We start from the raw sequence: 57,671 nt of genomic DNA on the forward strand, positions 1-57,671 counted from the left end.
AACCATGCGACTTCAATTAGAGGCTGATAGAGGATTAGGGAGGATCAGGTAGAATCTAGCCAGCTTAATTTTCTATTTAAAGGCATTGATTTGAGAGGGATAAGAGCAGTATGTCTGTATACCGAAGAAGACAGAGGCACCTGCTAACATAATATTCAAGCTTCGACTCCTTCGGAGCCTGGGTCTGCGGGAGGGAATTCGAGGGGGAATTTCAGCAGACAACCCCTTCGGGGTTCATGAATACAGCACGTTATCGGAAATCGGACAAAGAGACTATAGAAAATGAAAAGAGTGAAATTACTTTATGGGTTTAGCTGTAAGTTTCAAATTACAAAAAATCATAGATGGCAAAGCGATTTATAACTATGGCTTGAACTTCAATAATTTTGAAGGGGAAATAGAAATAGATTTAAGTGAAACAAGTAACTCTTTAACAGAAGATGAGAATCGAGCAAAAATTAAAGCAATCTTAATTACTCCTTGTAATGGGGAATGGTCAAATTCTGGTCTTGCACTTAGAGTAGTTTCAAAAATTTATAGGAGCTACATAAAGGAACAAAAGTATATTGAATCGGGAGGACACTATGCGGGATAATTAGTGTGCAAGTTATCCACTGAAGTGTCCGACATCAGATAACATTATATTCAAGCTGCGACTCCTTCGGAGCTTTGGTCTGGGGGAAGGATTTCAAAGAGGGATTTCAGCAGACAACCCCTTCTGGGTTCGTGAATACAGGAACGTTATCTGAAAGATACTTAAAGCTAGAGAATAATTATAGAACACAATAAACAGAATTATTTTGAAGGAGTCCTATGGAGAAGTGGGAAAAACTTATTGAAATATTGTTAGATGAGAGTGCTTCAGATGCTGAGAGAGACGATGCGGCCATGGATCTAAGTGAATATAACCATAAAAATGTAATGAAGGCCTTAATGATAACAGCAAAACATGATAAAACTGACAACATGGTAAAAGCGAGCTGTGGTGAATCCCTAGCCCTGATTTTTATACAGAATGATCGATTTGAAAAAGAGATTTATAAACAACTAAGAGGCATAGCGAAGATAGAATTTGAAAGCAACATCAATTCAAAAAGAAACGATTGGAAGAAATACTTAGACATAGAGACATAAGGAGTAGGAAGAATCGGAGAAGACGTATCCATCAGATAACATGATATTCAAGCAGCGGCTCCGATGGAGCCTTGGTCTGCGAGATGGATTTCGTTGAGGCATTTCGGCAGACAACCCCTTCGGGGTTCATGAATACAGGAACGTTATAGGAAATCAGCGTTAGAGCATAAAGACGAAAATTCTTTAGTAAGCAGGTGAAGACTTTGAACATCGATTTTATTATTCTCCACGGTTCGCCTGGGAATGGAAAGACAACATTGTCCCAGAGATTACATGAACACTTTAGGACTCCATATTTTGAATTTGGTTGGATTCCAGAATTTCGCGCTCTAGCACCTTCAGTTCAGATCACTCAAAAAGAAGAAGAACAATTAGCATTTGAGAATTTGATGTTGGTCGTAAAAAACTATAATCGTCATGGGTTTAAGCATATTATTATTACAGATCTTAATGATATTAGAATGTTGGATATTCCTAAAGAATTTGAAGGGTATAACTATACTATTTTGACACTTTGTAGTGATCAAGATGAAGTGATTAAATATAGAATTCTAAATAGAGATAACGGGAATAGTTACACTGATTGGGAAACTTCTATAAAAATGAACTCCCTCATTAGGGGAAGGAACAAACTCCCGAATGAATATCGAATAGTAAATTCAAGTAGTGATGTAGAAACTACATTTCAAGAAATATTGAAAGTGTTGGAAAAGCATGTGCCATCAAGAACTAATAAAATTGATGTGAGAGAAGATGATTTTTATAGTTATATTACCACTTGAATGAATCTGTGGGTGAATCAATCAATTATAGATACGTCACAAAGACATATAAATTATTCAACACTAGGTAGAGGAAATCTTTCAGGTCTTCAAAGCATAATAAATGAAATGAAATCTTAGAGTATGTAGCAGTTACAAAGAAGTCGTTGACATCCTATAACATAATATTCACGCTGCGGCTCTGATGGAGCCTTGGTCTGCGGAGGGATTTCGGAGATGCATTTCAGCAGACAACCCTTCGGGATTCATGAATATAGGAACGTTAGATGTAATTCTCCCGTGAAGAACAAAACGAATGAAGGATTGAAAGGCTATACGGATCAAGATCGATACAGATCAAAGGCGATACAGGTCAAGGGCGATACAGATCAAGAGCTATACAGATCAAGAACGATACAGACCAAGAACGGTACAGATCAAAGGCGATACAGGTCAAGGGCGATACAGATCAAGAGCTATACAGATCAAGAACGATACAGACCAAGAACGGTACAGATCAAGGGCTATACAGAACGAAGATGATCCCAGTGTGTAAGAAGACCGGATGGAATTATCCGAACGGGAGAACACCATCTAACATAATATTCACGCTGCGGGCATACGCTCTTGGTCCGGCATTCGCCGGACACTCGACATACGTCGAGTCGTAAATATAGGAACGTTAGATGAAATTCTTGCAACCATCAGATATCTTCAAAATCGTTTTTTAATTGATTAATAATATCGGAAGTGCTTGAAGAAATTCCTTTCTTAATGAGCCGGATGATGGTATCTTCTAAGTTGTTTGAGTTTTCTATCCTGTTGATTAAATTGATTTTTTCTAGCAGTTTTTGTGAAACCTTGATTGTTATTTTTGTTGAAGCATCTTGAGTTTGATTACTTTCAAAATCAATAGAATCAATTTCTGGCAAGGTTATTTTCCGGCCTTCATTAGTCTGAATGAAGGCTAGACGTGGGCTGTTCCCAGAATCCATTCTTATATTTCTTTCAAGTGTTTGAGCAAATGATGATACAGGGTCTTTAGCCGAACTTGATACTAATTTTCGATCGAGAATTAGCGTAGCTAGTTCTTTTGAAGATAATGGTTGTTTAATTTCATCAAGCAAATTCTTTGCTGCTTCCTGTACGGTAATCACAATAATCATCTCCTTTTATCTAATAATCAGATTATAATATAAAAAAATCAATTAGTATAGATTTATTTTCAACGATTATTCTGTAGGTATTCTCTGAGAAGACAAGAACTTCATCTAACATAATATTCACGCTGCGTCTCCTTGCGGAACCTTGGTCCGCGGGATGGAATTCGAAGAGGGATTTCAGCAGACAACCCCTCCGGGGTTCGTGAATATAGGAACGTTATATGAAATATCTGCAAAAACTAATTTTATAAAGTAAAGAGAGGAAGTATGAATGAAAAGGTATATCGAATTCTCTTTTTATCTACCGTTTTTCGATTTGATAGATGATGAATTTGAAGGGTCTAATTTAGAAGAATTAACGAAGCAATTAAATATAAAGATTAATTTTACGGAACTATATGATCATTATTTATCATATGGTGAAGGAGCTAGCAGAGCAGGAAAGGGAGATATTTTTGTATTCTTTATGAAGGATAATAGTGATGATTTTATATTGATCGATTTGTTTAGCGACTTTACTGACCAGCATAACATGGTGAAATTAGGAGTTCGGTATGAGATTAAACAAGATAACGATAAACGGATAAAGAATATACTTAATAATTTACATTCAACGGCAGAGATTAAAAGTAAAATAGAAGAAAGTAATGAAGATTTACTAAAGTTAGAGATTAAGAACGAAGAGTACCCAAAAGAGATTCGTTATGGAGATCAAACCTATTTGAAAAATATTCATTATAAGACCTTATAAAGCTCATGCCAGTAATTCACGAAGGCAGATATATCATATAACATAATATTCACGCTGCGGACATTCATCCTTGGCCCGGCAGTTGCCGGATACTCGACATACGTCGAGTCGCGAATACAGGAACGTTATACGTAATTACTAAGAGCTGATTAAAATCGTTTGAATGACGAGCCATTCTTAAATAACGAGCCCTTCGATCGGCTCGAAGAAGACGAATTGAAAAAGTAAAATAGGGAATCAAAGAACAGATAAGAAACATGTAAAGGTAAAAATGTTAAAGACTGTGTTGGCTTTAAAGCAGGACGCCATTTCTGCGGCAGCGAATTGAAGCGTGGAAACGGTTTATCTTAAATAGGTAAAGACTAGGCCATTAAAAAGGGTAAGGTTAGAAATGACGCTCGGATTTTTAAAGTAGCACTTTATTATTTGAAACTTGGGAGGACCTCGAATGAGTTATCAAAATTGGGCCGGCAACTTTACTTACGGCGCGACCGAAATTATCTGTCCCGAAAGCGTGGAGCATCTGCAGCAGTTGGTCAAAGAGCATCGGAAAATCAAGGTTTCGGGCAGCGGCCATACGTTCAATGCGATCACGGATACGAACGGGATCTTCGTTTCGCTGCGGCATTGGAACCGCATGTTGGCCTTAAACGAAGAACGCGGTACGGTAACGGTCGAAGGAGGGATCACGTACGGGGAACTATGCGCGGAGCTCGCTCTTACCGATTATGCGCTTCATAATCTGGCATCGCTTCCTCATATCACGGTTGCCGGCGCCGCCGCTACGGCCACCCATGGTTCAGGCAGCCGTAACGGAAGCTTGGCGGCAGCGGTGGAAGGTATCGAACTGGTCGACGCGAACGGAGAGCTGCATACATTCAGCCGCGGCGATGCGGAATTCGCCGGCATCGTCGTGAACCTCGGCGCGCTCGGCATCGTGACGAAGCTGACGCTGAAGGTCGTGCCGGCTTATTCCATCAGACAGTTCGTTTATGAGAATCTGCCGCTTTCGCAGCTTGAAGAAAACGCGGAGGGCATCTTTACGGGCGCTTACAGCGTAAGTTTGTTCACGGATTGGCAGCAGCCGAGATTTCATCAGGTATGGACAAAATGCCGGGAAGAAGATGGCGCAAGCTATGCCGGACATGCGGACTATTATGGAGCGCTGCCTGCGACGGCCCCTGTGCATCCGCTGCCGAACATGCATGCGGAAAACTGCACGGAGCAGCTCGGTAAGCCGGGGATGTGGCATGAGCGACTCGCGCATTTCCGTATGGAATTTACACCGAGTGCCGGCAAAGAGCTGCAGAGCGAATACTTGATGCCGCGGGAGCATGTATATGAAGCGGCGCTTGCCGTTCACCGGCTGCGGGAGCATCTTGTGCCGATTTTGTTCGTTAGCGAATTGCGCACGATCGCAGCTGACGATTTATGGCTGAGCCCTTTTTGCGATCAATCTTCGGTGGCGTTTCACTTCACGTGGCGGGACGACTGGCAGGCGGTCGAGCGCGTGCTTCCGCTGCTGGAAGCAGCGCTGGCGCCGTTTCACGCACGTCCGCATTGGGGCAAACTGTTTACGGTACCGGCCGATGTCCTGCAGGGACAATTCGACAAGCTGCCGCCGTTTCGGAAGTTGATCGACAAGTATGACCCTAACGGAAAATTCAGCAATGCGTTTCTGGATACTTATGTTCGTCCAGCCCGGACGTCACGTTGAGGCTGGACGAGGCTTTCGGGAGATGAATAGGCTGCTGCCTCGTCCCGCGTGAGACGAGGCAGCAGTCTCTTTTTCGTCATATCGCAGAGTGGATTTCAGCAGTCCGAAATGCGCCGACGCTTCCCCGATAGATCGATCTGCTGGATGCATAATGGAGGCCTCCAAAATTGAGCTTTTTATGTCGACTTCCTCATCTTCGGACTTAAAACATAGTTGAAGTCAAGCCCCGATTTCATCAGAATTTTTGTGAAGGACGAAAGGGAGCGAACATTCGGATTCCCTAGCCATTTCTACAATTAGAGTATCTCAAGGAGGAAATGTAATATGGGAAAGGCATTTAAAAACAAGAGGGTCATTTTAGAGATTACTGAATAAAACCATATTATAAAAATAAATGGCAGGGACATCTTATAACATAATATTCACGCTGCGGCCATTCGTCCTGGGTCTGCATACGCCAGACAACCGACATACGTCGGTTCGTGAATACAGGAACGTTATAGGAAATCCATGCGAAGTCAATTCAGGAGGGACTAAAGAAGATGAACAAGAAACTATTAGACCAGTTTGAACATTTCAATAAATTTGTAGAATCAATTGATGATGTGACTTGGCAAAAGTCGATTGCTCCCGGAAAGTGGACGGTGAAGGAAGTCGTGACCCATCTATGGAATTGGGATACATATACTTTAAATACAATGCTCCCACACATAAAAGACCAAGTGAAACTCCCAGGATTCGTCGATCATGATACCCATAACTTAAAAGCAATAGAGAAGGCTAAAGAATTTACAGACAGAGAAAGTATGATTAAAACCTTTATTGAAACTCGAACTAATTTAGTCAACCAATTCCGTGAGGTAGATCATTCAGAAATTCACTTTTTTATAGGCAATGATAAACGACCTTATACCTATGAAAGATATCTAAAAATATTCGTACACCATGATGAACATCATAAGAAACAAATCGAAAACCTATTAGCGTGATTCAGAGAAGACATGGACATCCTATAACATCATATTCACGGTGCGGACATTCGTCCTGGGCCCGGCATACGCCGGACACTCGACATGCGTCGAGTGGTGAATACAGAAACGTTAAGTGAAATCAGGACAAATATGTAATATCAAAATCTAGGAGTGTGATTCGACTTGGAGAATTCAAATTTAAAAGATCTTATTGAAAAATACCTGAGCGCATATAACACGTTTAACATTGATGGAATGATAGGAGTTTTGAATGAGAATATTCATTTTCGAAACATTTCTAAAGGTGAAGTGAATTCGGAAACAAAGGGGATTCAGGAATTTCGCACATTAGCAGAGCAGTCAATTCAGGTATTTTCTCAAAGGCGTCAAGTAATAAAGAACATTACTTTCATAGGAGATAAAGCAGAGGTTGACATTGATTATGAGGGAATATTGTCCAGTGATCTCCCTAATGGAATGAAGGCAGGAGAAACATTAAAACTTCAAGGGAAATCAATATTTCAAATAAAAGATAAGAAGTTGATACTGATTGAAGATCATAGTTGAAACATTGTTGAAAGTTATTCATAGATTATCCTGAAATCAGATAACAATATATTCACGCATCGGGCATACGCCCTCGATCCGGCAGAAGCATTTCAGGTAAGCAGAGGCTGCCGGACACCCGTCATGCTTCGGGTCATGAATACAGGAACGTTAGGTGAAATTCGAGAGTACTAATTCATTATCATAGAGGGGTAAGAATGAAGGATAAAAACTTTCTTGAGTTATATCAACAACTGTTCGATCAACTTCCTTTTTTTGATCTTTTTACTATTCAAGAATTTACACGCCCAGAAACTGAAGAAGCAAGTTATTTATTATCAATAAATAAAAATCTAGTTAGTTCAGAACAGGAAGCTTTCTTATTGCTGCTTGAAAAATTAGAGTATCTTGAAGAAGGATTGGAATGGGAAGAAACATTAGTTAAAGAAAATAGACAAGAAGTAATTAAAAGAATCCTTTACTACATAAATAAGAATGGAAAAGTAGAGGGAATTAATAGTAATGAAATAATCAAAAAAATTGAATATTATGGTGGAGATATCAACCATGAAAGTGAGTTTACTAATTCAACAAATACACTAATTTATGATGATTGGAATCTGTTTCAAGTACTTGGTAGTAATGAAACTAACTATTTTCTTTTCATTTGGTATACAACAGCTTAAGATTCAGTGATTTTTAGTAATACAAAGATGCCCCGAACTTTACCTAACAACATATTCACGCTTGGGAAGACAAGCCGCCTCGATCCGGATCGGAGTTAGAAGTAGATTCGAAGATGCAAATAGCAGTAGAAAGGAAGTAAATTTAGCCGGACACACCCGCACCACCCAACCGCGTCTCGGCAGTCGCTAGGCTCCTTTAGAGGAGCGACGTGAATACAAGTACGTTAGAAGAAATCAGCTCAATAAACGAAAAACAAATATAAGAGCATAAGCAAGCTTATTGTGAAATATTTAGAGGAGAAGGGGAATACAACCTATGGAGAAAAAATTGCCTTTATTTATCGTAACAGGTGCAAGTGGGTCAGGAAAAACATACGTCATTAAAGAAGTACGGAGAATGTTGCCAGATTTTGATGTTTTTGACCCAGATAATCTTGTAGAGTTTATTGGACACGATTGGGAAAAAATAAGGAATATTTGGCTTCGAGTTGCACGTAATATTGCTCAAAGTGGGCGAATGACAATAATATGTGGGACAATGATGCCCTGGGATATTGAAAAATGTGCAGACTTTTCTTTTTTTAACCATATATATTATATAAACTTACATTGTGATGAAGAAAGTCGCGAGAAACGTCTAAGGGAAAGAAATTGGTCCGATGAAGAAATTGAAAACCACAAGAACTTTGCAAAACGATTGCTTGAGATTGCCGACGAGGCGTATATCCCACCTATGCCTACAATTGACACCTCGAATACGGATGTAACTGAGGTCGCCTCCCAGATAAAAGAATGGGTTCTAAAATACGCTTAACTGAAGATATTGAACGTATCCCTAAGGTGCTTGGAATAAAAATACTCACTATCCTTATTGAATGGGCTTGCCAGCCACAAAATATCCACCCAATTGAAATAGCAAGGAAAAAGATTAAAACAATTCCTTCTGACTGGCTAATAGAACATCTTCCTAAATGTAGCTAAAAAAGCAATTTGTCTTGATGATAAATGGGAGTATCGTAGATTGCTGCAATGAAATGAGAATTTAGATGTGGATCGAAGAAGTCGGGCCAGTGTATAACAACATATTTACTCATTGGGTCATTCGATCCTTGATTAGCCCGGGGGGTTCAGAGAAAGTGGGGTTCAGGCGGAACAACACTGCGAACCTAACCGCGTCGCTGTTGGCAGCTGAAGCTACCTTAAGTCTTTCGGACTCGTGAATACAGAACGTTATCAGAAAAACTATAAAGGAGGGAGAAGATGAAGCTTTTTTCTGGAGTAGAGCTCTTAATTCAAGAAGCTGATCTTGTACAACCCTCAATATATACGCCTCTTGGAACCATTGAGTTTTCGCTTTCTGTCTCCAACAAATGTTATCTTCCAACTCAATGTTTTCGACTCAAACAAGGTGGTTCATTATACCAGTATAGCTATGACTTATTTGACTGCGAATTGGTTGTCTGCAAACCTAAGCTGGATATTGCTTTGCATCTGACAATCGAGGAATGTTGGGGAGCCGTATTTAGAATTCAACCGAATAAAAACCGTCAGATTGATACATGTAGTTTTTCTTCTTATTGGCAGGAGGGATACAGCTGGAAAGATTACGGCTCTAATACCGGGGAACATCTTGAAGCTATTGAGTATGAGAACGAGAAATACCGATTACATGTAGGAACTCAGGATGGAGACCTTTTAATGGCAAGACGAGATCAAGGCGATAGGATTCCTAGATCGCTAAATTTGAATTCTGATTTTGAGAAATATGGTTTTATTATAAGTTCAGATAAAGGCATTGAAGTACCTATGACACGAATTGAATCTCAAGAGACATGCCAAGTACATTTTTTAACAGCTTGGAATCGAAAGATAGAAGAAGATATTTCCACATGGCTAGCGGTAGATTTACTTTCGAAGCAAATACTGGAGGGGGAAGAACTTTTGTAAGCATTCTCAAAGAGGTTCTAGTCCATCTGATAACATAATGGCTTAGCTTATACATCACCTAACACCTTGTTCATGTTGTGGACTTTCGTCCCTTGGTTGTGAGGTGTATAATAATGGAAGATAATCAGACAACAAACGCTCCAGCCCAAGATAAGAGCTATCTAAGGCTGGGGCGTTTCGTGAATACAGGAACGTTAGCAGAAAACAGGGGAAGGCTTAATTAAATGATAAATATTAGATAAACTATTATCTAAGGGCGGGAATTTCAATGGGTAGCTTGTTACTAACCTCTTGTGGTTTTAATACTGAAGATATTAAGAATCAATTTCTGAGTTTTATTGAAAGAGATATTTCTCAATTAAAGGTCTCTATTATTACAACAGCATCCCCTATGAAAGAAAATAATAGATATGCACAAAGGGCAGTGCAGGACTTCAGAGACATGGGGTTTCAGCATATTGATTTTGTAGATATAGAATTTGATGATCCGCAACTTCTCATACATAGCGATGTTATATATATCAATGGTGGAAATCCATTTACATTATTGTATTACGCTAAGAAAAGTGGTGCTGATGAAATTATTAAAACCTTGGCCGCACAAAATGTAATTATAGTTGGAGTGAGTGCTGGAACGTTATTACTGGGGCCGAATATTAACATTGTCGACTTCTTTACTCCACAGATGAACACAATGGATTTAACGGATTTTAAGGCATTAGGTGTAACCGACAAACTTATTTTTCCTCACTATGATCGAGAGGATAAATTTAAAGATAGTACGAATAAAACAATTGAAGAGAGGATAGTAGCATTTGAATCCAATGAGAACTGTAAGGTGACAAGGCTTAAAGATGAAGAATTTATCTCAATCGTAATGAATCAAGCATTTTAGGAGGGGTCTACATGATATTAGAAAAAGTTATAAATAGAATAGAAATACAAAGTGAATATAAGGATTTGGTAGATAAGTATATAGATCATGTACGTACCGAATTCAAAGGTAAAATTCATAGTATTTATATGTGCGGCTCGATTCCCAAAGGAACGGCTACACCTTTTAAGTCAGATGCAGACTTTACGATTGTATGTGAAAATCCCAAAGATATCGATTACGAAAGATTGTCGAATATTAAAGAGAGGCTTTTGGAAGAATATCCATTCGTAACTAAGATTGATACGATAATTTGCTCTATAGACGATGTATTAAATAAACCGAATGAGTGGGGGTTCTGGGTTAAGATCATTTGTGTTTGCATACATGGGGATGACATTGGTGAAAAAGTACCCCCGATCAATATTTCTCCAGAATTCATTTTAGACTTAAATACAGATACTAAGGAAGAAATAGATCGTATACATCGTTCACTTTCTAATACTAGTGATAACGCATTAAAAACTAGATATATTAAAGGTTACTCTAAGAGATTAATTCGTGCATTATACTCTTTGGTTATAGTCGATACAGGTGTATGGCAAGATGACATGCTTAAGATGAAGAATGCCATATTAGAGTATTGTGACATTGACCCCGCTTTAGTTGATTATCTGTATGCTTGTTACTTGGATTGTAATAGTGTACTAGTTGAAGAGTTCCTGGAAATTGCAGATGAAGTATATAGTTATTTCGAGAACGTCTTAAAGGCAATGGCAGCTTCCAGAAAATCCTAGAATAAAACATATTATTCTATCTTGCAACGGGTACTTGGATATACTTCTTCAAGTTCAGTAGTAATCGAGTTTTAACAAGGCACCGGCATACTGGTGGATCTGTTATTGGATATAACATTCAAGGAAACTGGACATCTTGTAACATTATATCCATGTTTCGAGTAAACATAATATCACTTTAGGGGGTTAATGATGGGAGCATGGGGAACTGGAATTTTTGAAAACGATGATGTATTAGATTGGAAGGCAGATTTACTTGATTCTGATGACATTGAATTAATTGAAGAAACGATTGAAGAGGTTTTAGAAGAAGAATATATTGAGTCAGATTTAGCTTCCAATGCTCTAGGCGCAATCGAAATCCTTGCAGCTTTACAAGGCAAACCTGGCCAAGAGATATTAAATAGTCAAAGTAATACTGAAGATCTATATGAATGGATCGATGCACATAAAGGTAAAGGGAAAAATCTCATTTTCAAAGCTAAACGAGCAATTAAAAAAATTAAGAAAGACTCAGAACTACAAGAGTTATGGGAAGAATCAGGAGAATATTCGAGCTGGTTGAATACACTAAATGACCTAGAAAGTCGATTGTAAAGAAATTGATAGCTTTGTTTATACAAGACGTTAGACAATAATATTAGGAGTCTCAATGAAACAGATAATAACACTGCAAAATCAACATCAATATAAACTGTTTAATTATGATGTATTGAATATTTTAAAATCATTTCTAGTAAATGATTATTTTTTAATATTTTTAGATATTTATGATCGGCAAGATATAGAATCTTTTATGAACAAAGCTGTTCGAATGGATGCAGTACTAAAGATTCAATGCAATGATAATTTACAAAGCTTTTTTCCATATGTTAAGACAGATCAAAAACTTAAAGTAGAGTATAGGAGACAAGATTGGGATTTTTCATGCGTTGTATTTGATAAGAAAGTTGAAAGCTTGTTTTATATCAGAGGAATTGAGGAGGATGGGGAAGTCGGATTACAAATATTAGAAACTAAAAAAGGTTTATATGATAGTTTGATAAAACTCTATTAAACTTTGAATTTTGTAGAGAGTGCTAGCTTCATATAATATTATACTCAGTTGCAGGTATAGCCCCTAGGTTCGGAGTTTCTTCGGACATCCATCATACGCTAAATCATTAATAACGTAACGGTATGACAAATAGCGACAAAGCATAAAATGCTCTAATCAGCCCTAGTCAATGACTAAGCTAACTGGCAGCTTAGTTCAAACAGATACACTTGATGAAGGAAACAGTTAAATATTATCGAAGTATATACACAGATTATTTCGAAAGTGAGGTAATAGATTATGAGTAAGCGTCCGATCTGCTCCGTGCAAAGTCTTGATCTATAAACAACGGCGGTTGTTTGTATGGAGCTAGCATTTATTTCACCGCCTTCATATTCGTTTTGCGTTTGTTGTTTATAGAATAGACTTTGCGACCTTAATTTAAATTAAATTTAAGGAGCAGAGCTATTATGAAATATGTAAACGCCGATATGATTTTTCCGAAGGAACTATTAAAGGAAATACAAAAATATACACACGGTAGCATGGTATACATCCCAACACCTGAAGGACAACGAAAAAAGTGGGGGGAAAACTCGGGAAGTCGCAAGTATTTGAGCCAAAGAAACGAAACAATACGTCAACAATATATGGATGGTTCATCGATAGATGAGCTCACTGATCGGTTCGGTCTTTCTAACGATAGTATTAAGAAGATTATTTATACAAAAATATAAAATATAGAAATCACATCAGCGATCTTATGATGTGATTTTTTTAGTGTAATAAATGATTTGAATTATTTTATATATATTTTTTCATGGTTTACATCGCTAAAATGGAGAAACAACAAGCATTCCTTAATTGAAGTGGTAGTTAAAAAATACTTAGAATACCAGATGATAAATGAAAGGTGTCTTGATATGAATACCCAAGCTTTATTAGATAAAATCGTTACTCTTTTTAGAAAAGAACTTAAAGGGAACTTGATTGGTATTTATTTGCATGGGTCACTAGCCATGGGGTGCTTTAATCCCACAAAAAGTGACATCGATTTTTTAGTTGTTGTAAAAGAAAAGCTTACACCAGTAAATAACTCCAGGATAGCAAAAATAGCTTTATCTTTGCATGATGAAATGTCTGTGATGTTTAATGAGCGTGGAATAGAATTTACCATTATCTTAGAAATGTATTTAAAACCGTTTGTCTACCCTACACCTTTTGAATTCCATTACTCCGATTATCATAGGGGAAAATATCGTACAGATGAGAATTATCTTTGCGGGGGATTGGAAGATCAGGATTTAGCCTCTCAACTTGTTGTTGCCTATGAGCGAGGAAGTACCCTGTATGGAAAACCATTAAGTGAACTTTATGAACCGATTAATAGTCAATATTACCTCGACTCCATATTAAACGATGTGGAAGGATGTGCTGATGAGATCATTGACAATCCTCCTACGAACCTTACTTCTATGTACCTAATCTTAAATTTTTGTCGAGTTCTCTATTATGTAAAAGAAGGTAAGATATCTTCAAAGCGAGAGGGTGGAGAGTGGGGGAAAATATATCTACCTCAACACTTTCAGCCCTTGATTAAGTATTATCTAGCTATATACACGGACGAATCATCCGACAGAGAAAAAGACAATTGCGATTTTGATTTACAAAGTTTATTAGCATTTGTTGAGTATATGACAAACGAAATAAAGCAAAATATATCTAATCATTAAGCGACATCTTATAACGGGCCATTCATACAGCGGCGCTCGTCTTAGTCTGCAGAAGGATTTCAGAGAAGCATTTAAGCAGATAACCCCTTTGCGGCTCATGAATACAGAACGTTATCTGAAATCATGAGAGAAAGGAACAAACGTTATGGAAAAGCACGTTAAAGAGCTGTTTACCCAGAAAATCCTTAATGAGGCAGCTCAAAAGTTCAATATTAATACATCAAGTCTTAAAGATTTAGAAGGATTTCAGAACTTTGTTTATTTTGGGAATTCCAATGAAAGAAGTGTCGTTCTCCGGGTATCTCATCAATCACATCGAACCGAAGAAGAGATTTTATCTGAAATTGAATTTATGAATTATCTATTGAATAACAATGTATCTGTTTCCAAAGCCTTACCTTCTATTCATGGGAAATTTGTAGAGAAAATAAGTGATGGAGAATTTTATGCAACTTCTTTTGAGTTTTCTAGTGGTAGAAATGCTAGAATTGCCGAAGAAAGCAATTTGTTCTATCAAAGAGTTGGCAGTTATACAGGCAGAACACATAACCTTTCCAAGAAGCTGAATCTAACAAATGAATTAAACAGGAGACAATGGTATAAAAAAGAGTTACTTATCAATATGAAAGAGTATCTGCCTACGGAGCTTTCTTATGTCATTGATAAATACGATATTCTCAAAAAAGAGCTCAGCAATCGGCCAAAGAATACGGATTCGTATGGCATTATCCATGGAGATTTAAATCATGGGAATTATCTGAACGTAGACGATGATGTAGTTCTTATTGATTTTGATGAAGCTGAATATAGTTGGTTTGTTAGTGATATTGCTATTCCGTTATTCTATGAAATTCCGATCCCTTGGGTCGTAGATGGACAACGAAGGATAGAGATAGCTAAGAGGTATTATTACAACTTCATGGATGGGTATTTAAAAGAAAATACAATGGATAATGCATGGTTAAAACTAATACCTGAGTTTATTAATCTTAGACAGTTTGGAGTAGTGTCAGCAATTTATAGAAGTTATAATTTCGATAATTATAACAACTGGAGTGATTGGGACAAAGAAGCATTGAAATTTTATCTGAATAATATCGAGCATGATATTCCTTATATTGAAATGGATTTTGGTAGATAGTGCAATGCGGCATAGCCCAACTTATATTCACACTTCGGGCTTACTCCTATGGCTGCCCAGATGTATAATTATAGGAGATAAATTGGATAATACGCGAGCTGACTTAAGATAAGAGCTTATCTAAGGTCGGCTCGCGTTGTACATACAGGAACGTTATGATAAGCCGAGGCAATGCGAAATAATTGAAAAAATTAGATAAGACTATTGTAATCTTATATAACTAACCATATTTGAGGTGAGAGACATGAAGTATTATTATGGGGTGTTAATCATATTAGGATTAGTAATCCCTTACATGGAGTTTATTCCTTGGATCGGTGAGAACGGATTTAACCTGACAAGACTATGGAATGAAGCAACACAAAATCGAATTAGTGCATTTGCTTGGTTGGATGTAATCATTTCAGCAGTTGTTTTGATTGGATTTATTTTATCTGAGGGAAAGCGGGCTGGCTTAAAGTACAAGTGGATACCGATCATTGGAACATTAACTGTTAGTGTATCATTTGGATTGCCGTTATTTTTATTATTACGTGAGATTCGAATGGATAAACTGAAAGATAAATAAACCGAAAATAGATATTCATGTAACGAAGTAGTCGAAATCCCTCTAACCAAGTCATGGAGGTGTAATAGAATGAAAAAACTAATTGTAGTAAACGGAAGTATGGGAGTAGGAAAGACGAGTACTTGTAAAAATCTTTACAAATCTTTAGATCGATCTGTATGGTTAGACGGAGATTGGTGTTGGATGATGAATCCTTGGACTATTAACAAAGATACAATAGAAATGGTTGAGAAAAATATAGCCTATTTACTTAATAATTATTTGACGAATCCCGCATTCGATTACATTATATTCAGTTGGGTGCTTCATAGGGAAGACATTTTAAATGATTTACTTGAAAGGTTACATACTTCGGAGTACAAGCTATACAAGATAACTTTAACCTGTTCTGAGGAATCATTGAGAGATCGAATGCTTTTTGATCATAGAAGCTTAGAACAAATAAATAATAGTATTGATAGATTACAGTTATATCAAAAGATGCAGACAAACAAAATTGATACAAGCGAACTAGGGATCGAAGAGACTGTTGAAAAAATTATAAAAGTAATAAGCTAATTATGAAAATGTAGCTCTCAAGAAAATGATTGAAAAAGGTGGGATTAACTAGATGTCTATTCAACAATTTATAAATGAACATCTCTCTAACATAATCTTTGAACCACCATTCTATTACAATAATGATTTTAGTATCCGGTTTGAACTGGGACCACCAAACAGCAATATTGATAAGGAAACATACTATAGTGTAGTTAGGGAGAGAATCCTTGCCTTATTTCTAGCAATATTTAAAGAAAAGCATCCGTTTTATATTGTGGGGGTATCATATGAACCTATTGGAGATTTAGATGCTTATATTGAAGAGGAAATTGACCTTCTTCAATATTTTGCAGACCACACAATGAATAATTTTCTTAACAAAGAAGATTATGGCGATGAAACACTAGAGTTGACTGGACATTATAAATTTTACTCTCTTGAATGCAAACTGTCCGAGATAGACTATATTGATTTGTTAGGACTTATTGGAGGATTTACTCAGAAGAATAGTTACCTTAATTCAAGAATTTACTTCATAGATCCTCAATCCCAATTGGTTTTTCACATTTATGATGATCGTGGTTTAGACATCGTCTCACCGACTAAGGAAGCCTTGCTTTACTTGTACAAGGAATTTAACGATTGGATTCTTGATTACGATCGAAAAGAGATAGATAAGATTTTTAAGAGTATTTCATAGAAATCAATTGTCCCGAACATAGACAAAAGCACGGGGATTTAGAGGAGAGGAGGCGAAAATGTGATTGGTCCGATATTCTTAAGAGGTGATTTAATTCATCAGTTTAAAGAGCACCTCACCAACACTGAATACCATCGTGTAATACATAACGGTGTAGCCGATACAAATAGTACAACTGAAAGATTCAAATTGGAAAAACTAAATGATACATTTCATACATTTATTAACTCAGACTATCCTATCATTTGTAAGTCAGGCAGCAAGAGTACAATTCCATTCTGGGATTACCACATTGCAGTCAACCGTTCCAAATACGACAAAGAGGTGATTGTAACTGAACTTTTGGTTCGAGAACCTAATGATCAGAACGTAACAAATGCAGTTTTAATGGCTTTCTATATGTTAATTAATGAGAAGTACAAGTATGAAAGATTAGTAGTGCCAATAAGAATGAATGACATCGTTGGATATGAAGAAATAGGGATACAATCTCACAAAGATGGAAGCGTTCTATTTAGAAAATACGTGTGAGTCATTGCTATTCCGTTATTCTATGAAATTCCTTATATTGAAATGGATTTTTGTAGGTAGTGCAGTACAATGCGGCATAGCCTAACATTATATTCATGCTTCGGGCTTACTCCTATGGTCGTCCAGATGTATAATTATAGGAGATAACTCGGACGACACGCGAGCCGACCTAAGATAAGAGCTATCTAAGGTCGGCTCGCGTCGTGAATACAGGCACGTTATGTAGAGATCACGAAGAAAAACGTTGTTGGGGGTTGAATCCATTTGAAGTATTCAACTGTAGTTCTTGACTTGGACGGAACATTATTGAATTCAAATAAAGAAATATCCAAGAGAAATTTAGATGCTGTCTTATCTTGTTATCAGAAAGGAATGAGAATAATATTCGCAACAGCTCGACCGCCCAGAGCTGTTAATTGGTTTCTTCCTCAAGAATTATTGGATATCGGGGCTTTTGTATATTACAACGGAGCTCAAGTGATCTGTAAGGAAACCAAGATAGAAATTAATGAATCAATCCCTGCTAATGTAACCACAGAAATTCTTGATTTCTGTTTAAAGTGTAACCCCGAGATTGAGCTGACGATGGAAGTGAAAGATGAGTGGTTTAGTTTAAGAGAGCTTGATTATGTTACCTCAATGAACACACGATCAAACCCCATAGTAAAACCCATAAAAGAATTAAAGCAATATGATGCTACGAAGATACTCCTTTCCGGAAATAATGACAGTTCTGGATTATTAGAAAAATTCGAGGATAAAGTGAATGTACTAATTACGGATAATAATCAATTAATACAAATCATGCCTCTTCTGGCCTCTAAGGAGCTGGCGATTACTAAACTCTGTGAATTGTATCATGTAGAATTGGATTCCGTAATTGTATTTGGCGATGACCATAATGACGTAGGCCTCTTTAAGAAGGCTGGATACGCTATTGCTATGGGGAATGCAATAAGGGAATTGAAGGAAATTGCTGATGAAATAACCGCTAATAATGATGAGAACGGTGTAGCTATAAGTTTAGAAAGATTTTGTTGGGTAACTTAGGCTGTTTGAACTTCAGGATGGCGCGAAGAGTTTAAGATTATCTTCATAAATACTTATTTTTTGGAGGTATCTCAAGCATGAGTAAAAAAACAATAATTATTGAAGATTACAACAATGCATGGCCTGAGATGTTTTCTAATCTGAAATCCATCATAGAACATAGACTCGGGGATCTCGTACTTCGAATCGAGCACGTTGGTAGTACCGCAGTACCAGGATTAGCGGCAAAACCTATTATAGATATTGATGTAGTGATTGATTCAATGGACTTACTTCCAGACGTCATTCAGGGATTAGAAAGTTTAGGTTACCATCATGAAGGGGATTTGGGTGTTGAGAACAGAGTAGCTTTTGCAAGAAAAGATGCAAGTGTTCCCTATAGTATATTGAAAGTACAGAAACCTGAACATCACTTATATGTTTGTAATAAAGAGAGCAAAGAGTTATTAAGACATATATCCTTCAGAGATGCATTAATTAGTAATCCTGAATTTGTAGTCGAATATGCCAATCTAAAGAAAGAGCTAGCTAATAGTTATAGTGAAAATCGGCAGGCTTACACGGACGGGAAGACTGAATTTGTAAATAAAGTACTGATGTGAAATCACAGTAAATCTATATATCAGAGCGTCTCAAGGAGGTCTATATGAAAATGACAGTTTACATGGTTAGGCATGCGGAATCACCATATGATGAAGGAAATGAAAGAACTAGAGGCCTTACTGCAAAGGGTAAGGCGGATATTGAAATAGTAACGAAGTTACTTAGTGATGAAGGAATAGATATATTTAAGCTTAGCTCTACAGAAGTTTATGAAAAGGAGAAGATTAATGGATTATATCAAGTGGATAAGAAGTAAGGTAGGTACTGAAATGATCATTCTTAACTTTGCAGGAGCCATCGTTTTAAACGAAGAAGGACAAATATTGCTTCAACGCAGAAGAGATAAAAATGCTTGGGGATTCCCAGGAGGAGCTATGGAGTTAGGCGAATCTGCTGAAGAGACAGCTATTCGTGAAGTGAAAGAAGAAACAGGAGTAACAATCTTCGTTGAGAAATTAATAGGCGTATACACCAAGTATTTCGACAAGTATGCAAATGGGGATCAGGCACAAACGATTTCGTTTTTTTATCAGGGACGCATTTCCGATGGAGAACTGATTAGTAGCAATGAAGAAAGTATAGAAGTTCAATTCTTCGATCCAGATGAAGTGCCTGAGTTATTTAATCAGCAGCATACGGATGCCTTTAATGATTTTAGGGCTCAAAGAGTCGCAGTATCTAGATAAACGGTTTGATGAAGGTCGACTCACACGATGCATTTAATAATTAAAATGCCAAGAAATATAAAAAAACAAATAAAGCGAAGATAGGTGCATGACATGGCGGTGAGTAGAAAACTACGACGAAAAATAGTTCGTCTTAATAGAGTGTTTTATTGGTATGTGGCTCCAGACTACGATGATGCTGGGGTTCATAAGCTTCACATCTTATCTGAAGATAAGAAATTTATTGTTGCCTACGAATTAGAGCAAGCAGATAAACCGAATTGGAGACCGATGTTAGTCGTAATGGGGAAGGACTTTGAAGGGTTAAGTGGTGATTATACGGGATATAGAAGGGTTCTGACACCTGTGTGGCAAGATAAATTGATAACCCCAAAACGAGTAGGCGAGATCATTGATTGGTGTTATTCAAAAGAGAAAGATCTAATCTTAGTAAATTGGATGGGAGAAATACTTACCTAAATTAATGAAGAGAAGAGGATTATTTGATGAGCTATAAATCCATTTTGATAGATCAATTAACGGCATGTTATAACGATAAAAGTTGGTTTGTTCCTCTTGCGGAGATCCTGGGTGATCTAACAGCAGAAGAAGCAGTCATTAAGAATGACAATGAACAAAGCATATGGTCGATAGTGAATCATCTTATTTTTTGGAATGAAAAATGGCTTGAGCGATTTAAGGCTGGAGAATTTAGATTAGATCATAATATTGATAATGATGAGACATTTGCTGTGGCACATGAACAATTGAATGAGTTTGGCTGGAAAGAAACGTTGAATAGACTTGAGAATGTGTTCGTTAATTGGAGAGCTATCTTAGAAGAAACAGAAGAATCAAAGCTCACCAAACAACTTCCAGAATATTTCGATGCTCCTTGGTGGGGAGTTGTCTCTAATTTGAACATTCATAATGCTTATCATGTCGGACAGATCATGTTGTTAAAGAAGCAGATTCGAGTTGATAAATGAGTTAGAGAATGAGCTAACAAAGGAGTAATGCAATGACTGATGATGTGTTAACTATTTTCAAAGAAATAAATAATAAAGATAACTTGCCAGGTGTGTGGCTCAGAAGAAATTCAACTCACTACAATCTGGTTTCATACATAAATCACATTATTGGGTTGTATCTCAGTGGAACATTTGAATTCATTCCAGTATTCATTAACAGGGCTGATAAAGAGTTGAATTCTTTAACTGACAGAATGGGTCACCACCGATATTTTGAGAAGTGCCGGATCTTATTACTTCAGGTTTCAGATGAAATTACAACTAGTCTGCAGAACTCTTCACATAAAGAAATATTGCCGTTAATTTACCAAGAAGACAAAGAGCGATTTCGTGCATGTCCAGAGAAATTTTGCTTCCACTGGGTTGATGAAGGGACTATTAAGCTTCCTTTTCAATTTTCAGAACTAGAAGAAGCATTAAAATTATCAAGTAATGCAACACCTTCAAAAACTTCATATTGTGGTTGCGTATTTGGAACGTGCAAAAGGCAGGTAGTAGAAGCTGGAAATAAGGATTGGTATGAACCCAATGAACCCTTATTAACTGCATATAAAGTATCAGATAATCATTTTAGGAATGATTGCTGAAATGACCAAACATATAAAGGAAGGTGAAGATTGTATCAATCCAGTCAACCGAGAGAGGGGAAGGTATTCATGGATCAGCAGGAATATGGTCGTTATTTGTTAGCAATGGGCGGAGAAGAATTCGAGATACAAGAAGATGAGCAGGTCGAAGCAGACCATCTGTACGGTTTTTTTCAGTGGTTTATGCCATCGGGCGCGGGGGTTGAACGTGTATTTGAACCGATTTCTGGCGGGCAGCGTTTTCTGGACAGAATACGTCTAATTTATCAGATGTTGAATCCAGAAGATTTCACCGGCGAATATGTACCAGGTTATTTCAATGGTGGACATGAAGGTGCATCCGAGGAAGCGTTACGAGGACTCGGCCAAGAGCTAATAAAAGGGTTGGAGAGTCTGTTCTCCATCGTGCCAGAAGATGACGAAGCAGCGGACATTGCTAAGGAAGCATTACACGATTTGGCTTGTGTGAATGAAGTCATAATTTTAAAGCAGGGTGAAATTGGAAAGTTAGAGCAAGAAGCGATTCAAGGCATGGATGAAGAACACAGCGAAGCAGTATACGAAGCACTTGGAGAACTTCTCAGCTCACGCAGCGACTACAATGAGGCGATTGAAATATTGAACGAAGCCTTCTACTCTATCGCTTGTGATTATTGGGTAGCTTACTACTTGCAATGGCCTCGTTATCAAGGTTTGCAGGATATGGAAGCCTGCCTACATCCATACTTTGAGCTATACCGTTATGGATACAATCTTCATTGGACTCAGAACGTGTTATTCATTGGAAAACGGTAAGCCAATTTATAAGCTAAGGGTGATCAATGTGGAACGAGGACTCATTATATTTTTGAATGGAACGTCAAGTTCGGGGAAGACCAGCATTGCGATGGAAATGAAAAATCAGGCAGACCTTCCGCTTCATCATGTGTCTGTAGATCAGTTTTTCCAAAATTATGATCAATTCATTGATACTACATATCCAGATATAAAACCAACAAGAGAATTAGAAGCAGGTGTGATGTCAGATATTCTGTTTGACCCGATTGGCTCACTATACTATGCAACCATTAAATTATTTTCAGAGCTGGGTTTGAATGTGATTGTGGATACAGTCATCAGCAATGACAAGTGGTTTAATGATTTTTATGATTTGCTTTCGGATTATCCGATCATGTTTGTAGGTGTACATTGCTCCAAAGAAGAACTCACCAGAAGAGAACAGAGTAGGGGAGATCGCGAGATTGGACTCGCCCATTCCCAGTTCAATTATATATACTCCTACGATGAATATGATCTGGAAGTGAATACGGAAGAACTCAGTTCCGCAGCATGTGCGGAGAAAATATTAAGTTATATTAAATCCGGTCAGGAATACGCAGTCTTTAAAAAGTTAAGTAGAAGATGTTGAAGTAAGCTGCAGAAGCAACTTCAGTTTTGGTACGTTGTTATCGTTTACCTCACATAGTTAGATCATATAAATCGATGTCTCAAATCACCTTGGGGCATCGATTCGTTGTATTCTATCAGAACAGAAGGAGATCACCTAATGGAAAATAATGCTATGCATCCAGAAGATCATATTCAGCAAATGTTACAGGCAATTATTGAAGATACACATTCCATCATTAACGATACTGATAAACAATCTTTTGGGTCCCTGGAATATTTCTTGGAGCACATTCTAGAGTATCGAAATGAGAAGCGATACTTGACAGATGAGAGGCACATCCGCACCCCGCGCTGGCTTGGAGAGTATGGAAATACACAGGAGGAAGAGAAGCTTCTCTCTGACATATATCAACTACAAGCGTATATTGCTGAAAAGCTAAAGGGTGGGTAAGCAGCTATTGGTGTCGCGATATTGACTACTCAGATCTGAAATTTATCAATTAATTACTTGGGGGTATATCTATGGGGAAAATAGTTGCAATCGGTGGTGGCGAAATGCGGTGTCATGAGACTCTGCCTATAGACAGGTATATCGTTGAATTTTCAAATGTTGAAAATCCAAAGCTACTATTCATTCCAACAGCAAGTCATGATGCTCAAGGCTACATTGATACTGTTAAGGCTGTATTTGGTGAGCAATTGAGTTGTGAAGTTGATACGTTATGTCTTGTCGATCAAGATATCTCGGATGAAGCTATTAAGAACAAAATCTTATCCTCAAATATCATTTATGTAGGTGGCGGAGACACTGTTAAAATGATGGAAATATGGAGAACTAATAAAGTAGATCAATACCTTAAAGAAGCCTTTGCACATAATATAGTATTATCGGGTTTGAGTGCAGGCTCAATTTGTTGGTTTCTAGAAGGCCATAGCAACAGTAGTACAGAAACCAATCTTGATGGATGGTGGGATAGAGAGCAAGTAACCGGAATTGGGCTCATTCCCGCTAATCACTGTCCGCATTATAATGAGAGTGGACATGAGACATTTGATGACAATATGTTAGATAAAGAGGTTCCAGGCATCGCTCTGGAGAACAATGTAGCTATTGTAATTGATGGAGATATGTACAAGATAATAAAGAGTAATATAGAAAGCAAGGCATATGTATTGAAAAAATGTAACGGTACAATGAATAAGACTGAATTGAATAATCGTGATTTCCAACCCTTATCAGATATTTTATAACTTCTGATTGAGGAAACTGTCGAGAGCCGAAGAATCTCATTTTGTATATTAAAAAAGTGGCTGACATTTGATAATAACATCGCATTGGACGCTGCGGATGGGCAAGTCAATCCTTGATCCGGAAGGGGCATCTCATAGCAGCGGATTTACAGGACAGATTCTTAAAGGAGTTTCATAATAATGAAGAGAGTCTTATTAGTAATTTTATTGATATGCATTACTTTTTCTATAATTGGTTGTTTAAATAGAAATAAATCTGAAATCATTGATGATGGTATAGCGATTGGGCAAATACTCCTCTCATTAGGTGGTGAAAATTCAGATATAACTGAAGTAACCTATAGTATCAATTTACAGAACAAGTTAGGAAAACCAATATCAATATTAGGAATTGAGCCAGTAATTTCTAAAGATTTATCTGATCGACTAATTGACAATTCTTTGAAACTGGAAGTAAATAAAGTAATCGAAAGTAATGAATCAAAGGATATATCCGGGTACTTCAAGATAGACACAAAAGGTCTTAGTAAACAAGAAATAATGAACTTTGATTTAGCCATTAGGAAATATAAAATACAAACTGAACAATTAGTTAGAGCTAATTAATGAATAAAAAATGTAGGAGATGATAATTTGCAGATCAGAGAAGCTACGATTCATGACGCTGAAGGAATTGCAAAAGTTCATGTGGATAGTTGGAGAACGACATACAAGGGGATTATTCCAGAGGAGTTTTTAAACAATCTATCGTATGCACAAAGGACTGAATTATGGATTAACAATATCAAGAGAACAGACAGTTTTGTAATACTAGCAGAGAACACTGAAGGGGAAATCATTGGATTTGCAGATTGTTGGAAGAGAGAGAGCAATACGATCCCTGACTCAGGAGATCTAACTTCAATTTATATACTTGAGGAATACCAAGGGCAAGGAGTAGGAAAGGAACTACTTAAACAGTTATTTTTTCGATTCAATTCATTGGGTTACCAGAAAATATTCGTTGATGTTCTAGAGGATAACAAGACACGCTACTTTTATGAGTATTATGGAGCTCACTTATCTAAATCAGTCCAAATAAAAATTGGAGGGAAAATCCTTAATGAATTAATCTACGAATGGGATAACGTTGATGAAGTATTAGCAAGATTAACTAAAACGGATTAGGGGGGGGCTTTATGAATTATCAAATCATTGACTTGAGAGATTATCCAAACCTTTTAAAGGAATCTATTGAGTATGTTGCCGAAAGATGGGGATTAAATAGAAGAATATTTGAGGATTGTATAACTTCCAGCATGACAACGAAAGGTCCATTGCCCCGATGGTATTTTATGATAAATCAAGATGAAATCATTGGTAGTTACTCATTAATGAATAATGATTTTGTAAGTCGACAAGATCTGTGGCCATACTTATCAAATTTATATATTGAACAAGAGCAACGAGGAAAGGGTCTTGGGTCAGTCTTGATGACGCACGCGAGACAAGAAGCTTACAAACTCGGTTTCAGTAAATTGTATTTATGTACAGATCATATCGATTATTATGAGAAGTACGGCTGGGTACATTTATGCAATGGATATCATACGTGGAACAGGGAGTCCAAAATTTATGTGATTGATACAGATAAGGAATTAAAGTGAAAATTATCAGGGAGATCCCTGTGAAAACATAGGAGGAGAAATGAATAAGGTAAATCATTTAGAAACGAAGCTTTCACCTCGTTTGAGAAGACACATAAAGTTATAGAAATCGGCAGAAAGAGTAGAAGGTGAGAAAATTGAATCTAATGCAACTCAAGATTCCAGCAGGTTATGCAGTAACGTATAACAAATTCTACGATGTAGACCCTGTTCTTAGTGCAGATATTGATTACTTTATTGAGAATTGGGGATTCTTCACAGAAGATTTATTACAGATCGTTAAAATGAAGATCAACAAGGGGAAGTGGTTTATTCCTGAAAGAGAAGATACGATCCTCTTTGATCTAGGATGGTATCCGGATTCAGATATTAACGGCCATTACCGTCTGGAACTTGTTGATGGGGACTGGAATGAGATCAAAAGCATTTCTTCTAAAGATCGATTTGTTATTAAAGAGACACTTGAAGAATGGTTGGAAGAACAACTAAAAGTGTAAACAGAAACAACCGAGATATGAAGATTATTTTAATAAATACGCTCAGAAGGCATACAGGGAGGTTACTTCAATAATAACTCCAGGAGGATTCTACTAATGAGGAAGAGATATTCTATTGAAAAAGCAGAGTGGTCAGAAACAAGAGAAAAGGAGTATGAGCAAGAATGTAGAGATATTGTGTTTAAGTTCAACGATGAGTTTGTTCAGCGGGATGGCGTCATTTATTTAAATAGAAAAAATGGTCAAACTGTAGTGATAGAGCCTTTGAATCAAAAAACATTATGGTATGAAACATGGTTAACGATCAAAGACATCTACAATACATAGTGATATGATATGAAGATTTAATAAACTCTTAAAAGCAGGATGAATTTGTTGAAGACCCTAAGGTCCTATGAGAGTAACTTCAGGTAATTGATGACTCCGTATTAGGTTGAAAGGTGTAGAGAGCCGATGCCGATGTCATCGTCCAACATTAACAACTTGCCTGATCCACTCAGGCTCACTGGCTGCTGCCCGCACTAAACAGTCGGCACAGTCAGCAAAAGGAAGCGCTCCGAGAGGATTTATACGAGCTAATGGACCTGCTGTATATTTTAAAGTACCCTCCGCGTATTGAAGCACGGATGCCCGTACAATGACCCATTCTAGCTCACTTTGTATTAACGCATGCTCAGCAATTGATTTATCCTCAATGGCTTTCCAAAATATACGGCGCATCATGCGAACTGCCAATCGATGGACGGGAGACAGCTCTCTTCCGTTGCTCAAATTAATGCCGCTCTGCATGATTAGGCGCTTCACACCCGCACGTTGACTAGCTGCTATCATATTGGGCATACCTTCGGACATGACAGTACCTGCTGAGAAGTTAGCCGCCATAACATTTATGCCAGCTCTTAGATTCAGAAATTTCTTGGCGTCCGGCGAAACGTTACTGGGCGGGCCGATGCAGCTGATGACTACTTCTGCACCAGCAACGGCTCTGACCAAACTGGACTCGTCAAATACATCTCCCTGTCTGACGGTGAGTCCCTTCAAGGGGGATATCATTTCTGGCCGACGAGCTATAGCTACAACTTCATGGCCAAGTTCAAGTGCACGCTCCATCACTTTCCTTCCAGTTCCTCCTGTAGCTCCAATAACTGCAATTTTCATAATAATGAACTCCATTCCCATTCATGCATAAATGCACAATAGTGTATTAATAGTCTATTACGTATAATGATAGACAGAAATAAAAACGCTACAAGTCTTAAAATGAGTGATTTTGTGCATTAGTTCACAGTTCCTCTAAACGTGTGTAGTATTTATTTAGGAAGCTGGTGGTTCTGAAGTGGTAAAGGTAGATCGCAGAATACGCAAATCCCAAGAGGCGATAAAAATGGCTATTATTCATTTGATGATGGAAAAAGAATTTGATCAAATTACGATTCAAGATATTTCGGACAGAGCGGATGTTAGTCGAAGAACCATCTATCTTCACTACATGGACAAATTCGATCTTCTGGATCAGCTCATCAAAGAACATATTGATGACTTAAGAAGGATCTGCAATTCTACAGACGATGATGCGGATTATAAGGATATGGGGTTGGTGTGGTTCCAGTATTTCGAGAATCATTCGATGTTCTTTTCTGCATTACTAGCGAGTAAAGGGAGCCCTTTTTTCCGCGATCAGTTCCTTACGTTTTTCATCGAAGAACTAGAGAAAGGAAACGGCATGTCCGAAGGGTGTAACTCTGAATTAACGGAGGATATGAATGTGGATATTCAGTTTCTGGGGTCAGCGATCGTTGGCGTCGTGGAGTGGTGGTTTAAACAAGGGAAGCCTCCTACTCCTTCCTTTATGGCGCAGCGAGTGGGCGTACTGCTTGAAAGAAATCTGGAGGTATAAATGTTGATGTGAAGAAGAATGTTAGATGAAATTCGAGTAGAATAATTTTAAGAGGGAGGATATACATGAAAACAAGTGAAATGCAGGAAAATCAATCTTACAAAGGAGAGGTAATATGTTTATAGACCTTTTCAATAGACTCAGTATTACATTACCTATTGTACTCATTGAGGAGTTAGAAACTCACCATAAGAAACAAAAGGATCAAGATTACTTGTTAAGATTAATGGAACCTGACGAAGTTATTGAAATAGCCGATTTCATGTCTGAAATGAAGGTGTATCAAGACATTATTCCTTTATGGACAGATGATCATTCGAACTACATAGGTTTACAGGTTCAAGGTGCTTGCAAATACAGAATTAATTATATCGATCATGAGGAAACAGATGTATCTCCCGGTTTTAGAAGTGTACGTTCATTTATAGCTGAACTCGAACAACATCCTAGTTTTTATTGGGATGAATTGAAGAAGGATTATCCCACAGATATCGAAATTAGTGATGCTGAGATGGATGAAGACTTACGTTGTATTGATGAGTTAAACAAGTTGGTAAGTTCTAACCAACAAATAGATGACGATATCCGTTGTCAGTATATTTTTTCAATCATGGCGTTAACACCGAAAAGAAATCTTGATTCATTAATAAAATATTTAGATGATGAAGATATGTATGTTCAAGAGAGGGCGTGTGAGATTCTTGGTTTTCATAGATACATTCCAGCTAGAGATAAGTTAATAGAGGTTTCAACAAACGGAATGCATAATGGGAAACTCGCAGCGAAAAGAGCGTTAGCAAGAATAAGAGAAGAGACCAAAGGAACATTTTAATGGAGCAAAAATATAAAAGAAATAAGAGAATATAACGGACTAATACTAAATGATAAAGGAATTCATCAATGAAATTGTACTTATTTATTATTCAAGGCTTTTATGTATTAACTCTAATTCCGTGGTTCATCATTTGGGGATTATCTTTTATGGCATTTGACAGTGGAGTTTCAATGTGGGGAATATCATTAGTAACGATCGTTACGTTGTACCCTCTGGCTGTTGTAATTTGTTCGGTTTTATCTTGGTTATTAAAGAAAAAGGTGAAGACAATAAGTCTTATTATTATCAGTGCATTTCCATTACTGTGGGTGGTTTCTTTCGCAGCATTGATCCTAGGAAATTGAATTATCAATAAATCTAGGAGTATTGAGAGGGTGGATAGAAGTTGATTCAAGGAGAATTAATTTATAAAACAATAGACTCGCTAAAGAAAAGATTGGAAAATAACAATCTGCTAGAATTACAGCTCCAGGAAGGGTATTTAACTCAAGCTACCTGTACGTTTAATGATCCGGCAGATGAAAGTGATTTAATCGAATTCCAAAGGGAATTAGGGTTTGAACTTCCGAATGATTATATTAACTTTTTGAAGATAAGTAATGGTTGCTCGTTATTTGACCATCCGCAATACGGAGGAGAGTCGTATTTATATAAGTGGCAGGATATTCAAGAAGTAACGTATGAGAGTTCAAACGAGGGGTACCTGAAGATCGCCTATATCTACCAAGATAATATCGTAATTGATCTGAAGAAATACAGCGAAGGCTCTAATAATTACTTAATGGTTAAGGGGCACATAGACAATTTTGATGAGTCGAGACCCTTTAATATGAACTTCGAGTTGTGGTTTGATCGATTTATTATCAGTCAGGGTGATAAGTTTTGGGACTGGTCCATATATACGGCAGAAAATTACTATAAATTAAAAGGATAAAGTACGCTTAGGCGATGGACTTTGTATGAGAGGAATTCAGAATGAATTATAAATTTATGTTGAAGGGTTACCCATTATATTATCTATTTATATTTTTACCAATGGGCTTTCTTTCTGTAATTACTCTATTAAGTAATTATATTGGTGATGGCCTTCGAGTAATACTACTAATAACAACTGGGGTAATCATGATCGCTCTAGTTACTAAAAATTGGATAGACTCGCAAAAGGAATATGCGGTAGTGCTATCGCCCGGGGGAATAGAAATCAATAAAACGAACTATTCGATTAACCAAATTAGTGAAATGCGAATAGCTACTAATCTTCTTCAAGTTCAACTTTTCGATAAAAATAAAAAGCTATCGTTCTCGTTAAAAAGTCAGGATAAAGATAGTGTATTCAAGGCACTCAAAGAGTACTGTGAAAACTCCGGTATAAAATTAAAGGATTATCGTAGGGTATAAAAGTTGCTTAGAAGAACATAAGTAACTTGTATGTAACATGAATACCACCAGCGACATTAGTCGTAGCAGGTGCAATAGTACATACTGCCTCTAGAATAAAAAGCTGCTGCTGCGATGAAGGTACAGTAGCAGCTTTAGATTGTGCTGCATGACCAATTGGCATCATACAGCAGGAAGAAGCGCCACGACGATACGAGCGTGGCGCTTTTTGCTATGCATCACGATGATGCACTCGTGATACTACTACGATGATGAGCACCGCGTGAATAACACGCGGTGCAACCCTGAGAGGTGCTACCTCTTTTGGACACTGCACCTTATCCATATATGACTTGCCAAAGTTCAGTCGCAATGCAAGGAACTTCTATGGAATGAAACAACGGAGACGAAAATATTTTAAAAAATATCAGAATGTGTACTGACTTAAGGATTTTAATAATACTATAAATGAAATGGGTTTCATGAAATCCTTTTCAAGTATACTCAACAACTTGGCTAATGCTCTTCAAGCGAAGTGTGAATCTAGGTTTTCAAATCCCATTAAGGCGGCCTTGTAATGATTCAGATTGTTCAGGGTCGTCATCAAAAAGCATTTTGTAAGCTTGATTCAATGTTATCAACTATGAGGGGGAGCGTGTGTAGGATGAAAGTTGAACCCAAAGAAATGATCACTTTACGAGGAAACGATATGAATGACTGGGGTGGTGAAGGTACATAATCCAACACCGAGAATTGTACTTGGTTCAATATATGTAAGCGCTTAACATACTGCATAATCCAACACTTCAAGAAAGGAGCGAACACCCTGAACCAAGCATTGAGGGGCTCTATTTTTCCACGTTTGCATTGGAACATATTAAGATCATTTACTTGAGGGAGGCCGCCCATGATGAAAAAAATGATGTCTAACCCAATTATGATGTTCGTTTTATTTGCCATGTTAATCATGCTTTTGTCTGCATGTAGTGGTACAAATGACAAACCAGCCGATCCAGTTGCTCAACCAGCTGAAGTAGAGACGAACACAACACCAGTGCAGGAAGAGGAAGAGGACAAGGAAGAAGCTGTGCCGGCGCCAGATTTAGACGGTCGTGTTATTCGAATTTCTCACTGGTGGGATGCTACACCAAAAGGGGATTCAGAATCGGATGAACTTGCCCGCGAGCGTATTCAAATGGTGGAAGAAAAGTATAACGTAAAGATCAAATATCTGAATACAGAATATTGGTCTACCTCTGAAAAGCTGTCCTCCTCAGTGCTCGCGAACGAGCCATTTGCTGAAATAGTCCGGGTTCCTGATGGATTTATATGGGGGCTTATGCAGAGTGGTTTTCTGACACCGCTGGATGACTACCTTCAAGATACTCGTGTGCAGCAGGATGTGGTTAATGCTATGCGCTTTGGAGGCGACAAGGTGTACGGACTCGAAGGCTGGTATACACCTAATGATAGTGGCACGTTCTACAACAAACGTATATTCAAGGAGGCTGGTCTGAAAGACCCGCAGCAATTGATGGACGAAGATAACTGGAACTGGGATACGATGCTGGATGCGGCCAAAAAGCTAACGGTTGATCGTAACGGTGACGGTAAAATGGATCAATACGGACTGGCTGGAGCGCATTATGTACTTTCTGAGATGCTGGTCGCGAGCAACGGAGGCAAATTATATGATGAGCAAACAGGTACTGTGACGTTTAATTCACCCGAATCTATGGAAGCGCTTAATTTTCTGCATGGTCTGTACAATGAGCATAAAGTGGTGAAGGCTAACGGAGGTAACGACTGGGAAGATCCAGCCAAGTTCTTCGGGGAAGGCACCATTGCCATGTATCCGGGTGGACTCTGGGAGATCGAAGGCCGGATTCTAGATAAGATGAAGGATGAGTGGGGTTATGTATACATGCCGAAGGGGCCTCAAGCGGAGTCGTATTACGAACCATTCGGTCAGGCTACGGCTTACGTTATTCCAAAGGGAGTAAAGGATGCAGACGTGATCGTGAAGATTTGGGAAGAGCTGCAAGACTTTGATAACTGGCAAGATAACCGCAGACTCTCGCTCGAAAATATTTTGCCGGATGAAGCATCCATTGCCAATGCAATGAATGATAATGGTCAGGTGCAGCGTCTGTTTGGTGGCCGCTTCGGTGGTCTGGGCATTAAGGATCAACTGGACAAAGTAACCGAGAAGTTCATCAAAGGCGAGATTACACCTTCAACAGGTGTTGCCCAGGTTATCGGACCTGCACAGGCTGCGGTGAAAAAAGTGTTAAGCGGGGAACAGTCTAAGAAAGAATAGTTCGATCAATTAACGTTAAGAAACAGGGCGGCCTCATTGTTGATTACATTCAAAAATCGATATGCGGGCCGTCTATCTAATTCACTACAGTCTGCTAAAGGGGGGCATCGGGTGAAGTTTACATTATCCCGAGTGACGCTTATTGTCGTTATGCTAATCCTCGTCATGGTGTATACGATATCCAGTTCCGGTGCAAGCGGCAATGCAAAGTCCGGGAATCGAACATCAGATCCGAGCCGTGTGATGCCAATCTCTGAATCTGCTTCTGAGGGTAGTTACGATTATTATTTGCAGCAATTCCAGGACGAGAAGCAGCCTTCTAGGGAAATTGTTATTCGCGGAGCTGACTACACAGCTGCGGAAGGAATGGAACCGAAGATGATTACGGAGCTTGGTGGTGAGACGGGCAAGTTCATCAGAACAGAGGAGAGCGGTTCCGTGCAATGGGAAGTGGATGTTCCTGAATCGGGCATGTATCACATGACATTGCGTTATTACCCGATTCAGGGTAAAAGTTCCGCCATAGAACGTGAACTATGGATTGATGGCAAATTGCCTTTCAATAGTGCACGTAATCTGAGTTTTCATCGTGTATGGGTCAACGAGAAATCCGAGATTGAACAAGATAACAGAGGTAACGACCTACGCCCACGTCAGACGGAGGCACCGATGTGGCAAGAATCGCTTCTGAGAGACAAGGAGGGCTATTATGAGGAGCCGTACCATTTTTATTTTTCTGCAGGCAAACACTCATTGACGCTTGTGTCCACCCGGGAGCCTATGGTTATTGATTCGATCAGGCTACACCAGTATGAACAACCGATATCCTATGCAGAAGTGAAGCAGGAGTATGAGAGCAAGGGATATACGGAAACCAGTGGACACTTGATCAAAGTTCAAGGTGAGCATGCCAAGTACAAGTCGTCACCAACGTTGTATCCAATCACTGATCGATCAAGCACATCCACGGAACCGTACGATGTATCCAAAATCAGAATGAACACCATCGGTGGAAACAACTGGCGTGTGCCAGGACAATGGATTGCATGGGAAATGGATGTGCCGGAGGATGGATTATACAAAATTGCGATCAAAGGTAGACAGGAACTGCTGAGGGGGATTTATTCCACCCGTTCGCTGCAGATTGACAATAAGGTTCCCTTCCGTGAAATGATGCAAATTCCGTTCTTCTATGACTCGAATTGGCAGATGAATGTGCTTGGCAGCGAGGAAGAACCCTATTTATTTTATTTGACCCAAGGAAAACATGAATTGCAGCTTGAGGTCAGTCTGGGAGCGATTGCCCCTCTGATCCGTCAGGTGGAAGCTAGTGTGCTCGAAATCAATGCGATGTATCGCAAAATTCTGATGATCACAGGTAACGTACCTGACCCCTATCGGGATTATCAATTAGAGAAACAGATTCCGGATATGGTGAAGGTATTTCGCGAACAAAGTGACATCCTAAATGCCGTATCTGAAGAGTTAATTCGTTTAACGGGGGAAAAAAGTGATAAGACCGCGATATTGACGAAAACAGCCTATCAGCTGGCCGATCTGGCCGACAAGCCGGAAACCGTGCAGAAGCGCCTTGGTCAATTCAAAATCAATGTGGGCAGCGTCGGCTCTTGGCTTCTGGAGGTACGCGAACAGCCGCTGGAAATGGACTATCTGTTGCTTGCTTCCCCTGATGAGAAGCTGCCAAAAGCGAATGATTCGTCCTTCCGAAAAGTTGGACACGAAATCTCGTCTTTTTTCCATTCATTTTTCGAGGATTATGACACCATTGGCAGCACATCTGATGAAGACAAGTCTGTTACGGTATGGATTGGTACAGGCCGGGATCAGGCACAGGTGTTGAAGGCCATGATAGACGATACATTTACACCGATGACAGGTATTAGCGTGAACCTCAAGCTGGTGAATGCGGATGTTTTGCTGCGTGCTTCCCTGGCAGGAGAGGGACCGGATGTAGCCATGCAGGTCGGAAATGATGTACCTGTCAACTTCGGAATGCGGAACGCGGCAGAAGATCTGTCCAAGTATCCCGGCTATGACGAGTTAATTAGGCAGTTCAGGGATAGTGCAATGGTTCCCTATAACTATGAGGATCAAGTCTTTGCACTGCCGGAGCAACAAATATTCAATATGTTATTTTACCGGAAAGATATTTTGGAACAGCTTGATCTGGAGCCGCCGCAGACATGGGAGGACGTGTACGCCATGATCCCGGTGCTGCAGAAGCATAATATGGAGATGGCTTTGCCGCTTGCTCAAACGACAGGTGTACCCGTATTGGAAGTGAACCGGGCATATGCCATGCTGCTGTACCAGATGGGCGGTTCGTTTTATTTGGACAATGGCTCCAAAAGCGGTATGGATACGGAAACGGGGCTGGAGGCGTTCAAGGAGTGGACGAATTTCTATATCAGCTACAAGCTGCCACTCACCTTCGATTTTCCAATGCGCTTTCGAACTGGTGAAATGCCGATAGGCATTATGGATTATACCTTTTATAACTATCTGTCCGTATCTGCGCCCGAGATCAAGGGATTATGGGAGTTCATTCCGGTTCCCGGCCTCAAGCAGCCAGACGGAAGTATCAAACGAGATGTCGCGAGTGGAGGCACGGCGACCGTTATGCTCAAGCAATCGAAGCATAAGGATGCGGCCTGGGAATTTATGAAATGGTGGGTCAGCAAGGACGCACAGGTTCGATTCGGACGCGAAATGGAAGGTCTGATGGGAGCGGCAGCGCGGTATCCAACAGCCAATATTGAAGCGTTGCAGGAGTTACCTTGGCCTGTCCGCGATTATCAAAGTCTGGAAGAACAATGGGAATGGGTTCAGGGGGTTCCAGAAGTTCCCGGAGGTTACTTTACGGGGCGGCATCTAGACAATGCACTGCGTGAGGTCGTCAATAATGGGACGAATTCCACCGATGCCTTATACGATTATGTGCAGGAAATTAACTACGAAATTCAGGAGAAACGAAAAGAGTTTAAATTGGACGGAATGCACTAGGGAGGGACTCCTTTGCAGAAAGAAAATATGGTGATCGAAACCAGTTCTCAGCCCAAGCGTACGCCTGCCGGTATACCCGGGAAGTGGGAACTCTTTGTGAGAGATATGAAGCGGGATAAGCATCTTTATATACTTCTTTCACCCTACATGTTGTTATTCTTCTTGTTTACCGTATTTCCAGTCATGATCTCCATCTTCTTCAGCTTCACCAATTTCAACATGCTGGAGTTTCCAGAGTGGGTTGGTTGGGAGAACTACTCTAAGCTGCTCTGGAATGATGATGTGTTTTTGATAGGTCTTAAAAATACAATTATTTTCTCGGTAATCACCGGTCCAATTAGCTACATTGCCTGCTTTGTATTTGCCTGGCTTATTAATGAGCTGAATCCGAAGGTGAGAGCCTTCATGACACTGATCTTTTTTGCACCGTCCATTTCAGGCAATGTGTTTTTTATTTGGCAAATTATCTTCTCTGGAGATTCCTATGGCATTATGAACGGGTTCCTGATGAAAATAGGCATCACCTATGAGCCAATCCTGTGGCTGCAAGACCCCAAATACATGCTTGCGATCATTATGCTTGTACAGCTATGGCTCAGCCTTGGAACTAGTTTTCTTGCGTTCATCGCCGGTTTGCAAACCGTGGATCGCACCTTGTATGAAGCAGGAGCTATCGACGGGGTTCAAAATCGCTGGCAGGAGCTGTGGTATATTACGTTGCCTTCGATGCGTCCTCAGCTCATGTTCGGAGCTGTTATCCAGATTACCGCGTCATTGGCCGTTGCTGAAGTAGCTACTGCGCTGGCAGGCTTCCCAAGTGTACAGTACGGAGCGCATACGATTGTTACTCACTTGATGGATTACGGAACGATCCGCTTCGAGATGGGTTACGCTTCTGCCATTGCAACGGTGTTATTCAGTCTGATGTTAGGTTCCAACCTGCTTGTTCAAAAGCTGTTAAAGAGAGTGGGGGAATAGCAGATGAAGATGGCCTTGCGTATGAAAAGGAAGATCAACAGATCCTGGCAGGTCGATATCTTGCTTTTCCTTTTGCTGGGCGGATTTGGCGCTTTTATGGTCATCCCACTTATCTATGTGATCAATAATGCGTTTAAGCCGCTGGATGAACTTTTTATTTTCCCACCTACGCTATTTGTCCGGAACCCTACGTTTGAGAATTTCTCAGACCTATTTCAGGTGATGAAAAATTCATGGGTTCCATTCTCAAGATACATTTTCAACACGGTGTTTATTACTGCGGCAGGCACGTTCGGACATATTATGCTAGCCTCTGCAGCGGCTTATCCACTAGCCAAATACAAGTTCCGCGGACACAAAATCCTGTTCACCATCATCGTGTTGTCTCTGATGTTCTCGCCGCATGTAACCGCTATTCCCAATTACATGATCATGTCCACGCTAGGCTGGCTCGATTCCTATCAGGCCATGATTATTCCTGCCTTTGCTTATCCGCTGGGATTGTACTTAATGAAGCAGTTTATGGAGCAAATACCGGATGCACTCCTGGAGGCGGCAAAAATGGATGGAGCCAGCGAATATCGGATTTTCTTTCAGGTGGTCATGCCACTTGTCAAACCTGCGTGGTTAACGCTGCTGATTTTAATGATGCAGATGTTGTGGGGAACGGATGGTGGTAGCTTCATCTACAGTGAGCAGCTAAAAACGATGCATTATGCCATGGGACAGATTGTTCAGGGGGGAATAGCTCGTGCGGGTGTGGGCGCTGCCGTTGCTGTCATCATGATGACGGTGCCGATCGTGACGTTTGTATTGTCTCAGAGCCAAGTCATCCAAACAATGGCATCATCCGGCATGAAGGACTAAGTGAGGGGGGTGTTAGAGATGAAAGTAAGATCATGGCTAATCGTTCTGGCAGCTTCCCTGCTGATCTCCGGATTCGGACATAACGTGGCTCATGGGGCACCGTATGAGGGATATACCTATAATTACTGGGGTAATTCGGTCAAGTCTCCGATTGCTTTTCTCCCCTCCAGAGTGATCACGGGTAACGACGCCGGAACGGGAGCATGGCAGTCTCCACTGGATTTGTATGCTGCACATAATGGCTTGCTCTACGTTCTGGATTCTGGCAATGGACGCATTATCGTATTGAACGATGAATGGGAAACGATGCGAGTCATCCAACATTTTGAGCATGAAGGCAAACAGGACAGCTTTCTGAATCCTGAAGGGCTGTTCGTTACGGAATCAGGTCAGATTTACGTTGCCGATACCGAGAACAGACGAGTCGTGGAGCTGAATCCGGACGGGACGTTTGTTCGTGCCATTGGGGCACCAGAGTCGGATGTCATTAGTGATACATTTGAGTATTTTCCTAGAAAAGTGATCGTAGACAAGGCTGGACGGATCTATGTTGTCGGTCGGGGTGTCTATGAAGGGTTGATCGAATTTGATAGTGACGGGCGCTTTACGGGGTTTATGGGCACGAATCGTGTGCAGTTTGATCCGGTTGATCTATTCTGGAAAAGCGTATCCACCAAGGAACAGCGGGAAAAGATGATTCGTTTTATTCCACTGGAGTTCAATAACGCAGATATTGATGAAGGCGGGTTCATCTACACAACGACGGCGGATAAAAACACATCTTCGGCGGTAAAAAAACTGAATCCGTCCGGCATTGATGTACTTCGGGTCAACGGGGAATTCGCCCCGGTGGGGGACTTGAGTATCAATCGCTCCTCCTTCATTGATATTCAGGTGTCCAGCAATGGGGTCTACCGTGCGCTCGATTCTACGAGAGGGCGTGTATTCACGTACAACGAGGATGGCAACTTACTGTATGTGATTGGTCAGCTCGGCAATCAGAAAGGCACATTCAAAAATCCGGTAGCTATTGAAAGCTATGGCGACGCCATTTATGTGCTGGATCGTGATCTCGGCCAGATTACCGAATTCAAGCCGACGACATTTGGAGGCCTGGTGAACGAGGCCAATCGTTTGTACAGCTCAGGCAAGCATTCGGAAGCTGCAACGTTGTGGCAAGAGGTGCTGCGACTCGATGCCAACTATGAAATGGCCTATGTAGGCATCGGCAAATCCATGCTGAGAGAAGGAAAGTACAAGGAAGCGATGACCCACCTGAAGCTTGGCAATGATCGGGAATATTACTCCAGAGCTCTGGCGAAATATCGGAGAGAATACATGCGGGAATATTTCGGGATTTACATGACGGTGGCGATCGGAATGCTTGTCAGCCTAATCATCTGGCGTCGCATCGCTAGATCGAGGAATGAGAGGGGAGCCGGAGATGTCGCTAATTAAGGAAATCAAATACTCTCTACATGTCGCTGTACGTCCATTCGACGGATACTGGGATCTCAAGTATGAAAATAAAGGCAGGCTGCGTGTGGCATTACTGGTGCTGCTCGGTGTTACCGTAACGATGATTCTGAAACGTCAATACGCTGGATATGTCGTGAATGACAACTATCCACTCTCGTTGAACAGTATCAATGAGTTCAAATATATCATTCTCCCCTTCCTTCTCTGGTGTATCTCCAATTGGTCACTGACCACGCTGATGGATGGAGAAGGCAAGTTCAGGGATATTCTGATCGCGACGGGCTATGCCATGCTTCCGCTTATCCTAATTAACATTCCAAATATATTTCTGAGTAATGTGATTACACTGCGTGAATCTTCTTTCTATTATTTGTTTGACTCCATAGGGGTCATTTGGTTTGTCTGGCTACTGTTTGTAGGAACCAAAACGGTGCATCAGTATTCGGTGATCAAAACGATCAGCACGATGCTGCTTACCCTGGTTGTTATGGGGATTGTTATCTTTCTGGGTCTGCTTTTCTTTAGCTTGATTCAACAGATTATCAGCTTTGTGTACACCCTCTATCAAGAGATCACGCTGCGCAAATAGAAGAAGGAAGGAGGTGTCGGAGGTGAACAAAAGTCGTACTATGTTTGCCATTACGATCATCATCGGCAGTTTGTTGATGACGCAAAATGTTAACTACGCAGAGTCGGTCTATGAACGAGCGGTGACTACAACAGTTGAGTCTGAACAACCTCATCGTGGCACTGTGGCCGAAACAGAAGAAACAGAAGCATCATCAGAGCAAAAGACGACAGAGTCTATTCAGGCTGACGCAGATCCATTCGTAAACCAAGACCTGGCAAATGAAGCTGTAAGTCATAAAGTAATCACTGTTCCTGAGGGTATGGAAGTCGTAGCTGAGAACGAAGAACTGATTCTGTATCTTCAGCCGGAAACGACAGAAATTGCGACGCTCGATAAGCAGCATGGTGAGATGTGGTTTTCCAATCCGCAGGATCGGGAACAGGATGCCATCGCAACCGGATATAACAAGTCCCAGCTGAATGTACAGCTCGAATTGACGTATTACGATAACGCCGGCAACGCGCTCAAATACGACAATTATACACATAGTGTTCAGAGTGGTCAGTTTGAAATCGAAAAGGTCGAAGACGGCCTGAATATCGTGTATACGCTGGGTGAAGTCAAGAGCGATATTGAAGCTATTCCCAAATATATTAGCGAGGAACGCTTCAGGACTTTAATCCTCGAGAAACTGGAGGAAAAGGATCAGAAAGAGTTAGAGAAGCGCTTTCGTTATGATGAGCAGAACAAGCGTTACGAAAGACGGGATTCATCTCTGAAAGGTGTTGGTTTGTCCAAAGTAACCCGAATTCTGGAATCCATTGACTATGATGAGGCACAGATCGCGATTGACAAGGAAGCCAATGGAGAGGAAGGAAGCGGGCTTGAGAATGTCGTCGTGCCCGTGCATTATCGACTCGAAGATGGACGCCTGAGAGTATCGATCCCTGAGGGCGGTATCCAGTATCCGGATTCCATGAAGATTCAATCCTTGTCACTGCTACCTTTTTTCGGTGCCAGCGGACCTTCGGATGAAGGATACAGTCTGGTACCGGATGGATCAGGATCACTGATTTATTTTAATAACCAAAAGACGTATGCATCACCGTATAGCACCACCCTGTATGGTGGCGATCATGCGGTTAATCAACTCACCCAGATTCAGAAGGAACAGAAGGCTAGAATTCCTGTGTATGGCATGAGTTACGGAGACAAAGGATATTTGGCTATCATTGACAAAGGCGATGCGGTTGCATCCGTCGAGGCGGATATCAGTGGCAGATTGAATCAATACAATACGGTGCATTCCAGCTTCACGCTAAGCAGTATGGAGGAAGTTACACTCACTAATGGATGGCGTTCCAGCACGGTCAAACGGTTTCAGGCACAGCCTTTCCATAATGAGATGGCAGTTGTCTTTGAATTTCTGGGTGCGGACAATGCGAGCTATTCAGGTATGGCTTCGACGTATCGGGATTATCTGGTTGAGCACAAGCAGCTGACGCGTTTGGCTGATGACACAGCACTGCCGTTTTACTTAGAACTCATTGGCGGTATTCCGAAGAAAAAGTTCTTTCTGGGCATACCCTACAATGCCTACGAGCCGTTGACAACCTTTGAGGAATCACAGGAAATCTTGAAGGAGATGCAGAGCTACGGTGTGAGCGACATTCAGCTTCGTTACTCGGGGTGGTTTAACGGAGGAATCCAACACGACATGCCTGAGTCGATTGTTGTTGATAAGAAGCTTGGAGGTGCTCAGGGTTTGCAAAGTCTGCAGGCCTACACGGAGCAGAATGGCTTCGGATTTTACCCGGATGTGTCTTTTCTGGAGGTGTTTCCAGAAGCTAAAGCGTTCAAGAAATCCTATGCTTCACGTCAAGTTACAGGCAAGCTTGCTCAGTTGTTCCCATACCGGATCTCTACATTTACGCGGGATGAAGAGGCTTCACCAGGCTATGTGGTCAGCCCGCAAGCCGTACCTGGCATTGTGGATGGATTTTTGCAAGACCATACTCGGCTGGGACTCTCGGGCGTGTCCCTTCGAGATTTAGGTGATCAGTTGAACTCCGATTTCAATCGTGCAAACGTGGTCAATCGCGAGCAGGCGAAGAAGGTTGTAGTCGAACAACTTGAGCAACTGCATCGTTCCGATACGTCACTTCTTGTGGAAGGTGGCAATGTGTATGCAAGTGCCTACGCCCGGCATATTGTGGATTCACCTATGAGTAATAGCGGCTTTAATATAACCGATGAAGCAGTTCCTTTTTTCCAACTGGTATATCACGGCTACATCCAATATGCGGGAACGGCATGGAATATGGCTGACGATCAGGATTCTCTTGTACAGATGCTGCGAGCGATTGAAACCGGATCAGCACCTTACTACACATGGTTCTATGCCGATCCATCTGCAATCAAGATGACTGGATTCGACGAGTTATATTCAGCAGATTATCGGCGTTGGATTCAGGAATCAGCCGAGCGTTACCGGCAGATTAGTGATGTCCTGTATGATGTGCAAAATCAAACCATTGTGAACCATGAGAAGCTGAACGATGGTGTCTATCAGACGACTTTTGAAAAAGGAAAAACGGTCATGGTCAATTACAACGATGTTGCTGTGAACATTGACGGCGTCAGTGTGGCAGCGAAGAGCTACCAGGTAGGAGGAGGTGACATGCCGGAATGAAACTCAAAAAGTTATCTCTTGAACAAAAAAACAGATATTACGGTTTGTATTTCATTCTGCCCTGGTTCATCGGGTTCCTATTTCTGTTCATGGTGCCGTTAATTTCATCGTTCCGATACAGTCTGAGTAATCTTCAGGTTTCTAATGAAGGGTTCACCCTAGAGTTTATTGGTTTAGCCAATTTCCGTGAGGCTCTGTTATCCCATGAATCCTATGTACGAATGTTGACGGAATCAGTTCTGAATATTGTGGTCAATACACCATTGATTATTATTTTTAGTCTGTTTTTTGCCGTCATTCTTAATCAGAAGTTTCGCGGACGGGTGTTAGCAAGAGCGATCTTTTTCCTGCCGGTTATTCTGGCCTCGGGCATCATTGCCAGTATTGAGAACGGGGACTTGATGCAATCCGTTGTACGTAATGCCAATGATATGACCGGTGGGGGACTGTCCGTCTTAAAAAATTTGGATCTGACGATTATGCTGCTTGAATCCGGCATGAGTCCGATTCTAGTTGAATATTTGACAGGTGCGGTAAGTCGAATTTATGAGATTGTTAGTCAGTCCGGAGTACAAATTCTGATTTTCCTCGCAGGCTTGCAGTCGATTTCACCGTCCCTGTATGAAGCCGCCAAGATTGAGGGCTCGACGGGATATGAAGCCTTTTGGAAGATTACATTCCCCATGCTGAGTCCATTGATCCTGACCAATCTGGTCTACACGATCGTGGACAGCTTCATCAGTGACCAGACCAGTCGGCTTGTGGTGGATACGGCCTTCAAGAGCTTTAATTTTGGGCTCAGTGCGGCGATGTCCTGGATATATTTCGCCGTTATTGCACTGATCTTGTGGGTGACAACTGCCCTTGTGTCTCGTAAGGTCTTTTATCAGAATTAGCAATTCCGAAGGAGGCATGACATGAAGACAGGAACCGCATCAGGGCAGCGAACTGCCAAAAAAGAAGGGCTAGAGCGCCTAACTTCTACTGCCTACTGGTTTGAATTCATTAAAAAGTGGCTGTGGATTTTGGTACGTTTCGTCCTGATATTTGGCATTTCATTCGTTATTCTGTATCCCATTTTATTGAAGATATCAATTTCATTTAAAAGTATGTCCGATCTGTATGACCCGACAGTAATCTGGATTCCCCGCGAATTCACGCTGGATAACTTCAAACTGGTATTCACAGCAATGAACTATCCGAGTGTGCTAATGAATACCTTATGGTTGTCGTCTGCTGTTATGCTGCTTCAGACGATAACGTGTGTACTGGCAGGCTATGGGTTCGCAAGGATCAGGTTCAGAGGAAGTGGTTTGTTGTTTGCCACGGTGATCTTTACCATCTTGGTTCCTTCTCAGACGATCATGATTCCGCTCTATCTGAATTATAAAAATTTTGATGTGCTTGGCTTGATTGAATTGTTTCGAGGCAGTCCTGCGAATCTGATTAATACGTATTGGCCGTTCCTGATCTCTGCATTATTGGGCATGGGCGTGAAAACAGGTCTGTACGTATATATTTTCCGCCAATTTTTCAGGGGCATACCACGTGAGATTGAAGAAGCAGCATACGTTGATGGTGCAGGCTATTTCAAGACGTTCGGACGCATTATTTTACCAAATGCAATACCTTCCATGGTCACTGTAATGCTGTTTTCATTTGTATGGCAATGGAATGACTCGTTCTTCACCAATATGTACCTGAACGAGCCCAAGGTCATGTCGTCGATGATGTCTTCCTCCGGATACACGATTGCAACGTACCTGACCGGCGGAGGTCAAGCCGCTGAATCGTATACGCAGGATCCATTTTTTATGTCCATGATGATGAATACAAGTGTGCTGATGGCTATTCTGCCACTTCTTATTATCTATCTGTTCGTTCAACGTCATTTCGTAGAGAGTGTGGAGCGTTCCGGGCTTGTAGGCTAGACATGAACATAGAGAATGGCTGAAAGAGAAAATGCTGGCTGGAATGCTAGGACAGTAAGCTTGCAATCGCATGGAGTCACTGTACAGGTGGCTCCATTCTTGCAAGTAAGTATAGCTGCTTCGGCTGGAAAAGAGGAGGATTATATAGATGGGGAAAACGCTATCGAGGTTAGAAGGGTCACGAGATGCGGTGGTAACGGTTAGCGGAGACTTTCGCTACCAGAGGATTGATAACTTTGGCGCATCGGATGCATGGTCCATGGAACCGTTAGGCAAGCATTGGACGGAGGAGAATAAAAACCGGTTGGCTGATCTATTATTTTCGAGAGAGAAGGGCATCGGATTATCTGCTTGGCGTTTCAATATTGGTGCGGGCTCCACAGTAACTGATCAAGGCCGAATTCCCGATCCATGGAGACGCGCAGAAGCTTTCAAAATGTCGGAGGATGGAGAATATGAATGGAGCAAACAGTCCGGACAACAATGGTTCCTTCAGGCTGCACGTGATCGGGGAGTGGAGACGCTCATTGCATTTGTAAATAGTCCGCCGGTATGGATGACCAAAAACGGTCATGCCCAGCCAGATTCCGAAGTGGGTTCGACCAATCTGAAGCAGGGGTACGAGGGGGCGTTTGCAGCTTTTCTCGTGCATATACTAATGCATTTTCAGGAGATCGGACTGTCCTTTGATTATATCAGCCCGATTAATGAGCCTACCTGGGACTGGAACCAGGCTTGGCAGGAGGGCAATCGCTATAACAACGAGGATATAAGACGTGTTATTCTGGAGCTGCATCGGCAATTGCAGTTAACCAACTTGGGAGCACGTATCAGTGCGCCTGACGGGGTGGAAATTACATCACTGCTGGACGATGCGTATTATCGCCAGTTTGCAGGCAGTGGTACGTATTCAAGTGGTGCCAACAAGCTGGGTACAGGCCAATACCGGGAATACATTAAGGCGCTGATTGGTGACCCCGAGATGAAGGGAGCGGTGGGCAATAAAATCGCTTCACACTCCTACTGGTCGGATTATAGCCATCCGGGTGACGATCGGCTAGTTCGACTCAGACGGTTATTGCGTGACAATATGAACCATTATGATGCGAGCTCCAAATATTGGGTGACGGAATATTGCATTCTGGGCGAGTACGGCCCTGGTCGGGATCTGGGCATGGAGCCTGCACTGCATGTGGCGCGAACCATTCATTTCGACCTGGTGGAAGCAAACGCGGCTGCGTGGCAGTGGTGGACGGCGGTATCCAAAGTGGACTATAAGGACGGACTGATCTACACCGATTTTCAGGAGGAGGGCGATGAACAGAGCATTGTAACCTCCAAAATGTTGTGGGTGCTGGGCAACTACAGCAAGTTTATTCGCCCTGGCGCACAGCGAATCGACCTGAACGGTCTCGGTGAAGAAGCAGACAGCGGATTGCTGGGCTCTGCCTATGTGCATGATGAAGAGCAGACGGTGACCGTGGTCTTGGTGAACCATAGAGCACGAGACAAATGCATTCAGCTGAGCCTTCACAATCTGGGGGTGAACGGAGTCGTTTCCGTACTGGAATGTTACGTGACGAATGCCGGGCTGGATTTGGTTAATATGGGGTGTGTTAAGGCAGGCGATGACCAATCCTTTCTCGTTACGATTCCAGAGCAATCGGTAGTGACCCTGACGGGTAAATGAAGCTGAACTGTGATGTTGTGCGGCATATTCAGTAAATGCAGTAGTTTTACACGCTGTTGCTAGATTAATAAATTGCTGCCATGTCGGTACATTAGCTTTAGATTTGTATTGCATGACCGATTAGCATCATACATCAGCTGAAAAAAGCGCCACGACGATATAAACGTGGCGCTTTTTGGCATCCCATCACAACGATCACTCGTGATGTTGCTTCAATGTATTCGCACACATTCAATAATTGAATCGTCATATAGAACTTATCTATAAGCAATCCGTTGACGATGATTCTGTTGGAATGCTATTTTTAGATAAATTCCTACTTAACAAGTAAGAATTGGTGGTATAAAAATAATAACCAATATGACGGGGGAAATATTCATGAAAAAATGGTCACTTTTAACGGTTACTACTGCACTGGTACTGGCGTTGACAGGATGCAGCACCGGGGAGGAAACGCAGACAGCAGCGGGAGCAAATGGAACAACGGCGCCGACCAAAATTATTGTGGGGACAGGCACGCAGTTTCCGAATGTAGCCTTTATTGACGATAATAACAAGCTGACGGGTTATGACGTAGAGCTTGTCAGAGAAATTGATAAACGTTTGGAAGATTACGAATTCGAGTTTCAGACCTTGGAGTTCACCAACTTACTGCTGAGCCTGGAAACGAACAAGATTGATATGGTTGCACATCAAATGGAGAAAAATCCGGAGCGTGAGGAGAAATATCTGTTTAACAAAGAAGCATATTCACATTGGAAAAACAAAATTGCTGTTCTCAAAGACGACAACTCCATTCAATCGATTGATGATTTGAAGGGCAAAAAAGTATTTACGACAGCAACCAGTGCACAAGCGATCCTGCTGGAAAACTACAATAAAGAGCATGACAACGCACTTGAAATTGTTTATTCAAGCGGTGTAGCCAACGATTTCATCTCACAACTCAAGTCGAAACGGGTTGCAGCGTCGATTGCTGCCGACTTCACACTTCCACTGATTGATCCTAACAACGATTTGAAGCTAGTTGGTGCGCCGCTTAGTGAATCCGACACGCTGTTTATGTTCCGCAAAAATGACCCTGAAGAGCAGAAGCTCGCTGACCGTGTTGACGAAGTGCTGAAGGAAATTAAGGCGGACGGCACATTGAAGCAACTTAGTGAACAGTGGCTTGGGTTTGACGCTACGGAATCGGAGACCAAATAACACTTAGAGATGTTGTTCAAAAAGTCTGCTTTTCAATAAGCGTACCTTGAACAACCTCTTAGAGGAAAGGCAGGCCGCAACGATGGGCGCAACATTTGAGTTCAGCTATATCATTGACTATTTTATAAAGCTTCTACCGACCATCAGCACTACGCTTCTGATTGTAGTTAGTGCTATGGTGCTGGGACTTGTCATTAGTTCTATCGCAGCACTGCCTCAAATGTATAACATCCCAGTGCTGAACCGGTTATCGAAGCTGTATGTATCCTTTTTTCGTGGCACGCCGATCTTGATTCAATTGTTTCTATTCTATTATGGATTTCCAGAGATTTTGAAGTTGTTTGGTGTAAATACAGATCGTGTACCAGCCTTGTATTTTGTTATTCTGACTTACGCGCTGAATAGCGGGGCATTTATGGTGGAGATGATTCGTGCCTCTGTTGCTTCTGTGGATCGTGGTCAGGTAGAGGCAGCTTATGCAATTGGCATGTCGGGGCCACAAGCGTTTTTCCGCATTGTATTGCCGCAGGCGATTGTCACGGCGTTGCCGATTTTCTCCAATATGGTCATTGGCAGCTTGAAGGATACTTCGCTTGCTTTTAGCGTGGGTGTTATGGAGATGACAGGCAAATCTTCTACATTGGCGACGATGTCCCGGCATTTTATAGAAGCGTACATTTCACTGGCTCTCATTTATTTCGTCTTAAGTTTTGTGCTAGAACGACTGTTCCGTGTACTTGAGCGGAGAGTGCAGAAAAGGGGGTTTGCTCCAATATGAGCTTTGATCTCTCTTTTGTGTGGACCGCCTTTGTGGAACTTCTCGGTGTAATCCCAATTACGCTAGCAATTACGGTTGTATCGGTTGTTTTCGGTTTCCTAATTGGCACAGCCGTTGCACTTGTTCGTCAATTTCGAATTCCTGTGCTGAGTCAACTGGCGGCTGCCTACGTTACATTTGTTCGCGGCACACCGATGATTACGCACCTGTTACTGATTTACTTTGGTGTGCCCATGTTGCTGGATAGTGTGTCGGAATCGCTCGGGCTTGGGTTTAATTCGGCATCTATTCCGTTGATCGGTTTTGCTTATCTAGCGTTTTCGATTACGGCTGGAGCGTATGCGTCCGAGATTGTCAGATCTGGTTTGCTCTCGGTTGATCGCGGGCAGATTGAGGCCGCTTATTCTCTCGGTATGACTGCGACGAAGGCCTTGCGCAGAATTGTGTTGCCGCAGGCTTTTGCAGCAAGCTTACCTAACATTACGAACATGCTGATTGGTATGTTGCATGGTTCAACGTTGGCGTTTGCCGTATCGGTGGTGGAGATTAATGCCAAGGCACAGATTGTTGCATCAACGAATTGGAAGTTTTTTGAGGCATATGTGGCAGCTGCTCTTATTTTCTGGGGTCTGACCATTGGTATTGAAAGACTGAGCGCGCTGGCAGAGAAGCGGTTCAGAGCGTACAGTCGGGGAGGCGTGTCATGATTGAACTTAAGCAAATATACAAAAGCTTCGGGAACAACAAGGTGCTTACCGGCATTGACCTAAACGTAGCGCGCGGTGAGGTCGTTGCTATTTTGGGGCCAAGCGGTTCGGGCAAAACCACACTTCTGCGCTGCATTAACTATCTGGAAAAACCGGATTCCGGGCATATCACACTCGGAGATTTCACCTTGGATTACAAGAAGCATGGCAAAAAGGATATCCATGCGCTACGCCAAAAATCAGCGATGGTATTTCAGCAATACAATTTGTTCCGCCACAAAACGGCGCTGCAAAATGTGATGGAAGGTCTCGTTGCTGTCCGCAAAGTACCAAAGGATGAAGCACGGGCGCGTAGCGCTGCCTTGCTGGAGAAGGTGGGTCTCGGAAATAAGCTCGATTCGTACCCTAGTGAGTTGTCAGGTGGACAACAGCAGCGCGTTGGCATTGCACGAGCCTTGGCGATGAATCCGGAAGTTATTTTGTTCGATGAGCCAACCTCTGCTCTGGATCCGGAGCTTGTGGGTGAGGTGCTGGCTGTTATCCGCCAGATTGCGCAGGAAGGCATTACGATGATTATCGTTACTCACGAGATGGGTTTTGCTCAGGAAGTAGCGAATCACGTTGTATTTATGGACGGTGGAGTCATTGTTGAGGAAGGGGAACCAACGCAATTATTCCGATATCCCAAAGAGGAACGTACAAAACAGTTTCTTAAAAGGATTACGCCTGATAGCGCGTACTCCATCTAGGTCACATTTGAGGAGGAATGCATATGTCATTTACATTGGGGATTTTGGATCAAAGCATTGTGTTTCCTGGTTACACGGCTGCGGAAGCGCTGAATAATACAGTAGAACTTGTGAAGCTCGCAGAGTCGCTTGGCTATGATCGGTTTTGGGTAGCGGAGCATCATGATTCGGAAGGTGTTGCCGGCTCCTCGCCTGAAGTGTTGGTATCCTATTTGCTTGCACAGACCCGCACGATCCGAATTGGCTCTGGAGGCGTAATGCTCCAGCATTACAGTCCTTATAAAGTAGCGGAGAACTTTAATGTGCTTGCCACGCTGGCACCTGGTCGAGTAGAACTGGGCATCGGGCGTGCACCGGGAGGTTTACCTCGTTCTACTAAGGCGTTACAAAAAGGGATTGCGGAACCGGAAACGTTGGAAGACAAATTGGTGGAACTACAGGATTTCCTCCATTCCTCTGCGGGTGAACATCATGCGCAGCCAGGGCTCACTGCCCATCCGTTACCGGTACATCCAGCAGGTATTTATATGCTTGGTACGAGTGTTTCCAGTGCTGAATTAGCAGCAAAGCAGGGGCTGCCTTATGTATTTGCACTGTTTATTAACAGTGATCCTGAGACAGCACGAGCTGCGCTGGACACCTACCGCGATCAGTTCAATCGCGAGAAGTATGGGGAGCCACAAGCCGTTCTGGCCTTGTCTGTTATTGCAGCAGATACGGAAGAAGAGGCAGCAGAACTGGCAGGACAGCACAAAAGCGTACGTGTGACATTGGCCAGTGGCAAAACCGTTAATGTGCAGACGCTGAAGCAGGCGGAGGAATTCGCTAGACAGGCGGGGGAAACGTATACCGCGGTTGAACGCGATGCGGACATCACCCGTGGCACGAAGGAAACCGTGAGGGAGCGGCTACTTGAACTGTCGGAGGAATACGGTGTAGACAGCTTTGTATTTACAACCATAGTCCCTGATTTTAATAAAAGGGTTCGTTCCTTCCAGTTGCTTAAAGAGGCATTTACAGAAGAATTAGTGTGACCAAATTACATTTTAAATTAATTATACAGATCGGAGAGCGGTAATTATGGGGAACACAGTAAACACAACGGAGTCAATCATTTCTGCATATACACAGGCGTATAACGAAATTGAACAGGAAATTGCGGGACTAAACGAGCAGCAGTTGAGATGGAAGTCATCCCCAACTTCGTGGAGTGTTACGGAGGTGCTGGCACACCTGGTGGATCATAGTATTGTTGTTTCCTTTCGAATACGTGAAATATTAGCAGGATCGCAAGTAAAGCTGCCTGCGTTTGATCAGGATGCATGGGTTGCTGGACAAAAAGCGAATGAGGAACACGTATCCAAACTTATTGCAATTGCTCACGGTTTGGTGCAATACAATTCTGGACTTTTGGAGCGGCTTGACGAACAGGAATGGAACAAAAACGGTATTAACTTTAAAGGCGAGTCGGTCTCCATTTCAGCGATCATTCCGGCATTTGTTGCTCATGTACAGAACCATGTGAACCAGATTCGGAGAATTAAGCAGGAAGCAGCCGGAAAGCAGGTGCTGTGATGGGAAATATAGAGGCGCAATCCAATGCAAGGCAGCATACGACGGAGGATGCAAATGATCGCGGACCTTTCATTAGAGAGGCCACTCCCGAAGACCTTCATTTATTGGAGGCAGTTCTGCTGGATGCATATAGCCAATATGAACAGGAACTGCCTCATGATGTATGGATTGCGTATAAAGCAAGCATTGTAGAAGCGATTGAGCAATCGTCAACGGTCGCGAAGCTGGTAGCTGTGCTTGACGGAGAAGTTGTAGGCAGTGTGTTTGTATATGCTTCATCCGAAACGGCTTACGGTAGGCCAGAGCTTGGCATTCACTCCCCTGTTATTCGTCTGCTCGGCGTGACAAGCAAGGCACGTGGCAGAGGCGTGGCTACGGCGTTAATTCGAGCTAGCGCCCAATTCGCTAGAGAGCGTGGAGCGCATACGTTGCACCTTCATACGTCGGATATGATGGGGGAGGCTATTCGTCTCTATGAGCGACTGGGCTTTGAACGAGCCCACGATAAAGAATTTACGATAGGGCAGGCGCTAGTCAAAAGCTATTGCTTGCAGCTAGCCAACACTCCACTGCTTCAATAAATGCAACACTGCGGGAGGTATGAATCATGAGTAAACCCAAACAGCTTAAATTAGGCAGTATTATTCTGGGCGTTGGTGGAACGATGTCCAGTTGGCGTCATCCCAGTGTACCCGTGGATGCCAGCGTTAATCTGGACTTTTACACACAGCAGGCACAGACGGCCGAGCGAGGTAAATTCGATCTTGTGTTTATTGCTGACGGATTGTCGATCAATGAAAAGTCGATTCCTCACTTTCTGAATCGCTTCGAGCCACTGACGATTTTGTCCGCGCTTGCGGCAGTCACCACCCGAATCGGGCTGGTGGGTACGTTATCCAGCACGTACAGTGAACCTTTTAACGCAGCTCGTCAGTTCGCTTCTCTTGATCAGATCAGCAAGGGACGTGCAGGCTGGAATCTGGTGACATCACCGCTGGAAGGTTCCGCAGCCAATTACAGTAAAGAGCAGCACCCATCTCATGGGGATCGTTACGAGATTGCAGAGGAGTTCTTGGACATTGTACGTGGTCTCTGGGATTCTTGGGAGGATGACGCTTTTGTACGGAACAAGGAGACGGGTGTCTTTTTTGATGCTAATAAGCTACACGCGCTTAATCATAAAGGCAAACATTTCAAGGTAGCAGGACCACTCAACATTGCACGTAGCCAACAGGGACAGCCTGTCGTGTTTCAGGCGGGCTCATCGGAGCCTGGAAAACAACTCGCTGCAAAGGGAGCCGATGCCGTATTTACGGGACAGAACTCCATCGAAGATGCCAGAGCCTTCTATCAAGATGTGAAGCAGCGTACGCTTACGGAAGGGCGCGGAGTTGATGACCTTGCCATTATGGTAGGCATTGTTCCCATCGTTGAGCAAACGGACGAAGCGGCAGAGCAGAGATACCAAGAGTCTATAAACCGCATACCGATTACGGAAGCGCTGGATGTGCTGGCCCGGTTTTTTGACCATCATGATTTTCACCAGTACCCGCTGGATGAGCCATTTCCGGAGCTTGGCAATATAGGGCAAAACTCATTCCGCAGCAGCACAGATCGCATCAAAGCGAGAGCTCGTGAACTAGGACAGACGTTGCGACAGGTCGCACTGGAAGCGGTGGCGCCGCGGACTCCTTTTATCGGATCACCTGAGACGGTAGCAGATACGCTGCAGCATTGGTTCGAGACGGGAGCAGCCGACGGCTTCATTGTGCATCCGATTACACCGGAAGACCTAGATGCTTTTGTCGATAACGTTGTGCCGATTTTGCAAGAGCGGGGTGTGTTTCGTAACGATTATGAGTTTGACACTCTGCGAGGCCATCTCGGGTTGCCAATACCGGAGAATCGTTATGCCCAGCGGAAGGAAGCGAATACCGCATTTTAAAATGTGTGTTCAAAAAGAGCGGTTTTCAGTACCGAGAAGATGGGATGAAGATAGAAATGGAGTAGCGGAGCGTAGGCAAAACTACGTGAGCAACTACATTGTTTCCTAAGGAAACAAACTTCGTAAGCATCCCACTTATTTCGGCTGAGTCCCATATTCGACGCTGAGATGCCGACAGGCATTTTTGGTAATCAAAAGTGAACTTTTTGAACAACCTCTAAAAGAATTGAGAGGAGAACGGTTATGTCAAGAGAAGGTCAATTAAAGCTGGGCACATCATTGCACGGCGTTGGTTCCAGTGTTTCGGGTTGGAGACATCCGGATCTACCGGCAGATGCAAGTATTAATATAGACTTTTATATTCAGCAGGCTAAGCGTGCTGAGGCAGGTAAGCTTGATTTTGTGTTTATTGCAGATGGTTTACATATTACCGAGCAGTCAATTCCTCATTTTTTGAATCGTTTTGAGCCACTTACGGTTTTGTCTGCCCTGGCAGCATCGACCAGAAACATCGGCCTTGCGGGAACGCTGTCCACTTCCTATAGCGAACCGTTTACCGTGGCTCGTCAGTTTGCGTCTCTGGATCATCTCAGCGGTGGACGTGCAGCTTGGAATGTGGTGACCTCGCCATCGGAGGGTGTGGCTGATAACTTCAACAAGGGAGGTCATCCCGATCATGAAACCCGTTATCGCATGGCAGAAGAGTACGTGGAGGTTACGCGGGGATTGTGGGACTCCTGGGAAGATGATGCATTAATTCGGGATAAGGAAAGCGGTGTTTTCTTTGACCCGGAGAAGCTGCACAAGCTTAACCATAAAGGTGAGTTTTATCAGGTGGCTGGTCCGCTGAACATCGCACGTTCGAAACAGGGGCATCCTGTCATTTTCCAAGCAGGGGCGTCGGAATCAGGACGGAATTTTGCTGCGAGTACAGCAGACGCTGTCTTTGTTCATGGGAATTCATTGGAGGAAGCCAAGGCGGTATATGATGACCTGAAGCAGCGGGCAGTCTCCCACGGACGCAAGCCGGAGGAGATTTTGATTATGCCGGGTATTGCACCGATTGTAGGGCATACCGAAGAGGAGGCTCAGCGTAAATATGATGAGGTTGTCCGTCTTGGTTCCGTCGAAGATGCGGTTCAATACTTGAGTCGTTACTTCGATTATCATGATTTTACGCAGTATGCTCTGGATGAGCCTTTTCCGGATCTGGGCGATTTCGGCTCCAACGGCTTCCGAAGTCTGACGGATCAGATCAAAAGGGATGCCAAGGAGCAAGGATTAACCTTGCGCGAGGTTGCTCTACATGTGGCACAGCCCCGCCCTCTATTTTTTGGCACACCTGAAACGATTGCTGACAGGATGCAGCTATGGTTCGAGCAGCAGGCGGTGGACGGCTTTATTATTCTCCCGACGGTACCGAATGGTCTGGAAGATTTCGTGGAGCTGGTCGTACCTGTGCTGCAACAGCGTGGTCTGTTCCGTACAGAGTATGAGCATGATACGTTACGGGCGAATCTGGGGCTGAAAGTTCCGGTTAACCGTTATGTTGCTCAGGGTAGCTGAATTGGTTTCCAATCGTGAAACGATGAAGTTGAGATGGGAAATGAATGATTAAGGACAAGAGTGTCTTAACTAAGACGCTCTTTCTTTTGGTTTCTTAGAATAACTAGTTTAAATCCACTCCAAATGACCGCTAAAATATTTAGTAATAATAGACCGACATACCCGTCTGTTATCCTCGTACGTTCAACCCACGTATTCGCTAACTCTCCTGAGAGAGCTTGTTTGTGCAAATACGTTTCTAGCGTGTCCTGGTTGATCTCATCAATATAGATAAGTGGGAACTCCATGCTATTGGTAGAAGCTAGCGGTGGATAGAAGTCTACCCATTTCTGCCCTGCCCATCTGTCATACTTATACCTAAAGTCTACACTCGACTCAAGGTCAACCCACCTGAAATTACCTAATATAAGTAGAATAGATAGTGTAACGAGACTTAGAATTAACACCTTCTTTTTCAAAAAAACACATCCTTATGTTGTGTAAATTACATTTATTTTCAAGTATACCTCGTGTTTATGAGATTGGGTATTCAGAAATGATGTCGCTTTAGTCCGGTTGAAATGTCGCAAAAGTACATGGTAAGGCGAAGTGAAGATCGTTTATACTCGCCTTATCATACGATAATGAAAATCATTATCACATACAAGGGGGATTCATCTTGATTAAAGGAACAGAGGGGAAAACGGCGATAAGCAAGATATACGCTGCCCAAAAAACACGATTTGTAATGGGTCTGATGCTGGCACTTGTGCTTGTATTAACGGCTTGTGGTGCCGGAGCAGGTACAAATGGGGGCAATGAGTCCGCTGCAACGCCTGCGGAGACACCTTCGAATACAGAAACTCAAGCTGCTGGAGCTTTTCCTGTAACGCTCAAACATATGAAGGGCGAGCTAACACTAGACGAGAAACCACAGAGAATTGCTGTGCTTGATGTTAAGTTTCTGGATCAGATGTTAGCTGTTGGCGAGAAGCCGGCAGGTAGTGTTATCGCTGGAGGTAACACCGATTTTCCAGAATATTTAGGTGATGAGCCGAAGGACGTACAGGTTCTGGGTACACGGGACGAGCCTAATCTGGAAGCCATTGTAGCTTTGGATCCGGATCTGATCATTATGACCGACTTCCAAGAGAAGCAGTATGAGAGTGTGAGCAAAATTGCACCAACCCTCGTACTCGACTTCTACGAAGACTGGCGTGATACGTTAGCTACGATTGCTCAGATTACAGACAAGCAGGATGAGGCAGAGAAAGTGCGCACAGCGTATGAAGAGAAAGCGGCTGGAGTTAAGGCGCAGTTGACAGAGAAAATGGGAGATGAAACGATAGCTCTTATTCGTCCGAGAAAAGAAGGCATTCGCGTTCATGGTATCGAGCATCGCACAGGCGAAATTCTGTATAAAGACTTAGGCTTGAAAATGCCTGCACTCGTTGAGGAGATCAAAGGTGATACTTCTGTTGAAATCTCGATGGAGAAGGTTCCTGAGATCGGCGCAGATCGTTATTTCGTACTGTCAGATGAGCTGTTCGCAGCAGAGGCAGAGGCAATGGTTAGCAATCCAGTATGGCAATCTCTAGATGCAGTGAAAAACAACCTTACCTATGACGTAAACTCAACATTGTGGATCGCATACTATGGCCCTATCGCGATTAATCTGATTGTAGATCAAGCATCAGAAGCGCTGCTGGGATCGAATTAGTATGAATCAGTATCTCTCGAGTGACTTATGGAAAGAAACCGTGGAGGATCATTCGATTCTGCTTGGTAAGCCGCCTGAGAATAGTGTTCGTACCATTGCTTTGAGTGAGTTACATGATGAAGCGGTATGCCGAGAGTATATCAGCTGGTTTCAGGAATATATTGATGCGCCTGACATGAAGGTTGCCGCTTCCATGTTAGCCAAGCGAATTGGTTATCTGTGGACAGCTCCACTTGTGACCGCAATGACATTTCATCATCAGCATGTGTCGTTTCAGCTGGAGAACAGCTTCCTTTATCATCCGACGCTCTCAGCTAATGATGGCGGTACACGTTTTCCTTTTCTAGCGGTGAATGGGCTTCAAGCAGAAGAACTAACGGGTGAAAGAAATGTGTGGCGGGAAAAGGTGGTACAGGAGATGTTTGCACAGCAGCTTACACCGTTGTTGCAGACACTTGCTGTGATAGCACCTCTATCCATGAGCATTCTCTGGGAGAATATCATGGTACGTATTGGGCCGCTGTATACGCCTGATGCAGACGAGGTAGAGCAGGGAAATGAGCATATCCAGGCTGATTTTTCATATCTGACGCAGGTGGCATCTGGGCAAATGTTTGGTGTGAGAAAGAATCCGCTAACCCGCTTCACGTACATGAAAGACAATGCTCCAGTTGCAAAAAGCGAACGGATCACCTGTTGTTTCTATTACCAGATGTCAGGGGAATATTGCAGGAAATGTCCGAAGATTGACAGTGAGAATGAATCTCAATTAAAATGACAATAACAACAATTTTACCTTTGCTAAGGGACTCGCTTGGAGTTAAAGGTGTACACCTATTCGGGCGATCCTATCTAGCTAAGGATGCTATTGTCAGGAGATGAGAGAAATGCTGCTGCAAGAACAGACAAGTCTATGGAGTAATACGGCGATCAAGGTGCTTGACGTGCATAGCGGAATTTTGCAGACAGGCAGTGGGCTTAGCGAAATCGAATTAACATCCAATGTGTTGCTACTAGCAGGCGGTGGAGAAGGGGAGCTCCTAATTAATGGTGAGGTTTGCCATGTTGGGGCTTCTTTTGCTGCTCATGTGGCGAAGGGAGCATCCTTTACGCTGACTGCTAGAGCGGACAGTATTCAATATATTGTGATCATGTACCAGGCTTCTTCTATGGAAGGAGCCTCCCTTGTTATGCCCTCGTATCGCAAACATCCATTGAACATTTCGTTTGTTCAGCATTCGGTAACCCAAGCGGAATGGATTCAGGTCGCGGAGAAAATTGTAGCAAAATGGAGTCGTGGTGAAGGGCTGGAACGGTTTCACGCCAATGCATTGATGCAGGGCATAATCTACGAACTCATTATGGAGTATGAGAGCAGTCAGGGCGGAGCAAAGTCAGACATGGTGGATGCTGTCGCTACATTTATATCGGGTCACTATCGGCAGAATCTGGAGCTGAAGGAGTTAGCGG

67 protein-coding genes and 1 pseudogene (1 of these 68 running past the window's edge) are annotated in these 57,671 nt (G+C 41.9%); 64 read left to right on the forward strand and 4 right to left on the reverse strand.

The annotated features are described in order from the left end of the window. The first annotated feature begins 304 nt into the window (after nt 1-304). The 4 genes from MH215_RS27905 to MH215_RS27920 all read left to right on the forward strand — a co-directional run bounded on the left by MH215_RS27905 (nt 305) and on the right by MH215_RS27920 (nt 2,438). Nucleotides 305-595, forward strand: coding sequence for a hypothetical protein (locus tag MH215_RS27905; RefSeq protein WP_090808356.1), 291 nt, complete (start codon nt 305-307; stop codon nt 593-595). A gap of 218 nt (nt 596-813) precedes the next feature. Next, nucleotides 814-1,134 (forward strand): hypothetical protein, encoded by a 321-nt coding sequence (locus MH215_RS27910; RefSeq protein ID WP_239294142.1) that lies wholly within the window; start codon nt 814-816, stop codon nt 1,132-1,134. Between the two features lie 203 nt (nt 1,135-1,337). After that, nucleotides 1,338-1,916 (forward strand): ATP-binding protein, encoded by a 579-nt coding sequence (locus MH215_RS27915; RefSeq protein WP_239294143.1) that lies wholly within the window; start codon nt 1,338-1,340, stop codon nt 1,914-1,916. Nucleotides 1,917-2,195: 279 nt separating this feature from the next. Further along, entirely contained in the window at nt 2,196-2,438 is a 243-nt protein-coding gene (locus tag MH215_RS27920; RefSeq protein WP_239294144.1) for a hypothetical protein, read from the forward strand. A 161-nt stretch (nt 2,439-2,599) separates the two neighbouring features. Here the strand turns inward: MH215_RS27920 and MH215_RS27925 are convergent, their stop codons facing one another. Beyond that, a complete protein-coding gene (locus MH215_RS27925; protein WP_239294145.1) occupies nt 2,600-3,052 on the reverse strand; it encodes an HTH domain-containing protein in 453 nt (150 codons plus the stop codon). A gap of 277 nt (nt 3,053-3,329) precedes the next feature. On the opposite strand from MH215_RS27925, the gene MH215_RS27930 reads away from it, so the two are divergent. Both MH215_RS27930 and MH215_RS27935 read left to right on the forward strand, forming a co-directional pair. Continuing rightward, the gene (locus tag MH215_RS27930; protein WP_239294146.1) at nt 3,330-3,809 is read left to right on the forward strand and encodes a hypothetical protein; all 480 of its coding nucleotides are present in this window, start codon (nt 3,330-3,332) and stop codon (nt 3,807-3,809) included. Between the two features lie 448 nt (nt 3,810-4,257). Next, a complete protein-coding gene (locus MH215_RS27935) occupies nt 4,258-5,526 on the forward strand; it encodes an FAD-binding protein (protein ID WP_239294147.1) in 1,269 nt (422 codons plus the stop codon). Here the strand turns inward: MH215_RS27935 and MH215_RS27940 are convergent. Beyond that, complete coding sequence (locus MH215_RS27940) at nt 5,518-5,676, reverse strand: hypothetical protein (RefSeq protein ID WP_239294148.1); 159 nt, start codon at nt 5,674-5,676, stop codon at nt 5,518-5,520. The two genes, MH215_RS27935 and MH215_RS27940, sit on opposite strands and share 9 nt — an antisense overlap. Before the next feature lie 392 nt (nt 5,677-6,068). Between MH215_RS27940 and MH215_RS27945 the strand changes: the two genes are divergently transcribed. The 32 genes and pseudogenes from MH215_RS27945 to MH215_RS28100 all read left to right on the forward strand — a co-directional run bounded on the left by MH215_RS27945 (nt 6,069) and on the right by MH215_RS28100 (nt 26,642). Beyond that, nucleotides 6,069-6,515 carry a DinB family protein gene (locus MH215_RS27945; protein ID WP_239294149.1) on the forward strand — a complete coding sequence of 149 codons (447 nt, stop codon included), beginning with the start codon at nt 6,069-6,071 and terminating at the stop codon, nt 6,513-6,515. Nucleotides 6,516-6,680: 165 nt separating this feature from the next. Then, nucleotides 6,681-7,064 carry a nuclear transport factor 2 family protein gene (locus MH215_RS27950; RefSeq protein WP_239294150.1) on the forward strand — a complete coding sequence of 128 codons (384 nt, stop codon included), beginning with the start codon at nt 6,681-6,683 and terminating at the stop codon, nt 7,062-7,064. Nucleotides 7,065-7,261: 197 nt separating this feature from the next. Beyond that, nucleotides 7,262-7,729 (forward strand): hypothetical protein, encoded by a 468-nt coding sequence (locus MH215_RS27955; RefSeq protein WP_239294151.1) that lies wholly within the window; start codon nt 7,262-7,264, stop codon nt 7,727-7,729. Between the two features lie 316 nt (nt 7,730-8,045). Next, complete coding sequence (locus tag MH215_RS27960) at nt 8,046-8,543, forward strand: AAA family ATPase (RefSeq protein ID WP_239294152.1); 498 nt, start codon at nt 8,046-8,048, stop codon at nt 8,541-8,543. Nucleotides 8,544-8,989: 446 nt separating this feature from the next. Next, complete coding sequence (locus tag MH215_RS27965) at nt 8,990-9,676, forward strand: hypothetical protein (RefSeq protein ID WP_239294153.1); 687 nt, start codon at nt 8,990-8,992, stop codon at nt 9,674-9,676. 268 nt (nt 9,677-9,944) lie between these two features. After that, a complete protein-coding gene (locus tag MH215_RS27970; protein ID WP_239294154.1) occupies nt 9,945-10,571 on the forward strand; it encodes a Type 1 glutamine amidotransferase-like domain-containing protein in 627 nt (208 codons plus the stop codon). Nucleotides 10,572-10,582: 11 nt separating this feature from the next. After that, complete coding sequence (locus MH215_RS27975; protein ID WP_239294155.1) at nt 10,583-11,347, forward strand: nucleotidyltransferase domain-containing protein; 765 nt, start codon at nt 10,583-10,585, stop codon at nt 11,345-11,347. Between the two features lie 189 nt (nt 11,348-11,536). Continuing rightward, nucleotides 11,537-11,944 carry a DUF4259 domain-containing protein gene (locus tag MH215_RS27980; protein ID WP_239294156.1) on the forward strand — a complete coding sequence of 136 codons (408 nt, stop codon included), beginning with the start codon at nt 11,537-11,539 and terminating at the stop codon, nt 11,942-11,944. A gap of 55 nt (nt 11,945-11,999) precedes the next feature. After that, nucleotides 12,000-12,404 carry a hypothetical protein gene (locus tag MH215_RS27985; protein ID WP_239294157.1) on the forward strand — a complete coding sequence of 135 codons (405 nt, stop codon included), beginning with the start codon at nt 12,000-12,002 and terminating at the stop codon, nt 12,402-12,404. A 449-nt stretch (nt 12,405-12,853) separates the two neighbouring features. Further along, nucleotides 12,854-13,120, forward strand: coding sequence for a CD3324 family protein (locus MH215_RS27990; RefSeq protein WP_239294158.1), 267 nt, complete (start codon nt 12,854-12,856; stop codon nt 13,118-13,120). Nucleotides 13,121-13,306: 186 nt separating this feature from the next. Continuing rightward, nucleotides 13,307-14,116, forward strand: coding sequence for an aminoglycoside adenylyltransferase domain-containing protein (locus tag MH215_RS27995; protein ID WP_239294159.1), 810 nt, complete (start codon nt 13,307-13,309; stop codon nt 14,114-14,116). A gap of 145 nt (nt 14,117-14,261) precedes the next feature. Continuing rightward, nucleotides 14,262-15,257, forward strand: coding sequence for a phosphotransferase enzyme family protein (locus MH215_RS28000; RefSeq protein WP_239294160.1), 996 nt, complete (start codon nt 14,262-14,264; stop codon nt 15,255-15,257). Between the two features lie 244 nt (nt 15,258-15,501). Beyond that, a complete protein-coding gene (locus tag MH215_RS28005) occupies nt 15,502-15,825 on the forward strand; it encodes a DUF2834 domain-containing protein (protein WP_275446369.1) in 324 nt (107 codons plus the stop codon). A gap of 69 nt (nt 15,826-15,894) precedes the next feature. After that, nucleotides 15,895-16,383 (forward strand): AAA family ATPase, encoded by a 489-nt coding sequence (locus MH215_RS28010; RefSeq protein ID WP_239294162.1) that lies wholly within the window; start codon nt 15,895-15,897, stop codon nt 16,381-16,383. A gap of 52 nt (nt 16,384-16,435) precedes the next feature. Next, nucleotides 16,436-17,065, forward strand: a complete 630-nt coding sequence (locus MH215_RS28015) for a DUF3885 domain-containing protein (protein WP_239294163.1) — start codon at nt 16,436-16,438, stop codon at nt 17,063-17,065. Nucleotides 17,066-17,125: 60 nt separating this feature from the next. Then, the gene (locus MH215_RS28020) at nt 17,126-17,596 is read left to right on the forward strand and encodes a hypothetical protein (protein ID WP_239294164.1); all 471 of its coding nucleotides are present in this window, start codon (nt 17,126-17,128) and stop codon (nt 17,594-17,596) included. A 264-nt stretch (nt 17,597-17,860) separates the two neighbouring features. Then, nucleotides 17,861-18,646, forward strand: coding sequence for a Cof-type HAD-IIB family hydrolase (locus tag MH215_RS28025; protein WP_239294165.1), 786 nt, complete (start codon nt 17,861-17,863; stop codon nt 18,644-18,646). Between the two features lie 77 nt (nt 18,647-18,723). Beyond that, nucleotides 18,724-19,248: a GrpB family protein gene (locus MH215_RS28030; protein WP_239294166.1), complete on the forward strand. Its 525-nt coding sequence runs from the start codon at nt 18,724-18,726 to the stop codon at nt 19,246-19,248. A 44-nt stretch (nt 19,249-19,292) separates the two neighbouring features. Beyond that, nucleotides 19,293-19,436, forward strand: a pseudogene (locus tag MH215_RS28035) (histidine phosphatase family protein); the annotation flags it as partial. A 40-nt stretch (nt 19,437-19,476) separates the two neighbouring features. Next, the gene (locus MH215_RS28040) at nt 19,477-19,935 is read left to right on the forward strand and encodes an NUDIX hydrolase (protein ID WP_275446370.1); all 459 of its coding nucleotides are present in this window, start codon (nt 19,477-19,479) and stop codon (nt 19,933-19,935) included. A 93-nt stretch (nt 19,936-20,028) separates the two neighbouring features. Next, the gene (locus tag MH215_RS28045) at nt 20,029-20,394 is read left to right on the forward strand and encodes a hypothetical protein (RefSeq protein ID WP_239294167.1); all 366 of its coding nucleotides are present in this window, start codon (nt 20,029-20,031) and stop codon (nt 20,392-20,394) included. A gap of 26 nt (nt 20,395-20,420) precedes the next feature. Next, a complete protein-coding gene (locus MH215_RS28050; RefSeq protein ID WP_239294168.1) occupies nt 20,421-20,903 on the forward strand; it encodes a DinB family protein in 483 nt (160 codons plus the stop codon). Nucleotides 20,904-20,935: 32 nt separating this feature from the next. After that, nucleotides 20,936-21,532, forward strand: coding sequence for a hypothetical protein (locus MH215_RS28055; protein WP_239294169.1), 597 nt, complete (start codon nt 20,936-20,938; stop codon nt 21,530-21,532). Nucleotides 21,533-21,601: 69 nt separating this feature from the next. After that, nucleotides 21,602-22,327 (forward strand): hypothetical protein, encoded by a 726-nt coding sequence (locus MH215_RS28060; protein WP_239294170.1) that lies wholly within the window; start codon nt 21,602-21,604, stop codon nt 22,325-22,327. Nucleotides 22,328-22,355: 28 nt separating this feature from the next. Beyond that, nucleotides 22,356-22,940 carry a chloramphenicol phosphotransferase CPT family protein gene (locus tag MH215_RS28065; RefSeq protein WP_239294171.1) on the forward strand — a complete coding sequence of 195 codons (585 nt, stop codon included), beginning with the start codon at nt 22,356-22,358 and terminating at the stop codon, nt 22,938-22,940. A gap of 138 nt (nt 22,941-23,078) precedes the next feature. After that, the gene (locus MH215_RS28070) at nt 23,079-23,372 is read left to right on the forward strand and encodes a hypothetical protein (RefSeq protein ID WP_239294172.1); all 294 of its coding nucleotides are present in this window, start codon (nt 23,079-23,081) and stop codon (nt 23,370-23,372) included. A 71-nt stretch (nt 23,373-23,443) separates the two neighbouring features. After that, nucleotides 23,444-24,172: a Type 1 glutamine amidotransferase-like domain-containing protein gene (locus MH215_RS28075; protein WP_239294173.1), complete on the forward strand. Its 729-nt coding sequence runs from the start codon at nt 23,444-23,446 to the stop codon at nt 24,170-24,172. Nucleotides 24,173-24,352: 180 nt separating this feature from the next. Further along, entirely contained in the window at nt 24,353-24,778 is a 426-nt protein-coding gene (locus tag MH215_RS28080) for a hypothetical protein (protein ID WP_239294174.1), read from the forward strand. Between the two features lie 27 nt (nt 24,779-24,805). Next, the gene (locus tag MH215_RS28085) at nt 24,806-25,339 is read left to right on the forward strand and encodes a GNAT family N-acetyltransferase (protein ID WP_239294175.1); all 534 of its coding nucleotides are present in this window, start codon (nt 24,806-24,808) and stop codon (nt 25,337-25,339) included. An 11-nt stretch (nt 25,340-25,350) separates the two neighbouring features. Further along, a complete protein-coding gene (locus MH215_RS28090; protein ID WP_239294176.1) occupies nt 25,351-25,818 on the forward strand; it encodes a GNAT family N-acetyltransferase in 468 nt (155 codons plus the stop codon). A gap of 146 nt (nt 25,819-25,964) precedes the next feature. After that, a complete protein-coding gene (locus MH215_RS28095) occupies nt 25,965-26,315 on the forward strand; it encodes a hypothetical protein (protein WP_239294209.1) in 351 nt (116 codons plus the stop codon). Between the two features lie 96 nt (nt 26,316-26,411). Then, nucleotides 26,412-26,642, forward strand: coding sequence for a hypothetical protein (locus tag MH215_RS28100; protein WP_239294177.1), 231 nt, complete (start codon nt 26,412-26,414; stop codon nt 26,640-26,642). Between the two features lie 135 nt (nt 26,643-26,777). On the opposite strand, the gene MH215_RS28105 is transcribed toward MH215_RS28100, so the two are convergent. Next, nucleotides 26,778-27,473: an NAD(P)-dependent oxidoreductase gene (locus MH215_RS28105; protein WP_239294178.1), complete on the reverse strand. Its 696-nt coding sequence runs from the start codon at nt 27,471-27,473 to the stop codon at nt 26,778-26,780. 226 nt (nt 27,474-27,699) lie between these two features. Between MH215_RS28105 and MH215_RS28110 the strand changes: the two genes are divergently transcribed. The 23 genes from MH215_RS28110 to MH215_RS28220 all read left to right on the forward strand — a co-directional run bounded on the left by MH215_RS28110 (nt 27,700) and on the right by MH215_RS28220 (nt 54,502). Then, on the forward strand, nt 27,700-28,212 hold the full coding sequence (locus tag MH215_RS28110) for a TetR/AcrR family transcriptional regulator (protein ID WP_275446371.1): 513 nt from the start codon (nt 27,700-27,702) through the stop codon (nt 28,210-28,212). Nucleotides 28,213-28,327: 115 nt separating this feature from the next. Then, complete coding sequence (locus MH215_RS28115) at nt 28,328-29,044, forward strand: HEAT repeat domain-containing protein (protein WP_239294180.1); 717 nt, start codon at nt 28,328-28,330, stop codon at nt 29,042-29,044. A 388-nt stretch (nt 29,045-29,432) separates the two neighbouring features. Continuing rightward, the gene (locus tag MH215_RS28120; RefSeq protein WP_239294181.1) at nt 29,433-29,981 is read left to right on the forward strand and encodes an SMI1/KNR4 family protein; all 549 of its coding nucleotides are present in this window, start codon (nt 29,433-29,435) and stop codon (nt 29,979-29,981) included. Between the two features lie 41 nt (nt 29,982-30,022). Then, the gene (locus MH215_RS28125; RefSeq protein WP_239294182.1) at nt 30,023-30,445 is read left to right on the forward strand and encodes a hypothetical protein; all 423 of its coding nucleotides are present in this window, start codon (nt 30,023-30,025) and stop codon (nt 30,443-30,445) included. An 886-nt stretch (nt 30,446-31,331) separates the two neighbouring features. Next, complete coding sequence (locus MH215_RS28130; protein WP_239294183.1) at nt 31,332-32,744, forward strand: ABC transporter substrate-binding protein; 1,413 nt, start codon at nt 31,332-31,334, stop codon at nt 32,742-32,744. A gap of 150 nt (nt 32,745-32,894) precedes the next feature. Next, complete coding sequence (locus MH215_RS28135; RefSeq protein WP_481857497.1) at nt 32,895-35,768, forward strand: extracellular solute-binding protein; 2,874 nt, start codon at nt 32,895-32,897, stop codon at nt 35,766-35,768. A 105-nt stretch (nt 35,769-35,873) separates the two neighbouring features. Beyond that, the gene (locus MH215_RS28140) at nt 35,874-36,746 is read left to right on the forward strand and encodes a carbohydrate ABC transporter permease (RefSeq protein WP_239294210.1); all 873 of its coding nucleotides are present in this window, start codon (nt 35,874-35,876) and stop codon (nt 36,744-36,746) included. Between the two features lie 9 nt (nt 36,747-36,755). Further along, the gene (locus tag MH215_RS28145) at nt 36,756-37,613 is read left to right on the forward strand and encodes a carbohydrate ABC transporter permease (RefSeq protein ID WP_442952600.1); all 858 of its coding nucleotides are present in this window, start codon (nt 36,756-36,758) and stop codon (nt 37,611-37,613) included. Between the two features lie 18 nt (nt 37,614-37,631). Next, nucleotides 37,632-39,071: a gluconolactonase gene (locus MH215_RS28150; protein ID WP_239294185.1), complete on the forward strand. Its 1,440-nt coding sequence runs from the start codon at nt 37,632-37,634 to the stop codon at nt 39,069-39,071. After that, nucleotides 39,058-39,681: a Yip1 family protein gene (locus MH215_RS28155; RefSeq protein WP_239294186.1), complete on the forward strand. Its 624-nt coding sequence runs from the start codon at nt 39,058-39,060 to the stop codon at nt 39,679-39,681. The genes MH215_RS28150 and MH215_RS28155 overlap by 14 nt, the downstream gene beginning before the upstream one ends. Before the next feature lie 22 nt (nt 39,682-39,703). Beyond that, on the forward strand, nt 39,704-42,355 hold the full coding sequence (locus tag MH215_RS28160; RefSeq protein WP_239294187.1) for a DUF5696 domain-containing protein: 2,652 nt from the start codon (nt 39,704-39,706) through the stop codon (nt 42,353-42,355). Beyond that, complete coding sequence (locus tag MH215_RS28165) at nt 42,352-43,251, forward strand: carbohydrate ABC transporter permease (protein WP_239294188.1); 900 nt, start codon at nt 42,352-42,354, stop codon at nt 43,249-43,251. The genes MH215_RS28160 and MH215_RS28165 overlap by 4 nt, the downstream gene beginning before the upstream one ends. 21 nt (nt 43,252-43,272) lie before the next feature. Next, the gene (locus tag MH215_RS28170) at nt 43,273-44,286 is read left to right on the forward strand and encodes a carbohydrate ABC transporter permease (RefSeq protein WP_239294189.1); all 1,014 of its coding nucleotides are present in this window, start codon (nt 43,273-43,275) and stop codon (nt 44,284-44,286) included. Between the two features lie 148 nt (nt 44,287-44,434). Next, nucleotides 44,435-45,976: a glycoside hydrolase gene (locus tag MH215_RS28175; protein WP_239294190.1), complete on the forward strand. Its 1,542-nt coding sequence runs from the start codon at nt 44,435-44,437 to the stop codon at nt 45,974-45,976. A 378-nt stretch (nt 45,977-46,354) separates the two neighbouring features. Further along, on the forward strand, nt 46,355-47,182 hold the full coding sequence (locus tag MH215_RS28180) for a transporter substrate-binding domain-containing protein (protein WP_239294191.1): 828 nt from the start codon (nt 46,355-46,357) through the stop codon (nt 47,180-47,182). A gap of 82 nt (nt 47,183-47,264) precedes the next feature. Beyond that, on the forward strand, nt 47,265-47,960 hold the full coding sequence (locus MH215_RS28185; protein WP_056699109.1) for an amino acid ABC transporter permease: 696 nt from the start codon (nt 47,265-47,267) through the stop codon (nt 47,958-47,960). Further along, the gene (locus tag MH215_RS28190; protein WP_239294192.1) at nt 47,957-48,667 is read left to right on the forward strand and encodes an amino acid ABC transporter permease; all 711 of its coding nucleotides are present in this window, start codon (nt 47,957-47,959) and stop codon (nt 48,665-48,667) included. Before MH215_RS28185 ends, MH215_RS28190 begins: the two co-directional genes overlap by 4 nt. Next, nucleotides 48,664-49,416 carry an amino acid ABC transporter ATP-binding protein gene (locus MH215_RS28195; protein WP_239294193.1) on the forward strand — a complete coding sequence of 251 codons (753 nt, stop codon included), beginning with the start codon at nt 48,664-48,666 and terminating at the stop codon, nt 49,414-49,416. The genes MH215_RS28190 and MH215_RS28195 overlap by 4 nt, the downstream gene beginning before the upstream one ends. A 23-nt stretch (nt 49,417-49,439) precedes the next feature. After that, the gene (locus MH215_RS28200) at nt 49,440-50,450 is read left to right on the forward strand and encodes an LLM class flavin-dependent oxidoreductase (RefSeq protein ID WP_239294194.1); all 1,011 of its coding nucleotides are present in this window, start codon (nt 49,440-49,442) and stop codon (nt 50,448-50,450) included. A 46-nt stretch (nt 50,451-50,496) separates the two neighbouring features. After that, a complete protein-coding gene (locus MH215_RS28205) occupies nt 50,497-50,991 on the forward strand; it encodes a DinB family protein (RefSeq protein ID WP_239294195.1) in 495 nt (164 codons plus the stop codon). After that, on the forward strand, nt 50,991-51,572 hold the full coding sequence (locus MH215_RS28210) for a GNAT family N-acetyltransferase (protein WP_239294196.1): 582 nt from the start codon (nt 50,991-50,993) through the stop codon (nt 51,570-51,572). The genes MH215_RS28205 and MH215_RS28210 overlap by 1 nt, the downstream gene beginning before the upstream one ends. A gap of 26 nt (nt 51,573-51,598) precedes the next feature. Further along, nucleotides 51,599-52,936: an LLM class flavin-dependent oxidoreductase gene (locus MH215_RS28215; RefSeq protein WP_239294197.1), complete on the forward strand. Its 1,338-nt coding sequence runs from the start codon at nt 51,599-51,601 to the stop codon at nt 52,934-52,936. Between the two features lie 243 nt (nt 52,937-53,179). After that, nucleotides 53,180-54,502: an LLM class flavin-dependent oxidoreductase gene (locus MH215_RS28220; RefSeq protein ID WP_239294198.1), complete on the forward strand. Its 1,323-nt coding sequence runs from the start codon at nt 53,180-53,182 to the stop codon at nt 54,500-54,502. 65 nt (nt 54,503-54,567) lie between these two features. Here MH215_RS28220 and MH215_RS28225 read toward each other — a convergent pair whose 3' ends face one another. Beyond that, entirely contained in the window at nt 54,568-54,960 is a 393-nt protein-coding gene (locus MH215_RS28225; protein ID WP_239294199.1) for a hypothetical protein, read from the reverse strand. A gap of 200 nt (nt 54,961-55,160) precedes the next feature. On the opposite strand from MH215_RS28225, the gene MH215_RS28230 reads away from it, so the two are divergent. From MH215_RS28230 to MH215_RS28240, 3 genes are all read left to right on the forward strand, one after another. Next, nucleotides 55,161-56,201 (forward strand): ABC transporter substrate-binding protein, encoded by a 1,041-nt coding sequence (locus MH215_RS28230; RefSeq protein WP_239294200.1) that lies wholly within the window; start codon nt 55,161-55,163, stop codon nt 56,199-56,201. Between the two features lies 1 nt (nt 56,202). Further along, complete coding sequence (locus tag MH215_RS28235; protein ID WP_239294201.1) at nt 56,203-56,979, forward strand: (2Fe-2S)-binding protein; 777 nt, start codon at nt 56,203-56,205, stop codon at nt 56,977-56,979. A 109-nt stretch (nt 56,980-57,088) separates the two neighbouring features. After that, nucleotides 57,089-57,671, forward strand: the 5' end (the start) of a protein-coding gene (locus MH215_RS28240) for a helix-turn-helix domain-containing protein (protein WP_239294202.1). 1,136 nt of this gene lie beyond the right edge of the window; the window shows 583 of its 1,719 coding nt (coding positions 1-583); its start codon is at nt 57,089-57,091; its stop codon lies off the right edge, out of view.

Origin of the sequence: Paenibacillus sp. ACRSA, assembly GCF_022346845.1 — a bacterium.
In the GTDB taxonomy this organism is placed as follows: Bacteria; Bacillota; Bacilli; order Paenibacillales; family Paenibacillaceae; genus Paenibacillus.

Coding starts and splice junctions, on each gene's coding strand:
- MH215_RS27905 (WP_090808356.1), top strand. CDS start 305: ATGGGTTTAGCTGTAAGTTTCAAATTACAAAAAATCATAGATGGCAAA.
- MH215_RS27910 (WP_239294142.1), top strand. CDS start 814: ATGGAGAAGTGGGAAAAACTTATTGAAATATTGTTAGATGAGAGTGCT.
- MH215_RS27930 (WP_239294146.1), top strand. CDS start 3,330: ATGAAAAGGTATATCGAATTCTCTTTTTATCTACCGTTTTTCGATTTG.
- MH215_RS27935 (WP_239294147.1), top strand. CDS start 4,258: ATGAGTTATCAAAATTGGGCCGGCAACTTTACTTACGGCGCGACCGAA.
- MH215_RS27940 (WP_239294148.1), bottom strand. CDS start 5,676: ATGCATCCAGCAGATCGATCTATCGGGGAAGCGTCGGCGCATTTCGGA.
- MH215_RS27945 (WP_239294149.1), top strand. CDS start 6,069: ATGAACAAGAAACTATTAGACCAGTTTGAACATTTCAATAAATTTGTA.
- MH215_RS27955 (WP_239294151.1), top strand. CDS start 7,262: ATGAAGGATAAAAACTTTCTTGAGTTATATCAACAACTGTTCGATCAA.
- MH215_RS27960 (WP_239294152.1), top strand. CDS start 8,046: ATGGAGAAAAAATTGCCTTTATTTATCGTAACAGGTGCAAGTGGGTCA.
- MH215_RS27965 (WP_239294153.1), top strand. CDS start 8,990: ATGAAGCTTTTTTCTGGAGTAGAGCTCTTAATTCAAGAAGCTGATCTT.
- MH215_RS27970 (WP_239294154.1), top strand. CDS start 9,945: ATGGGTAGCTTGTTACTAACCTCTTGTGGTTTTAATACTGAAGATATT.
- MH215_RS27975 (WP_239294155.1), top strand. CDS start 10,583: ATGATATTAGAAAAAGTTATAAATAGAATAGAAATACAAAGTGAATAT.
- MH215_RS27980 (WP_239294156.1), top strand. CDS start 11,537: ATGATGGGAGCATGGGGAACTGGAATTTTTGAAAACGATGATGTATTA.
- MH215_RS27985 (WP_239294157.1), top strand. CDS start 12,000: ATGAAACAGATAATAACACTGCAAAATCAACATCAATATAAACTGTTT.
- MH215_RS27990 (WP_239294158.1), top strand. CDS start 12,854: ATGAAATATGTAAACGCCGATATGATTTTTCCGAAGGAACTATTAAAG.
- MH215_RS27995 (WP_239294159.1), top strand. CDS start 13,307: ATGAATACCCAAGCTTTATTAGATAAAATCGTTACTCTTTTTAGAAAA.
- MH215_RS28000 (WP_239294160.1), top strand. CDS start 14,262: ATGGAAAAGCACGTTAAAGAGCTGTTTACCCAGAAAATCCTTAATGAG.
- MH215_RS28005 (WP_275446369.1), top strand. CDS start 15,502: ATGAAGTATTATTATGGGGTGTTAATCATATTAGGATTAGTAATCCCT.
- MH215_RS28010 (WP_239294162.1), top strand. CDS start 15,895: ATGAAAAAACTAATTGTAGTAAACGGAAGTATGGGAGTAGGAAAGACG.
- MH215_RS28015 (WP_239294163.1), top strand. CDS start 16,436: ATGTCTATTCAACAATTTATAAATGAACATCTCTCTAACATAATCTTT.
- MH215_RS28030 (WP_239294166.1), top strand. CDS start 18,724: ATGAGTAAAAAAACAATAATTATTGAAGATTACAACAATGCATGGCCT.
- MH215_RS28040 (WP_275446370.1), top strand. CDS start 19,477: ATGGATTATATCAAGTGGATAAGAAGTAAGGTAGGTACTGAAATGATC.
- MH215_RS28045 (WP_239294167.1), top strand. CDS start 20,029: ATGGCGGTGAGTAGAAAACTACGACGAAAAATAGTTCGTCTTAATAGA.
- MH215_RS28050 (WP_239294168.1), top strand. CDS start 20,421: ATGAGCTATAAATCCATTTTGATAGATCAATTAACGGCATGTTATAAC.
- MH215_RS28055 (WP_239294169.1), top strand. CDS start 20,936: ATGACTGATGATGTGTTAACTATTTTCAAAGAAATAAATAATAAAGAT.
- MH215_RS28060 (WP_239294170.1), top strand. CDS start 21,602: ATGGATCAGCAGGAATATGGTCGTTATTTGTTAGCAATGGGCGGAGAA.
- MH215_RS28070 (WP_239294172.1), top strand. CDS start 23,079: ATGGAAAATAATGCTATGCATCCAGAAGATCATATTCAGCAAATGTTA.
- MH215_RS28075 (WP_239294173.1), top strand. CDS start 23,444: ATGGGGAAAATAGTTGCAATCGGTGGTGGCGAAATGCGGTGTCATGAG.
- MH215_RS28080 (WP_239294174.1), top strand. CDS start 24,353: ATGAAGAGAGTCTTATTAGTAATTTTATTGATATGCATTACTTTTTCT.
- MH215_RS28090 (WP_239294176.1), top strand. CDS start 25,351: ATGAATTATCAAATCATTGACTTGAGAGATTATCCAAACCTTTTAAAG.
- MH215_RS28095 (WP_239294209.1), top strand. CDS start 25,965: ATGCAACTCAAGATTCCAGCAGGTTATGCAGTAACGTATAACAAATTC.
- MH215_RS28100 (WP_239294177.1), top strand. CDS start 26,412: ATGAGGAAGAGATATTCTATTGAAAAAGCAGAGTGGTCAGAAACAAGA.
- MH215_RS28105 (WP_239294178.1), bottom strand. CDS start 27,473: ATGAAAATTGCAGTTATTGGAGCTACAGGAGGAACTGGAAGGAAAGTG.
- MH215_RS28110 (WP_275446371.1), top strand. CDS start 27,700: ATGGCTATTATTCATTTGATGATGGAAAAAGAATTTGATCAAATTACG.
- MH215_RS28115 (WP_239294180.1), top strand. CDS start 28,328: ATGTTTATAGACCTTTTCAATAGACTCAGTATTACATTACCTATTGTA.
- MH215_RS28125 (WP_239294182.1), top strand. CDS start 30,023: ATGAATTATAAATTTATGTTGAAGGGTTACCCATTATATTATCTATTT.
- MH215_RS28130 (WP_239294183.1), top strand. CDS start 31,332: ATGATGAAAAAAATGATGTCTAACCCAATTATGATGTTCGTTTTATTT.
- MH215_RS28135 (WP_481857497.1), top strand. CDS start 32,895: ATGCTAATCCTCGTCATGGTGTATACGATATCCAGTTCCGGTGCAAGC.
- MH215_RS28140 (WP_239294210.1), top strand. CDS start 35,874: ATGAAGCGGGATAAGCATCTTTATATACTTCTTTCACCCTACATGTTG.
- MH215_RS28145 (WP_442952600.1), top strand. CDS start 36,756: ATGGCCTTGCGTATGAAAAGGAAGATCAACAGATCCTGGCAGGTCGAT.
- MH215_RS28150 (WP_239294185.1), top strand. CDS start 37,632: ATGAAAGTAAGATCATGGCTAATCGTTCTGGCAGCTTCCCTGCTGATC.
- MH215_RS28155 (WP_239294186.1), top strand. CDS start 39,058: ATGTCGCTAATTAAGGAAATCAAATACTCTCTACATGTCGCTGTACGT.
- MH215_RS28165 (WP_239294188.1), top strand. CDS start 42,352: ATGAAACTCAAAAAGTTATCTCTTGAACAAAAAAACAGATATTACGGT.
- MH215_RS28170 (WP_239294189.1), top strand. CDS start 43,273: ATGAAGACAGGAACCGCATCAGGGCAGCGAACTGCCAAAAAAGAAGGG.
- MH215_RS28175 (WP_239294190.1), top strand. CDS start 44,435: ATGGGGAAAACGCTATCGAGGTTAGAAGGGTCACGAGATGCGGTGGTA.
- MH215_RS28180 (WP_239294191.1), top strand. CDS start 46,355: ATGAAAAAATGGTCACTTTTAACGGTTACTACTGCACTGGTACTGGCG.
- MH215_RS28185 (WP_056699109.1), top strand. CDS start 47,265: ATGGGCGCAACATTTGAGTTCAGCTATATCATTGACTATTTTATAAAG.
- MH215_RS28190 (WP_239294192.1), top strand. CDS start 47,957: ATGAGCTTTGATCTCTCTTTTGTGTGGACCGCCTTTGTGGAACTTCTC.
- MH215_RS28195 (WP_239294193.1), top strand. CDS start 48,664: ATGATTGAACTTAAGCAAATATACAAAAGCTTCGGGAACAACAAGGTG.
- MH215_RS28200 (WP_239294194.1), top strand. CDS start 49,440: ATGTCATTTACATTGGGGATTTTGGATCAAAGCATTGTGTTTCCTGGT.
- MH215_RS28205 (WP_239294195.1), top strand. CDS start 50,497: ATGGGGAACACAGTAAACACAACGGAGTCAATCATTTCTGCATATACA.
- MH215_RS28210 (WP_239294196.1), top strand. CDS start 50,991: ATGGGAAATATAGAGGCGCAATCCAATGCAAGGCAGCATACGACGGAG.
- MH215_RS28215 (WP_239294197.1), top strand. CDS start 51,599: ATGAGTAAACCCAAACAGCTTAAATTAGGCAGTATTATTCTGGGCGTT.
- MH215_RS28220 (WP_239294198.1), top strand. CDS start 53,180: ATGTCAAGAGAAGGTCAATTAAAGCTGGGCACATCATTGCACGGCGTT.
- MH215_RS28235 (WP_239294201.1), top strand. CDS start 56,203: ATGAATCAGTATCTCTCGAGTGACTTATGGAAAGAAACCGTGGAGGAT.